At 62.8% G+C, this 55604-nt stretch carries 55 protein-coding genes (1 of these 55 running past the window's edge); 26 read left to right on the plus strand and 29 right to left on the minus strand.

Annotated features, from left to right (window positions below):
• Positions 1 to 473: 473 nt before the first annotated feature.
• Positions 474 to 1271, minus strand: coding sequence for a nucleotidyltransferase domain-containing protein (locus AB1462_RS06620; RefSeq protein ID WP_367246402.1), 798 nt, complete (start codon positions 1269 to 1271; stop codon positions 474 to 476).
• On the minus strand, positions 1268 to 1747 hold the full coding sequence (locus AB1462_RS06625; RefSeq protein ID WP_090403601.1) for an ATP-binding protein: 480 nt from the start codon (positions 1745 to 1747) through the stop codon (positions 1268 to 1270). Before AB1462_RS06625 ends, AB1462_RS06620 begins: the two co-directional genes overlap by 4 nt.
• A 157-nt stretch (positions 1748 to 1904) precedes the next feature.
• Here AB1462_RS06625 and AB1462_RS06630 point away from each other — a divergent pair, with 157 nt between their 5' ends.
• Complete coding sequence (locus AB1462_RS06630) at positions 1905 to 2318, plus strand: DUF2231 domain-containing protein (protein ID WP_367246404.1); 414 nt, start codon at positions 1905 to 1907, stop codon at positions 2316 to 2318.
• Positions 2315 to 3607 (plus strand): sorbosone dehydrogenase family protein, encoded by a 1293-nt coding sequence (locus AB1462_RS06635; RefSeq protein ID WP_367246405.1) that lies wholly within the window; start codon positions 2315 to 2317, stop codon positions 3605 to 3607. Before AB1462_RS06630 ends, AB1462_RS06635 begins: the two co-directional genes overlap by 4 nt.
• A gap of 30 nt (positions 3608 to 3637) precedes the next feature.
• Here AB1462_RS06635 and AB1462_RS06640 read toward each other — a convergent pair whose 3' ends face one another.
• Entirely contained in the window at positions 3638 to 4546 is a 909-nt protein-coding gene (locus AB1462_RS06640) for a LysR substrate-binding domain-containing protein (RefSeq protein ID WP_259193019.1), read from the minus strand.
• Between the two features lie 93 nt (positions 4547 to 4639).
• Here AB1462_RS06640 and AB1462_RS06645 point away from each other — a divergent pair, with 93 nt between their 5' ends.
• Together AB1462_RS06645 and AB1462_RS06650 are read left to right on the plus strand one after the other, a co-directional pair.
• Complete coding sequence (locus AB1462_RS06645; RefSeq protein WP_367246406.1) at positions 4640 to 5629, plus strand: DMT family transporter; 990 nt, start codon at positions 4640 to 4642, stop codon at positions 5627 to 5629.
• Between the two features lie 56 nt (positions 5630 to 5685).
• Positions 5686 to 6606, plus strand: a complete 921-nt coding sequence (locus AB1462_RS06650) for a GNAT family N-acetyltransferase (RefSeq protein ID WP_367246407.1) — start codon at positions 5686 to 5688, stop codon at positions 6604 to 6606.
• A gap of 258 nt (positions 6607 to 6864) precedes the next feature.
• Here AB1462_RS06650 and AB1462_RS06655 read toward each other — a convergent pair whose 3' ends face one another.
• Complete coding sequence (locus AB1462_RS06655) at positions 6865 to 8268, minus strand: MFS transporter (protein ID WP_090403589.1); 1404 nt, start codon at positions 8266 to 8268, stop codon at positions 6865 to 6867.
• A 407-nt stretch (positions 8269 to 8675) separates the two neighbouring features.
• On the opposite strand from AB1462_RS06655, the gene proP reads away from it, so the two are divergent.
• Positions 8676 to 10178 carry a glycine betaine/L-proline transporter ProP gene (gene proP / locus AB1462_RS06660; protein WP_090403587.1) on the plus strand — a complete coding sequence of 501 codons (1503 nt, stop codon included), beginning with the start codon at positions 8676 to 8678 and terminating at the stop codon, positions 10176 to 10178.
• A 51-nt stretch (positions 10179 to 10229) separates the two neighbouring features.
• Complete coding sequence (locus AB1462_RS06665; protein ID WP_259193022.1) at positions 10230 to 10736, plus strand: GAF domain-containing protein; 507 nt, start codon at positions 10230 to 10232, stop codon at positions 10734 to 10736.
• On the opposite strand, the gene AB1462_RS06670 is transcribed toward AB1462_RS06665, so the two are convergent.
• A complete protein-coding gene (locus AB1462_RS06670; RefSeq protein WP_315337897.1) occupies positions 10711 to 11634 on the minus strand; it encodes an AraC family transcriptional regulator in 924 nt (307 codons plus the stop codon). The genes AB1462_RS06665 and AB1462_RS06670 overlap by 26 nt on opposite strands.
• A 169-nt stretch (positions 11635 to 11803) precedes the next feature.
• Here AB1462_RS06670 and AB1462_RS06675 point away from each other — a divergent pair, with 169 nt between their 5' ends.
• A complete protein-coding gene (locus tag AB1462_RS06675; RefSeq protein ID WP_367246410.1) occupies positions 11804 to 12826 on the plus strand; it encodes an alpha/beta hydrolase in 1023 nt (340 codons plus the stop codon).
• Entirely contained in the window at positions 12823 to 14028 is a 1206-nt protein-coding gene (locus tag AB1462_RS06680; RefSeq protein ID WP_367246412.1) for an MFS transporter, read from the plus strand. The genes AB1462_RS06675 and AB1462_RS06680 overlap by 4 nt, the downstream gene beginning before the upstream one ends.
• Here AB1462_RS06680 and AB1462_RS06685 read toward each other — a convergent pair.
• Positions 13980 to 14723 (minus strand): SDR family NAD(P)-dependent oxidoreductase, encoded by a 744-nt coding sequence (locus AB1462_RS06685; protein WP_090403574.1) that lies wholly within the window; start codon positions 14721 to 14723, stop codon positions 13980 to 13982. The genes AB1462_RS06680 and AB1462_RS06685 overlap by 49 nt on opposite strands.
• Before the next feature lie 138 nt (positions 14724 to 14861).
• On the opposite strand from AB1462_RS06685, the gene AB1462_RS06690 reads away from it, so the two are divergent.
• Complete coding sequence (locus AB1462_RS06690; protein ID WP_208603998.1) at positions 14862 to 15194, plus strand: helix-turn-helix domain-containing protein; 333 nt, start codon at positions 14862 to 14864, stop codon at positions 15192 to 15194.
• A 66-nt stretch (positions 15195 to 15260) separates the two neighbouring features.
• Entirely contained in the window at positions 15261 to 17870 is a 2610-nt protein-coding gene (locus tag AB1462_RS06695) for an EAL domain-containing protein (protein WP_090403570.1), read from the plus strand.
• Here AB1462_RS06695 and AB1462_RS06700 read toward each other — a convergent pair.
• Positions 17827 to 18648, minus strand: coding sequence for a helix-turn-helix transcriptional regulator (locus AB1462_RS06700; protein WP_259193026.1), 822 nt, complete (start codon positions 18646 to 18648; stop codon positions 17827 to 17829). The genes AB1462_RS06695 and AB1462_RS06700 overlap by 44 nt on opposite strands.
• 111 nt (positions 18649 to 18759) lie before the next feature.
• Between AB1462_RS06700 and AB1462_RS06705 the strand changes: the two genes are divergently transcribed.
• Both AB1462_RS06705 and AB1462_RS06710 read left to right on the plus strand, forming a co-directional pair.
• Positions 18760 to 19971, plus strand: a complete 1212-nt coding sequence (locus AB1462_RS06705) for an MFS transporter (protein WP_090403567.1) — start codon at positions 18760 to 18762, stop codon at positions 19969 to 19971.
• A gap of 109 nt (positions 19972 to 20080) precedes the next feature.
• Complete coding sequence (locus AB1462_RS06710) at positions 20081 to 21256, plus strand: GGDEF domain-containing protein (RefSeq protein WP_259193027.1); 1176 nt, start codon at positions 20081 to 20083, stop codon at positions 21254 to 21256.
• On the opposite strand, the gene iolG is transcribed toward AB1462_RS06710, so the two are convergent.
• Both iolG and AB1462_RS06720 read right to left on the minus strand, forming a co-directional pair.
• A complete protein-coding gene (gene iolG, locus AB1462_RS06715; protein ID WP_315337894.1) occupies positions 21238 to 22248 on the minus strand; it encodes an inositol 2-dehydrogenase in 1011 nt (336 codons plus the stop codon). The two genes, AB1462_RS06710 and iolG, sit on opposite strands and share 19 nt — an antisense overlap.
• Before the next feature lie 36 nt (positions 22249 to 22284).
• Entirely contained in the window at positions 22285 to 23310 is a 1026-nt protein-coding gene (locus AB1462_RS06720) for a LacI family DNA-binding transcriptional regulator (RefSeq protein WP_367246413.1), read from the minus strand.
• A gap of 122 nt (positions 23311 to 23432) precedes the next feature.
• On the opposite strand from AB1462_RS06720, the gene AB1462_RS06725 reads away from it, so the two are divergent.
• From AB1462_RS06725 to AB1462_RS06735, 3 genes are read left to right on the plus strand one after another with little or no spacing between them, the layout of a single operon-like run.
• Positions 23433 to 24275 carry an SDR family oxidoreductase gene (locus tag AB1462_RS06725; RefSeq protein ID WP_259193030.1) on the plus strand — a complete coding sequence of 281 codons (843 nt, stop codon included), beginning with the start codon at positions 23433 to 23435 and terminating at the stop codon, positions 24273 to 24275.
• Complete coding sequence (locus tag AB1462_RS06730) at positions 24275 to 25408, plus strand: phytanoyl-CoA dioxygenase family protein (RefSeq protein WP_259193031.1); 1134 nt, start codon at positions 24275 to 24277, stop codon at positions 25406 to 25408. Before AB1462_RS06725 ends, AB1462_RS06730 begins: the two co-directional genes overlap by 1 nt.
• Before the next feature lie 35 nt (positions 25409 to 25443).
• Positions 25444 to 26367, plus strand: coding sequence for a sugar ABC transporter substrate-binding protein (locus tag AB1462_RS06735; protein WP_259193032.1), 924 nt, complete (start codon positions 25444 to 25446; stop codon positions 26365 to 26367).
• Positions 26368 to 26456: 89 nt separating this feature from the next.
• Here the strand turns inward: AB1462_RS06735 and AB1462_RS06740 are convergent, their stop codons facing one another.
• Complete coding sequence (locus tag AB1462_RS06740; RefSeq protein ID WP_259193033.1) at positions 26457 to 26879, minus strand: MAPEG family protein; 423 nt, start codon at positions 26877 to 26879, stop codon at positions 26457 to 26459.
• Complete coding sequence (locus AB1462_RS06745) at positions 26872 to 27177, minus strand: DUF2834 domain-containing protein (protein WP_090403559.1); 306 nt, start codon at positions 27175 to 27177, stop codon at positions 26872 to 26874. The genes AB1462_RS06740 and AB1462_RS06745 overlap by 8 nt, the downstream gene beginning before the upstream one ends.
• An 83-nt stretch (positions 27178 to 27260) precedes the next feature.
• Between AB1462_RS06745 and AB1462_RS06750 the strand changes: the two genes are divergently transcribed.
• Positions 27261 to 28046, plus strand: a complete 786-nt coding sequence (locus AB1462_RS06750) for a helix-turn-helix domain-containing protein (RefSeq protein ID WP_315337891.1) — start codon at positions 27261 to 27263, stop codon at positions 28044 to 28046.
• A gap of 56 nt (positions 28047 to 28102) precedes the next feature.
• Entirely contained in the window at positions 28103 to 29809 is a 1707-nt protein-coding gene (locus AB1462_RS06755) for an amidase (RefSeq protein WP_367246416.1), read from the plus strand.
• 314 nt (positions 29810 to 30123) lie between these two features.
• Here AB1462_RS06755 and AB1462_RS06760 read toward each other — a convergent pair whose 3' ends face one another.
• The 3 genes from AB1462_RS06760 to AB1462_RS06770 all read right to left on the minus strand — a co-directional run bounded on the left by AB1462_RS06760 (position 30124) and on the right by AB1462_RS06770 (position 31819).
• The gene (locus AB1462_RS06760) at positions 30124 to 30408 is read right to left on the minus strand and encodes a hypothetical protein (protein WP_367246418.1); all 285 of its coding nucleotides are present in this window, start codon (positions 30406 to 30408) and stop codon (positions 30124 to 30126) included.
• The gene (locus AB1462_RS06765) at positions 30405 to 30623 is read right to left on the minus strand and encodes a DUF6434 domain-containing protein (protein WP_259193037.1); all 219 of its coding nucleotides are present in this window, start codon (positions 30621 to 30623) and stop codon (positions 30405 to 30407) included. The genes AB1462_RS06760 and AB1462_RS06765 overlap by 4 nt, the downstream gene beginning before the upstream one ends.
• 101 nt (positions 30624 to 30724) lie before the next feature.
• Complete coding sequence (locus AB1462_RS06770) at positions 30725 to 31819, minus strand: SMP-30/gluconolactonase/LRE family protein (RefSeq protein WP_090403549.1); 1095 nt, start codon at positions 31817 to 31819, stop codon at positions 30725 to 30727.
• Positions 31820 to 32041: 222 nt separating this feature from the next.
• Here AB1462_RS06770 and AB1462_RS06775 point away from each other — a divergent pair, with 222 nt between their 5' ends.
• On the plus strand, positions 32042 to 32470 hold the full coding sequence (locus AB1462_RS06775; RefSeq protein WP_024075865.1) for a nuclear transport factor 2 family protein: 429 nt from the start codon (positions 32042 to 32044) through the stop codon (positions 32468 to 32470).
• 23 nt (positions 32471 to 32493) lie between these two features.
• Here the strand turns inward: AB1462_RS06775 and AB1462_RS06780 are convergent, their stop codons facing one another.
• The gene (locus AB1462_RS06780) at positions 32494 to 33819 is read right to left on the minus strand and encodes a PLP-dependent aminotransferase family protein (RefSeq protein WP_315337888.1); all 1326 of its coding nucleotides are present in this window, start codon (positions 33817 to 33819) and stop codon (positions 32494 to 32496) included.
• 89 nt (positions 33820 to 33908) lie between these two features.
• Between AB1462_RS06780 and AB1462_RS06785 the strand changes: the two genes are divergently transcribed.
• Positions 33909 to 34799, plus strand: coding sequence for a DMT family transporter (locus AB1462_RS06785; protein WP_315337887.1), 891 nt, complete (start codon positions 33909 to 33911; stop codon positions 34797 to 34799).
• Here the strand turns inward: AB1462_RS06785 and AB1462_RS06790 are convergent.
• On the minus strand, positions 34796 to 35353 hold the full coding sequence (locus tag AB1462_RS06790; RefSeq protein WP_367246420.1) for a YceI family protein: 558 nt from the start codon (positions 35351 to 35353) through the stop codon (positions 34796 to 34798). The genes AB1462_RS06785 and AB1462_RS06790 overlap by 4 nt on opposite strands.
• Before the next feature lie 87 nt (positions 35354 to 35440).
• Here AB1462_RS06790 and AB1462_RS06795 point away from each other — a divergent pair, with 87 nt between their 5' ends.
• Both AB1462_RS06795 and yghX read left to right on the plus strand, forming a co-directional pair.
• Entirely contained in the window at positions 35441 to 35935 is a 495-nt protein-coding gene (locus tag AB1462_RS06795; RefSeq protein ID WP_090403542.1) for a hotdog domain-containing protein, read from the plus strand.
• Positions 35936 to 35979: 44 nt separating this feature from the next.
• The gene (gene yghX / locus AB1462_RS06800; protein ID WP_090403540.1) at positions 35980 to 36867 is read left to right on the plus strand and encodes a YghX family hydrolase; all 888 of its coding nucleotides are present in this window, start codon (positions 35980 to 35982) and stop codon (positions 36865 to 36867) included.
• Between the two features lie 159 nt (positions 36868 to 37026).
• Here yghX and AB1462_RS06805 read toward each other — a convergent pair whose 3' ends face one another.
• On the minus strand, positions 37027 to 37905 hold the full coding sequence (locus tag AB1462_RS06805; protein WP_259193042.1) for a LysR family transcriptional regulator: 879 nt from the start codon (positions 37903 to 37905) through the stop codon (positions 37027 to 37029).
• A 127-nt stretch (positions 37906 to 38032) separates the two neighbouring features.
• On the opposite strand from AB1462_RS06805, the gene ampC reads away from it, so the two are divergent.
• Entirely contained in the window at positions 38033 to 39187 is a 1155-nt protein-coding gene (ampC, locus tag AB1462_RS06810) for a class C beta-lactamase (protein ID WP_315337885.1), read from the plus strand.
• A 55-nt stretch (positions 39188 to 39242) separates the two neighbouring features.
• On the opposite strand, the gene dctM is transcribed toward ampC, so the two are convergent.
• The 8 genes from dctM to AB1462_RS06850 all read right to left on the minus strand — a co-directional run bounded on the left by dctM (position 39243) and on the right by AB1462_RS06850 (position 47877).
• Positions 39243 to 40523: a C4-dicarboxylate TRAP transporter large permease protein DctM gene (dctM, locus tag AB1462_RS06815; RefSeq protein WP_367246422.1), complete on the minus strand. Its 1281-nt coding sequence runs from the start codon at positions 40521 to 40523 to the stop codon at positions 39243 to 39245.
• The gene (locus tag AB1462_RS06820) at positions 40523 to 41155 is read right to left on the minus strand and encodes a TRAP transporter small permease (RefSeq protein WP_090403532.1); all 633 of its coding nucleotides are present in this window, start codon (positions 41153 to 41155) and stop codon (positions 40523 to 40525) included. The genes dctM and AB1462_RS06820 overlap by 1 nt, the downstream gene beginning before the upstream one ends.
• Positions 41156 to 41335: 180 nt before the next feature.
• On the minus strand, positions 41336 to 42319 hold the full coding sequence (locus AB1462_RS06825) for a TRAP transporter substrate-binding protein (RefSeq protein ID WP_090403531.1): 984 nt from the start codon (positions 42317 to 42319) through the stop codon (positions 41336 to 41338).
• A 156-nt stretch (positions 42320 to 42475) separates the two neighbouring features.
• Entirely contained in the window at positions 42476 to 43288 is an 813-nt protein-coding gene (locus AB1462_RS06830) for a CoA ester lyase (protein WP_367246423.1), read from the minus strand.
• Between the two features lie 14 nt (positions 43289 to 43302).
• Entirely contained in the window at positions 43303 to 44496 is a 1194-nt protein-coding gene (locus tag AB1462_RS06835; RefSeq protein ID WP_090403527.1) for a CaiB/BaiF CoA-transferase family protein, read from the minus strand.
• A gap of 9 nt (positions 44497 to 44505) precedes the next feature.
• Positions 44506 to 45855: an MmgE/PrpD family protein gene (locus tag AB1462_RS06840; protein ID WP_315337881.1), complete on the minus strand. Its 1350-nt coding sequence runs from the start codon at positions 45853 to 45855 to the stop codon at positions 44506 to 44508.
• A 10-nt stretch (positions 45856 to 45865) separates the two neighbouring features.
• A complete protein-coding gene (locus AB1462_RS06845) occupies positions 45866 to 47029 on the minus strand; it encodes an acyl-CoA dehydrogenase family protein (protein ID WP_259193046.1) in 1164 nt (387 codons plus the stop codon).
• A gap of 29 nt (positions 47030 to 47058) precedes the next feature.
• A complete protein-coding gene (locus AB1462_RS06850; protein ID WP_367246424.1) occupies positions 47059 to 47877 on the minus strand; it encodes a MaoC family dehydratase N-terminal domain-containing protein in 819 nt (272 codons plus the stop codon).
• 816 nt (positions 47878 to 48693) lie between these two features.
• Between AB1462_RS06850 and AB1462_RS06855 the strand changes: the two genes are divergently transcribed.
• Together AB1462_RS06855 and AB1462_RS06860 are read left to right on the plus strand one after the other, a co-directional pair.
• A complete protein-coding gene (locus AB1462_RS06855; protein WP_090403519.1) occupies positions 48694 to 49584 on the plus strand; it encodes a LysR family transcriptional regulator in 891 nt (296 codons plus the stop codon).
• 33 nt (positions 49585 to 49617) lie between these two features.
• Positions 49618 to 50106, plus strand: coding sequence for a GFA family protein (locus AB1462_RS06860; RefSeq protein WP_090403517.1), 489 nt, complete (start codon positions 49618 to 49620; stop codon positions 50104 to 50106).
• Between the two features lie 79 nt (positions 50107 to 50185).
• Here the strand turns inward: AB1462_RS06860 and AB1462_RS06865 are convergent, their stop codons facing one another.
• Both AB1462_RS06865 and AB1462_RS06870 read right to left on the minus strand, forming a co-directional pair.
• On the minus strand, positions 50186 to 51463 hold the full coding sequence (locus AB1462_RS06865; protein WP_367246427.1) for an ATP-binding protein: 1278 nt from the start codon (positions 51461 to 51463) through the stop codon (positions 50186 to 50188).
• Positions 51464 to 52171, minus strand: a complete 708-nt coding sequence (locus AB1462_RS06870) for a response regulator (protein WP_065928008.1) — start codon at positions 52169 to 52171, stop codon at positions 51464 to 51466.
• 157 nt (positions 52172 to 52328) lie between these two features.
• On the opposite strand from AB1462_RS06870, the gene AB1462_RS06875 reads away from it, so the two are divergent.
• Positions 52329 to 53525 (plus strand): MFS transporter, encoded by a 1197-nt coding sequence (locus tag AB1462_RS06875; RefSeq protein ID WP_367246428.1) that lies wholly within the window; start codon positions 52329 to 52331, stop codon positions 53523 to 53525.
• Here the strand turns inward: AB1462_RS06875 and AB1462_RS06880 are convergent.
• A complete protein-coding gene (locus tag AB1462_RS06880; RefSeq protein WP_090403510.1) occupies positions 53481 to 54083 on the minus strand; it encodes a tRNA isopentenyl-2-thiomethyl-A-37 hydroxylase MiaE in 603 nt (200 codons plus the stop codon). The genes AB1462_RS06875 and AB1462_RS06880 overlap by 45 nt on opposite strands.
• Positions 54084 to 54231: 148 nt before the next feature.
• Between AB1462_RS06880 and AB1462_RS06885 the strand changes: the two genes are divergently transcribed.
• Positions 54232 to 55095: a universal stress protein gene (locus AB1462_RS06885; RefSeq protein ID WP_259193050.1), complete on the plus strand. Its 864-nt coding sequence runs from the start codon at positions 54232 to 54234 to the stop codon at positions 55093 to 55095.
• A 133-nt stretch (positions 55096 to 55228) separates the two neighbouring features.
• Here the strand turns inward: AB1462_RS06885 and AB1462_RS06890 are convergent, their stop codons facing one another.
• Positions 55229 to 55604, minus strand: the 3' portion of a protein-coding gene (locus tag AB1462_RS06890; RefSeq protein ID WP_315337878.1) for a DUF1289 domain-containing protein. It continues 95 nt past the right edge of the window; only the last 376 of its 471 coding nucleotides appear in the window; its start codon lies off the right edge, out of view; the stop codon is at positions 55229 to 55231.

Below are 55604 nucleotides of genomic sequence, written 5' to 3' on the forward strand. Positions count from 1 at the left end.
AGCTGTCGAGCCTTGGCGAGGCTGCGTTTGCGGCGCGTCTGACACAACGCCAACGCAGCCTCGCCAAGGCTCGACAGCTGCGAATGCCAATCCACATCAAGGCCTCCCCCCGTAGCAGCTGCTGAGCGCAAGCGAGGCTGCGTCAGGCGCGCTGCCGATTCAAGCTCGAGTCGCGGCCGACGCAGCCTCGCCGGGGCTCGGCAGCTGCTACGAATGCCAACCCCATCAAGGCCTCCCCCCGTAGCAGCTGCCGAGCGCAAGCGAGGCTGCGTCAGGCGCGCTGCCGATTCAAGCTCGAGTCGCGGCCGACGCAGCCTCGCCGGGGCTCGGCAGCTGCTACGAATGCCAATCCACATCAAGGCCTCCCCCCGTAGCAGCTGCCGAGCGCAAGCGAGGCTGCGTCAGGCGCGCTGCCGATTCAAGCTCGAGTCGCGGCCAACGCAGCCTCGCCGGGGCTCGACAGCTGCGGGGTTTTACGCGGTGCTGGATAAGACGGTATCTACGGTGGGTGAAGCCATCCAGTCCAGAAAAGCTCGAAGCCGCGTGGTGTAGTTTTCCAGCGTGGCGCCAGGGTTCCTGGCCTCAAAGAGAAAGAACGCAATGTGCGTGATCCGCTGCGGATACTCCCGGACGAACATCGCCACATGCTCTTCGAGGGTGTGCGGCCATGTCGACGCCTCTTGCGAACGCAATACCTGCGTAGACCTGATCAGCTTGCGTGAAGCCTCGCGCTGCAAGCGAAGTCGATCTGTCTCGGTATTGGCGCAGGCGATGCGCGTGAGGTAGGCGCTCAATACGGTGTGGAAATCACCATTGACCGCCAGCGCGATGTCACGGGATGGCCGAAACCGTTCGAACTGCAGCGATAGATCATTGCCCCATAGGCAGCGGCACTGGTGCTTGAGCCAGAAGCCCCAACTGTTGCGGTTTTCAGCCGCCACTACTTGCGCACGGTGGCCGATATCGAAATCCACCTTGGTGACATGCGAATGCCGCTGCTCCAGCGCACAGCGGACTACCTCCAGCCGCGCCGATAGATCCGCCGTCGCCGGCTCGCGCAGCACCAGGGTGAGGTCGAGGTCGGAAACACCGGGAGTGGCGCAGCCCCTTGCGACGCTGCCATAGAGGTAGATGCCGTCCAGGCCCAGGTCTTCCGTCGAGAGCGAGGCGCAGACATCCGCCAACAATGGCTGGTACTCACGCTGCACGGGGGTGTCGGCGACGGTGAGGATAAAGCCGTCCGCGTCGAGGCCCGTAGAAGGGTTATTCATGAGCGATGCACCTCGATCACCAGCCCCTCCTCCTCACTCGGCACGCAGAAATGCCTTGTGATTAGATCAAACTCGGCGTCCGTCGCCGCAAAATCGTGGTCGCCCCGCGCATTGCGCGCATGCAGCCGGGCGCGGCAGGTGGCGTCGTCCCGTTCGAGGTAATGCAGCCGATGCGGCACCTCGGCGGCTTGCGCCAACCCCAGCAGCCATTCGCGATTGGCCAGGGTGTTGGCCGGAAAATCCAGCACCACGTTGACCCCGGATTCAAGCAGGTTGATCACCAGCGGCCCCAACACCCCGCGAATCCGCTGGGCACAGCGCAGGTAGTCGGCAATCGAAAGGATTTCACCGGGGTACAGTTGGGCGAGCCAGGTGTCTTCGCTGAGCAGGACAGCGGCGTGTCCGGCCACCAGGGTTTTGGCAAGCGTTGACTTGCCCGAGGCGATCTTGCCGCACAGCAGGTGCAGGGTTGGCATGAAGACGGCTCCTTATGTCAGGCCCTGAGCATGCCAGCTTTCAGGCTGATTCTTAATATTTCGACACGAATTATGCTGAACTATCTGACACCTAAGGCGTTCATTTCCTATGCGCAGCCCCGACCAGGGGCGTTGTACAACAAGGAGCCGCCTTACCATGACAACCCTCCCCGCCTATCGATACACACCGGGCCCGCTGCACGCGACCCTGCTGGCCGGCAGCGTGCCGCTGTTTCTCGGAGCCTTGCTCAGCGACATTGCCTACGCCCAGACCTACCAGATTCAATGGGCCAACTTCGCGTCCTGGCTGATCGCCGGGGCGTTGGTATTCAGTGGGTTTGCGCTGTTGTTCGCACTGGTCAACCTGGTGCGTGCCCAACATAAGGCTGGGCAGCCGCTCGCGTATTTCCTGCTGTTACTGGCGACCTGGGTCGTCGGGCTGATCAACGCCTTCCAGCATGCCAAGGACGCCTACGCCATGATGCCCGCCGGCCTGGTGCTGTCGGTGATCGTGACGGTGCTGACGCTTGCAGCGACCTGGACCGGCCTGCGTTCGGGAGGCGCCCAATGAAAACGTCCAGCGCACTGACCCTGTTGAGCGCCGCGCTGTTGCTGAGCGCCTGCGGTGGCGAAGGTGACAAGACCCAGGCCCGTGGCCCCGACCCCAAGTTGCCGGAGCAACAAAGCAGCCTGTTGCCGAGCATGAAGATCGCCGAGCCCACTGCCTGGGGCGATCAGAAACCCAAGGTCCCCGACGGCTACAGCGTCACGGCCATCGCCACCGACCTGGCCATCCCGCGTCAGACCCTGGTGCTGCCCAACGGCGACATCCTGATCGCCGAAGGCCGTGGCGGCAGCGCGGCCAAGCTCAAGCCCAAGGATGTGATCGCCAGCCTGATCAAGGCCCAGGGTAATACCAAGGTCAAGGGCGGCAACCGCCTGACGCTGCTGCGCGACGCCGACGGTGACGGCACCTACGAGCTGAAAACCGTGTTCGCCGACAGCCTCAACGCGCCCTACGGCCTGGCGTTTGCCGATGGCAAGCTCTACGTGGCCAACCAGGATGCGCTGGTGCGCTTCGATTACACCGACGGCCAGACCAAGGCCAGCGGCGCGCCAGTCAAAGTCACCGACCTGCCGGCGCAGATCAACCATCACTGGACCAAATCCCTGGCGGTGAGTGCCGATGGACGCCAGCTCTACGTGGGTATCGGCTCCAACAGCAACGTGACCGAACGCGGCATGGAAGTGGAAATCGACCGCGCCATGGTCTGGCAGATCGACGCTGCGACCGGCGCGCACAAACCTTACGCCACAGGCCTGCGCAACCCCACGGCACTGACCATTCAACCCGACTCCGGCCAACTGTGGACAGTGGTCAACGAACGCGACGAGCTCGGCCCCGACCTGGTACCCGACTACCTGACTTCAGTGAAAGAAGGTGCGTTCTACGGCTGGCCCTACAGCTATTGGGGCCAGAACGTCGACCCGCGCGCGCAACCGCAGAACCCGGCCAAAGTCGCCGCCGCGATCAAGCCCGATTACAGCCTTGGTTCCCACGTGGCCGCGCTCGGCGTGGACTTCTCCATCCCGGCCATGGGCGAGCAATTTGCCGACGGCGTATTCGTCGGCGAGCACGGCAGCTGGAACCGTGACAACCCGGTGGGCTACAAGGTGATCTTCGTGCCGTTCAGCAACGGCAAGCCATCGGGTGAGCCGATTGATTTCGCCACCGGTTTTCGCGGTGACGACGGCAAGACCCGCGGGCGCCCAGTGGGTGTGACGGTGGACCCGAAAGGCGCGCTGATCATCGCCGATGACCTGGCCAACACCGTGTGGCGGGTGACGCGAAACCGATAGCGCTGCATGACAGGGGCGATGACGCCCCTGTCAGGCTTCACCCTGCAATTGCACCTTCAGCCAGTCGAGCAATGCCGTGATCTCGGCCCGACTGCCGCCGCCCTGCTGCCGGTAGACCGAAATCGCCTCGGGCAAATGCACACTCTCGGTACAGGGCCTGACCAGCGCCCCCGTTTCAATCAACCTGCTCGCGGTGCGCCGCCAGCCCATGGCGACACCATGTCCCTCCACCGCCGCCTGCAACATCAGCGGGTAACTGTCGAAGGTGGCTCCGCGCGTATCCGCGGCCACGGCCTGGTCGAACACCTGCAACCAACGGTCCCACTCCATCAAGTGCGGAGGATGGGAGCTGTGGTGCAACAAGGTGCATGCCTGCAGCCCGGCGAGCGACAGTGGTTTTGTCGTGCGCAGGTAGGCAGGGCTGCACACCGGGAACACTTCGTCAGCAGCGGTGAACATCAGCGGATGGGCGCCGCTGGCGCGGCCGGTACTTTGCAAGGCCACATCGAAGTGGTTGGTGAACTCCGTCAGGGGCCGGGTGGAGGTCACCACTTGGATTTCGATATGTGGGTATTGCTGGTGGAACGTCGACAGGCGCGGCATCAGCCAATAAAACGCTTCGCACAACTGACAGAGCAGCACCACCCGATGACTGTGCGGTGACACCCGCAGGCTGACGGCACTTTCGCTGATGCTGCGCAACGCTTCGCCGACCACCCTGCCCAGCTCCCGCCCCTCCTGGGTCAGGAACACCGCTCGGTTGCGCCGACTAAACAGCTTCACCCCCAGGTTGTCTTCCAGCCCGCGAATCTGGCGGCTGATGGCGGCCTGGGTGATGTGCAGTTCATCGGCAGCCTTGGAGAAACTGCCCAGGCGTGCCGCCGCTTCAAACGGCAACAGGCTGGCCAGGGGCGGTAGGGTCTTGCCGAGTGTATTCATAATCTGAGGTTATACATCCAGGGCCGAGAACTCGTTTGTAGCATACCCGCGTGACTGGGCACCATGGATCCATTACCTGATGGATGCCTCCAGATGAACGCTGCACAGACCTCCACTGCCGTCGGCGTGCTCCTCGCGATTGTCGCGACACTCGGCTGGGCGCTGAACTTTATCGCGCCCTACGTCACCGCTGGCTACAGCCTCTATGACCTGATGGCGGTGCGGTTTTTGATCGCAGGTGTGCTGGGCGTCATGGGGGTGCTGCTATGCCGGGCTCAGCTGCGCTTGCTTCGGCCCGGCCAGCGATACCTCGCCGCCGCCCTTGGGGCATTGGGTTGCCTGGGCTACGGCGTGTGCATCGCCGCCGGGGTGATATTCGGCGGGCCGGTAATGACCCCGGCGTTTATCGGCACAGTGCCGGTGTTGTTGGCGCTGATGGGCAACGCCAGTACCAGGACAGTCCCGTGGCGTCGACTGGCAGCGCCCTTGTCATGCCTGACGGTGGGCCTCTTGCTGTCGAACATCAGCAGCTTCCATCAGCCTTCATTGGATACACGCTCTTGGTTGGCGGGGCTGTTTTTTTCCCTGGGTGCGGTTGCTCTCTGGTTGTGGTTCAGCGTGATCAACCAAAGGCAGTTGACGCACCTTGCGGCGCAAGCCACCGGCCTGTGGACTGCTCTGATGATGGTTGGCACCGGCGTCGCTACGCTGTGCCTGCTGCCGTTCATACAGGTACTCGGCGTGTTCAAGCTGCCGACGCTCGGCTTCGGCCTTTCCCAGGCAGGCCCGCTCTATGCCTGGAGCCTGATCATCGCGGTGATGTCGACCCTCGTCGGCGCCTGGGCCTGGAACGCCGCGACCCGACGCCTGCCGATGGTACTCAGCGGCCAATTGATCGCCCTCGAATCCCTCTTCGCCACGCTGCTCGGCCTGGGTTTCCACGGGCGCTGGCCCACGCTCATGGAGGCTGCGGGCCTGGGCGCGGTGCTGATCGGCGTGGTCATGGCGATTCGGATCATGTTGACGAGCCCACGGGTGGCGGGCAGTGCTGGGATGAAGATGATGGGTGATCAAAGCCGTTGACATGCTTGCCTGAGGCAACAATATAATTGACTCAGGCAACCATCAGAGCATCCACCATGTCCACTCCCCTGCTTGTGGAACGCGCCGGCATCGTGCGCGGCTTCAATCGCTTCTATACCCATCAGATCGGCGTGCTGCAGGAACACCTGCTGCACAGCGATTATTCCCTGACTGAAATTCGCGTGATGTATGAGCTGTCGTCCCGTGGTGACCTCACCAGCGCCGACCTGTGCCAGATGCTCAGCCTCGACGCCGGTTACCTGAGCCGCCTGACCAGTGGCTTCGAGAAAAACGGCCTGATCCAGAAAGTCCGCTCCGCCACCGACGCGCGCGCGGTGCAATTGCACCTCACCGATCTCGGCCGCGCGGTCCTGGCGCCGCTGGAACAGCAGACCCAGGATGAAGTCATTGCCCTGCTCGACGGCCTGCCCGAACCTCAGCAACGGCAACTGACCGACGCCATGCAACGCATCCAGGCGCTGCTGCAAGGCAGTACGTCGAGCTACCTGCTGCGCGATCCACGGCCTGGGGATATGGGCCTGGTGGTGCAGCAGCAATCCGCGCTGTATGCCCGCGAATACCACTGGAACTGGGAGTTTGAAGCGCTGGTGGCGGAGATCGTCGCCAAGTACCTGCGCGAGTTCGACCCGACGCGGGAGCGCTGCTGGATCGCGGAGAAGGATGGCGAGGTGGTGGGTTCGGTGTTCGTCGTGCGCCATGACGAGACCACCGCCAAGCTGCGCATGCTCTACGTGGATGCCAGTGCGCGGGGCCTGGGCATCGGCCAGCGCCTGGTGGACGAATGCCTGCGCTTTGCCCGCGATGCAGGCTACACCCGCATGATGCTGTGGACCATGAGCGCCTTGACCGATGCGCGCAAGCTCTACCAGAAGGCCGGTTTCGAGTTGGTGGAAGAGGAGCCCACCTTGAGTTTCGGCAAGCAGCTGGTCAGCCAGACCTGGGCGCGCATGTTGTAGAAAAGGCGCTTGAAGGAATGGGTCTCTACACAACGTTATGGGTGATTCGACGGACCTGTGGCGAGCGGGCTTGTCCCGCGTTGGGCTGCGCAGCAGCCCCAAAACCAGGCGCAGATGAGTGCCTGAGACACCGCATCCAGCTTCATCAGGGGTGCTTCGCCCCCCAACGCGGGACAAGCCCGCTCGCCACAGAGGTCCCGGTTTGCTGCGCGACAGCGCTGCGGCGACGAGGTAGTGGGGGCTCCCCTCGCCACGGGTTTACAGGTCAGTGATTTCCTTGTGGCGCGGCACCAGCGTCTTCATCACGCTCCAGGCCACCAGGTACGCCAGCGCACAGATCGCGAACATGATCATGTAGCCGGTGTGGATGTCATTGATGGACTTGTAGTAGTCGAACACCCAGCCGCCGATCTTGGTCATCACCACGCCGCCCAGGCCGCCAGCCATACCGCCGATGCCGACCACCGAGGCCACGGTTTTCTGCGGGAACATGTCCGACACGGTGGTGAAGATGTTGCACGACCACGCCTGGTGCGCCGAGGCGCCCACACCGATCAGCAATACCGGCACCCAGAAGCTGATGTAGCCCAACGGCTGCGCCAGCAATACCACCAACGGGAACAGCGCGATCACCAGCATGGCTTTCATGCGGCCGTCATAAGGCGCATCGCCACGGGCCATGAAGTAGCTGGGGAACCAGCCGCCGCCGATGCTGCCGACCATGGTCATGCTGTACAGCACGGCCAGCGGCATCACGATATCGGCGCCTTTCATGCCGTATTGCGCCGACAGGTAGGTGGGCAGCCAGAACAGGAAGAACCACCACACGCCGTCGGTCATGAACTTGCCGAAGGCAAACGCCCAGGTCTGGCGGTAAGTGAGCAATTTGAACCACGAGACTTTTTTCTGCGCCGCGCCTGCAACCGGCGGGGTGAATGGCTGCTGCGTCTGGTCGCTGCGGATATAGGCCAGCTCTTCGGCCGACAAGCGTTTTTGCTGCTCCGGCTTTTCATACACTGCCGCCCACACCGCTACCCACACAAAGCCCAGCATGCCGATGACCATGAAGGCCGCTTCCCAGCCCCACACCCCGGCAATCAGCGGTACACAGATCGGCGCCAGGATCGCGCCGACGTTGGCGCCGGAGTTGAAGATCCCGGTGGCCAGCGAGCGTTCTTTCTTGGGGAAATATTCGGCGGTGGCCTTGATCGCAATCGGGAAGTTACCCGCCTCGCCAATCGCCAGCACCGCACGGGACAGCATGAAGCCGGCGATGGACACCGGGATCACCGCCAGGCCAATCGCCCCGCTGACCGCGGCGATGCCCTCGCCCATCGGCACCGAGAACGCATGCATGATGGCGCCGGTGGACCAGATCGCAATGGCGATCACATAGGCTGCCTTGGTGCCGATCTTGTCGACAAAGCGCCCGGCAAACAGCATGGAGATCGCATACACAAACTGGAACACCGCCGCGATGTTGGCGTAATCGGTGTTGCTCCAGCCAAATTGCGTCGACAACTGCGGCGCGAGCAGGCTGAGCACCTGACGGTCGAGGTAGTTGACGGTGGTCGCGAAAAACAACATCGCGCAGATGGTCCAGCGATAGTTGCCTACCGCTTGGCCAACGCGTTGGGCGTTGATGGGCTCGATCAAGTTCATGGCATCACTTTTTATTTTTGTTAGGTAGGACATATGTAACGTCATATGTCGTCGTACAACTGAGGCTTTTATATCGGGCCTCCTACCCGCTGTCAATCTGAAAGATTGCGGCTTTTGTGGGCTATCCGACGGATGTGAAAAGTGTCAGGTGCGGCTAGGTTGTAGGACGACAAACGCGCATGACCGTGGCGAACAGGCTTCTTGTGGCAAGCCCGCTCGCCACAGAATTCCGGATCGCCCCAGGGTAGGTGCTCACCCCGAAAACCCAGGCGATTGCAGGCAAATTGCACCCCAGGCAAAAAAACGCAAATAACGGTGAATTATTTCATGTCCGCTTGTATCTGAACTGACAGAGCGGTGCCATCGCGGCGATGGCACCTCCCCAGTTCAGCTTTAGAGTGGTCCGCATGAAATTACGTAAGAAAAGCGTCAAACCCATCGGGTTGAAAGACATCACCATCGTCGACGATGCCAAGATGCGCAAGGCGATCACCGCCGCCGCACTGGGTAACGCCATGGAATGGTTCGACTTTGGTGTCTACGGGTTTGTCGCCTATGTGTTGGGCAAGGTGTTCTTCCCCGACGCTTCCCCCAGCGTACAAATGATCGCCGCACTGGCGACCTTCTCCGTACCGTTCCTGATTCGCCCCCTGGGCGGCCTGTTCTTCGGTGCCCTGGGCGATAAATACGGACGACAGAAGGTCCTCGCCGCGACCATTGTGATCATGTCGCTGAGCACCTTCGCCATCGGCCTGATTCCCGGATATGCCTCCATTGGCATCTGGGCACCGATCCTGTTGCTGCTGTGCAAAATGGCCCAAGGCTTCTCGGTGGGCGGTGAATACACCGGCGCTTCGATTTTCGTCGCCGAATACGCACCGGACCGCAAGCGCGGCTTCCTCGGCAGTTGGCTGGACTTCGGTTCCATCGCCGGTTTCGTCCTCGGTGCCGGCGTCGTAGTGCTGATCTCCAGCGTGCTGGGCGAAGCCGACTTTGAGGCCTGGGGCTGGCGCCTGCCGTTCTTCCTCGCCCTGCCCCTGGGCATGATCGGCCTGTACCTGCGCCACGCGCTGGAAGAAACCCCGGCGTTCCAACAGCATGTCGACAAGCTCGAACAGGGCGACCGCGAAGGCCTGACCCACGGCCCCAAAGTGTCATTCAAGGAAATCGCCACCAAGCACTGGCGCAGCCTGCTGACCTGCATCGGGATCGTCGCGGCCACCAACGTGACCTACTACATGCTGCTCACCTACATGCCCAGCTACCTGTCGCATAACCTGCACTACAAAGAAAACAGCGGCGTACTGATCATCATCGCGATCATGGTCGGCATGCTGTTCGTGCAACCGTTCATTGGCTTTGTCAGCGACAAGATCGGCCGCAAGCCCTTCATCATCGCCGGCAGCATCGGCCTGCTGTTCCTGTCCATCCCGGCGTTCATGCTGATCACCAGCGGCAAGATCGGCCTGATCTTCGCCGGCTTACTGATCCTGGCCATCGTGCTTAACTTCTTCATCGGCGTCATGGCCTCGACACTGCCGGCGATGTTCCCCACGCACCTGCGCTACAGCGCGCTGGCCAGCGCGTTCAACGTCTCGGTATTGATCGCCGGTGTCACCCCTACCGCCGTGGCCTGGCTGGTGGAAAGCACCAACGACCTGTACATGCCCGCCTACTACCTGATGGTGTTTGCGGTGGTCGGCCTGATCACCGGCCTGACCATGAAGGAAACCGCCAACAAACCCCTGCGCGGCGCAGCACCGGCGGCGTCGGATATGGCCGAAGCGAAGGAATTGCTGCAGGAGCATCACGACAATATCGAGCAGAAAATCGAAGACATCGACGCCGAGATTGCCGCACTGGAAGCCAAGCGCCAGAACCTGGTGCAGCAGCATCCGCGTATCAATTAAAACCTGACCAAGCGTGGCGGCAAGGGCCGCCACGCCACTGGAGTGTTCACCATGCTTGCAAGCTTCACCGCCGCACACTCGTTACTCAGCGCCGACGAACGCGCTGCCATCGCCGAAATCGAAGCCACCACCAGCATCCTGCAATTGGTCACCCGCCTGACGGGCATGCGCTTCGCCGGCATCGCCAAGTTCACTGACCTGGAATGGATCGTATGCTCGGTGCACGACCCCCTCGACATGGGTATTCACGTCGATGACGTGCTCGACCTGGAAACCACCCTGTGCAGCGAGTTCTGCATCAACCCGCAGACCCTGTTCATCCCGCAGGTCAGCGCCAATGGGCGCTTTGCCGCACGCCCGGTGGTCAAGCAATACGCCATCGAGAGCTACGCCGGCGCGCCGATCTTCCTGCCTGATGGCCGTCTGTTCGGCGCGCTGTGTGCGCTGGATTCCCGGGCGATGCTGTTTGACGACCCCAACCTGCCGGAAACCCTCAGCCTGTTTGCGCGGCTGATCGGCTGCATCTTCTACGCTAACTTGACGCCAGGGGATCGCTGACCGGCGCTTTGCCGCGCAACACAGCCATATCGCGCTTGGGCGGCACACCAAACAGCCGACTGTACTCGCGGCTGAACTGCGACGGGCTTTCATAGCCGACCTTGAACGCCGCGCTGGACACGTCCTGATGTTCGTTCAACATCAAGCGCCGCGCCTCATTGAGGCGCAGCCACTTCTGATACTGCAACGGGCTCATCGCCGTCAGCTGGCGAAAGTGATGGTGAAAGGTCGCCGCGCTCATCTGCACGCGCGCAGCCAGCTCATCCACACGCAGAGACACGTCGTAATTGAGCTTGAGCCAATCGATTGCCCGCGCAATCCGATAACCCTGCCCATCCACGGAACAGATCTGGCGCAGTCGGCCGGCCTGGTCGCTCTGCAATAGCCGGTAGTGAATCTCGCGCTGGATCAAGGGCGCGAGCACCGGTATCGATTCAGGCTCATCAAGCAATTCAACCAGGCGCGCAAATGAGGCGAGCATGGCACCGGTCACCACACCAATCCCCACGCCTTTCATCACCGCCCGCTCCCGCGTTGGCGGCAACTCCCCCTGGGCGATCAGCTCGGCCAGGATGCGCAGGTCGAGCTTGAAGGTCAGGCCCAGGCACGGTCGGGTCGGGCTGGCCACCAGCACTTCGGAGTTGGCCGGTATATCCAGCGACGTGACCAGGAACCGTGCCGTGTCATACGGGTACCCCTCGCCGCCGACCCACAACTGCTTCTCGCCCTGGGCAACCAGCACGATGCTCGGCTCGACCATGCACACCACGGGCGTCGCGGGCTGCTCGCGCCGATAAAAGCCCAGGCCGGGGATGGGCATGGGGTAGTCGCCGGGTACGCAGACCCTTGAGCCGATGGCGTGGACCAGCACGTCCAGAGGCGTTTGATTGAGCTTCATACATAAAGGGCCCTTTGCTCTGATCGTTGGACTTTACCCCGACCGGCCCGCTTGCGTCGCCGGCAACGCGCCAGACTCAGAGGATCAGGCAAGTAATCCAGTGGAACGCACTACAGAACCCTCAGTCACACCAGGAAAATGTGCCGACCCCCTTCTCAAGGATCCATCCATGAAAAGCCTCTTGCTCACCCTGAGTCTGCTGGTGATTTCGTTCTCTACTCTGGGAGCCGACATGTCCAACGGTGCAAACAACTTCTACACAAGCGACAAGGTGACCGTCGAAAAAGTCACCTTCAACAATCAATACGGCATGCCGGTGGCGGGCAACCTGTTCGTGCCCAAACAACTCGCCCCGGCCTCGAAGAATGCCGCCCTGATCGTCGGCCACCCGATGGGCGCCGTCAAAGAACAGAGCGCCAACCTCTATGCCACCAAAATGGCCGAACAGGGCTTTGTCACCTTGTCGCTGGACCTGTCGTTCTGGGGCGAAAGCGCAGGCACACCACGCAATGCGGTGCTGCCCGACCTCTACACCGAAGACTTCAGCGCCGCCGTGGACTTCCTCGGCACCCGGCCAATGGTCGACCGTGAGCGCATCGGCGTGATCGGCATTTGCGGCAGCGGCAGCTTTGCCATCGCGGCGGCAAAGATCGACCCACGCCTCAAGGCCATCGCCACCGTCAGCATGTACGACATGGGCGCCGCCAACCGCAACGGCCTCAAGCACGGCATGACCGCGGAGCAACGCCAGCACGTGCTGGTGCAGGCGGCCAACCAGCGTTACGTGGAATTCCAGGGCGGCGAGACCCTCTACACCAGCGGCACGCCGCTCAAGCTGACCGGCAACCCGATTGGCGATGAGTTTTTCGATTTCTACCGCACACCACGCGGCGAAGTCACACCAGCCGGCGCGTCGCCGCAGACCACCACCATGCCGACGCTGACCAGCAACGTGAAGTTCATGAACTTCTATCCGTTCAACGACATCGAGACGCTCTCGCCCCGCCCACTGTTACTGATTACCGGTGCGGATGCGCACTCCCGCGAGTTCAGCGAAGACGCCTACAACCGTGCGGCCGAGCCCAAGGAGCTGGTGATCATCCCGAACGCCGGCCACGTGGACCTCTACGATCGGGTCAACCTGATCCCCTTCGCCAAGCTCACCAGCTTCTTCAAAAGTAACTTGAAGTGATCTCGATAACCCCTCACGCGCCCCGCTGGGGCGCAGTCTTCGCCCTGTCCCTGGCGGCCTTTGCCCTGGTCGCCTCGGAGTTCATGCCGGTCAGCCTGCTGACCCCGCTGGCCGCCGACCTGGGTATCAGCCAAGGCCAGGCCGGCCAGGGCATTTCGGTGTCGGGCCTGTTTGCCTTGCTCACCAGCCTGGTGATCGCCCGAGTGGCGGCGCGCGTGGATCGCAAGCGCCTGCTGGTCGCGCTGACCTTGCTGATGATCGTTTCCGGCAGCGTGGTGGCATTCGCGCCGAACTACCTGATCTTCATGCTGGGCCGCGCCCTGATCGGTGTTGCCATCGGCGGCTTCTGGTCGCTGTCGGCAGCCACTGCCATGCGCCTGGTGCCCGAGGGCCAGGTGCCGCGCGCCTTGGCAATCGTCAATGGCGGGAACGCACTGGCAACCGTGATCGCGGCACCGCTGGGCAGCTTCCTCGGTGGTTTGATCGGCTGGCGTGGTGCGTTTTTCTGCGTGGTGCCGGTGGCCGTGGTCGCGGTGCTGTGGCTGCTGTTGAGCCTGCCGTCGATCACGCCCCGCAGCCAGGCCGACAACGGCAACCTGTTGCGCTTGATCAAGCGTGCCCCGGTGGCCCTGGGCATGCTGGCCGTCAGCGTGTTTTTCATGGGCCAGTTCATGCTGTTCACCTACCTGCGTCCGTTTCTGGAAGGTGTTACCCAGGTGAGTGTGTCGCTGCTGTCGTTGATGTTGCTGGTACTCGGGCTGGCCGGCCTGGCGGGCACGCTGCTGATCGAGCGCTTGCTGAAGCACAGCCTGTACCCCACGCTGATTGCCATTCCCGTATTGATGGCGTTGATTGCCCTGGCGTTGGTGGCGTTCGGCAGCTCGACCGTTATCACCGCCGCGCTCCTCGGTGTGTGGGGCCTGGTGGCCACCGCCGCGCCGGTGGGCTGGTGGACCTGGCTGGCAAGAACCCTGCCTGACGATGCCGAGGCAGGGGGCGGCTTGATGGTCGCAATCATCCAATTGGCAATCGCTGGCGGTGCGACGCTGGGCGGCGTGGTGTTTGACCTGTCCGGCTACCAGGCAACGTTTGCCTTGAGCGCCGCGCTACTGTGCATCGCAGCGATGCTCGCCTGGGCCGCTGCACGCGTCAGTCAACGCGCGCTGTCGATGATCTGTCCGCCATCCGGTGTCAGGCTGTAGCCGGTGATGAACTGCGCGTCCTGGCTGGCCAGGAACAGCGCCACGGGGGCGATGTCGTCTTCCGGCGAACCATAACGCCCGAGCACATTGGTCGGCGCCGGGGCGTCATAGCTATCGCCCCAGGTATCGGCCACCGGCAGCAGGTTATTGACGGTGATGTTATCCACGCCCCACTCCCGCGCGGCCGAACGCGTCAGTGCACGTACCGCCTCCTTGGCCATGTTGTAGGGCGCGTAGCCTTGCATGCCGATGATGCCGGCCAGCGAGCCGAAGTTGATCACCCGCCCAGCGCCGCTGGCCTTGAGGTACGGGTAGCAGGCTTGCATGGTGCGCAGGTAGGCGATCGGGCCCATGTCCAGGTTGCGTTGCAGTTGTTCGACCGGCAGCTCGAGCACCGAGGAAAACACCACCGACGGGTCGAATGCATTGTTGACCAGGATGTCGATGCCGCCATAGGTGGCCACGACGTTCGCTACCGCCGCGCTGACCTGCGCCGCATCGGCCAGGTCGCACACCACGCCAAGCGCGGTGCCGCCGGCGGCCTGGATGTCGGCCACCACCCGCGCGACATTTTCCGGAGTGCGCGACACCACGGCGACCTTGGCGCCCTCGGCCGCGAACAGTTTGGCCGTGGCGCGGCCGATACCGCGCCCGGCACCGGTGACGATCGCGACTTTTGCGTTGAGTCGGGACATGTGTGTTCTCCAATCTATGGGGGCTGAATTTCAGCTAAGATCGGCGCCAAGATGAATTCGCACAAGTAGGATGAAAAAGTGGCAGTTAGTATGGAAAACCAGACTAAAAGCGTTGAAAAACTCAATATGCATGAAGAAATGCGGCGTGCCTTCGCGCTGCTTTCGGGCAAGTGGAAACTGGAGATCATGTGGCTGTTGAATCAGCGCGTTTACCGCTTTGGCGAGCTGCGCAAGGCGATCAGTGGCATCACCCAGCACATGCTCACCGCGCAACTGCGCGAACTGGAAAACGACGGTCTGGTAACCCGCACCGTATTTGCCGAAGTACCGCCTCGAGTCGAATATGAAATGACCGAAAAGGCCCGTGCACTGGGGCCGACGATGCAGGCGTTGATGCAGTGGTGGAGCGAGTACGGCGACAGCGTTCCAGTGAAGCCCAACCCTCGGGGGCGCACGGCGCTGAAGCGCTAATTATTTTGCCCAGGCCGCCGATACCCAGGCATATCCCTTACTTGCAGCGACGTCCTGCGGGAAACTATGCCGAACTCTCTCGCCCCTATTGTGCGCAAGCTCTCCAATCGCACCAGCCTGTCGCTGACACGGACGTCGCTGTTCAATTTCATGGTCTTGCTGGCCCTGGTATTTACAGCGGCCGCGTACTCGCTGGTTTACCTCGCCCATGAGCTGGACCACGCCGAGCAGGAAGAAAGCGCGTTCTACACCCGTAAAGCGGTGCAATCCCTGGAGAAGTCCCTGCGGGTAACCGTCAAGGATTACGCCTTCTGGAGCGATGCCTACAAGCACCTGCACATGCAGGTCGATACCGATTGGGCCTACACACGCGGCAACGTCGGGCCCACGATGTATGAGGACTTCGGTTTTCAGGGCCTGTTTGTGGTCAACGACGACAACCGCACGGTTTACTCGGTGATCAAGGGCGAACTGCAAACCATCGATCTCTCGCAGTGGCTCGACCAACCCCTGACCGAGATTATCGAGCAGGCGCGCGCCGGGGCTGAAAACGAAACACCGGTCACGGCCTTCATCAACGTTCGCGGCAGCCCCGCGCTGGTGGCCGCTGCCGCGATCACGCCCGGCACCGACCCCACGGTCGAGCCCGATGGCCGGCCGGCCTCGGTGTTGATCTTCGTCGACGTCCTCAACAGCGCCAAACTGACGGCGATCGGCGATGATTTCGGCGTGGGCAAGCTGCATGTCGCCACGCCCGATGACATCGGCAAGACCCTGGTTTTCCCCCTCGGCGATAACGGCGCCGCCGGTAGCCTGCACTGGGAGCCTGCGCGACCCGGCCTGCGGCTGATGGGCGTAGGCCTGCCGCTGCTGGGGCTGGCGGCGCTGCTGGTGTGCCTGATGACCTGGGTGATTCTGCGCCGCACCACCGCCGCCGCCCTCGCCCTGGACGCCAGCCACACCTCACTGCTGGACAGCCAGAATGCCCTGGCCACCAGCGAAGCACGCTTTCGCGATGTGGTGGAGGCGAGTTCCGACTGGGTCTGGGAGATCGACGCCGATTGGCGTTTTACCTACCTGTCGGAGCGCTTCGAAAGCGTCACCGGCCTGGCCCGCCAAGCCTGGCTCGGGGCTGCGATGAGCGACCTGCTGGACACCGAAGCCGGCCTGCTGTCGCAATGGTTGAGCACCCCGGGCCGGCGCGTGGACATCAGCGTGCAGTGTCGCTATATGGACGCCCAGGGACAGGAACGCACCACCCGACTGTCGGCGCGGGAAATGCCCTGCGGCGGTTTTCGTGGTACGGCCACCGATGTGACTGAAGAAGTCGAATCCCGCCGGCGCATCGAATACCTGTCCCAGCACGACACCCTCACCGGGCTGCCCAACCGCACGCGCCTGCAAGCGTTCCTGGACGGCAAACTCAAGGCCCTGCCCACTGCGGAGCAGCCGCTGGTGATGCTCAGTCTCGACCTGGACCGGTTCAAGCCGGTCAATGACCTGCTCGGCCACGCTGCGGGTGATCGGGTGCTCAATGAAGTGTCCGGCCGCCTGGCCGACTGCGTGCGCCATGGTGATCTGGTCGCCCGCGTCGGCGGCGATGAGTTTGTGCTGATCCTCAGCGAAGCCGGCACCCCGGACGAAGTCGAAAGCCTGTGCAGTCGCTTGATCGAGTCCATCGAGCAGACGATCAAAATCGACGAACAAGAGGTGTTCATCAGTGCCAGTATCGGCATTGCCATGGCCCCCAACGACGCCAGCGACGCCACCGAACTGCTGCGTTATGCCGATATTGCGCTGTATGAGGCCAAGGCTGCCGGGCGCAATACCTGGCGCTTTTACTCCGGGGAAATGAATACGCGGATCATCGAGCGGCGGCGCCTGGAGAGCGATCTGCGCTTCGCGATCAAGCACGCCGAACTGCGCCTGCATTTCCAGCCGCGCTACCGGATTGCCGATGGGCAGATGGTCGGCGCCGAAGCCCTGGTGCGCTGGCAGCATCCGGTGCGCGGCCTGATCGCGCCGGACACCTTTATTCCGATTGCCGAAGAGTCGGGGCTGATCCTGTCGCTGAGCGACTGGGTGCTCGAAACCGCGTGTGCATGCGCGGCACAGTGGCCGGACACGCTGTTCGTCTCGGTGAACCTGTCACCCACCGAGTTCAAGCGCGGCAACCTGGTGGAGCGCGTGCGCTACGCCCTGGACGCCTCCGGCATCGACCCTGCTCGCCTGGAGCTGGAAATGACCGAAAGCGTCATGCTCGAGGATGCCGTCGGCGCACTTGAGGTGATGCGCACGCTCAAGCAGCTGGGCATCCGTATTGCCATGGATGACTTCGGCACCGGCTATTCGTCCCTGAGCTACCTGCGTGCGTTCCCGTTCGATGGTTTGAAAATCGACCGCAGTTTCCTGACCCGACTGGAGGACAGTGCCGACGACAAGGCGATCATCCAGGCCATCGTGGGCCTGGGTCGCGCCCTCGCGCTGACGGTCACCGCCGAGGGCATTGAAACCGCCGAACACCTGGCCCTGCTCAAGGCGGTGGACTGTGAAGAGGGCCAAGGCTACTTCCTCAGCCGGCCGCTGGACCTCAATGCCTTCAATAGCCTGCTGGACGTGTATACCGACGGCGTCAGCGGAAAAAATGACTCGGCGTCTTGCCAAACTGTTTCTTGAACATGCTGGTAAAGGCGCTTGGGCTTTCGTAGCCCAGCTCCAGGGCCACGTCGATAATCTTCTGACCCACCGCAATGCGCTCCAATGCCAGCAGCAGCCGCGCCTGCTGGCGCCATTGGCCGAACGTCATGCCGGTTTCCTTGCGGAACAGGCGCTGGATGGTTTTCTGGTCGAGCGCCAGGCGCTCGCTCCAATCCGCCACGGTGGAGGCGTCGCCCGGATCATCCTGCCACGCCAGGCAGATCTGGTTGATTCGCGGGTCGGCCGGTTGCGGCAGCGACAGCGGCAAGGCCGGCAACAGCGCGAGTTCGTCGAGGATCAGGTGCATGATCCGTGCATCCCGTGAGTCTTCGGCATACGGCGGTTTCAAACTCACCGAGGCCTTGATCAGCTCGCTCAGCAGCGGCGAGATACTCACCGCCTTGGTCTCGGTCGGCAGGTTGGGGAAACTGTCGGGGCGTACAAACACGCTGCGCATCTTCAGCGCGCCCACACAGCGCAGGGAATGCACATGCCCGCAGGGCATCCAGAAGCCGCGATTGGGCGGCACCGTCCATTGGTTGTGCGCCGAATGCACCACCATCACGCCTTCGGTGGCGTAGAGTAATTGGTGCTTCTCGTGGCTGTGTTCGGGGATCACCCAGTTTTCCGGATAATCGGTGGCCGAACTGATGACGGCCCAGGCGCCCTCATCGATCTCCTGCAAAAATTTATCCAGTGATTTGATCATTTCGCCCTTTTTACGATGGTTGCCGCCCGAATTACGCGAGACAGGCATTTTTGCCGAATCTAGCATAAGCTCCGAAACATTAGCTCCGAAACAAATTGAAATAGGCCGCGAGCTTAAGTACTCGCTGCCCCAGTTCGCTGCCTTGTATGGAATGCCTGCATGTCGACCTTGACCGCATCACCTGCCGCTACATCGAGTCCGCCTCAAGTAAGCCCGTTAGTCATGCGTATCCTCGGCGCCTGCGCCCTGGCGCATCTGATCAACGACCTGATCCAGGCCGTTCTGCCGTCGATCTATCCGATGCTCAAGGCCAATTACGGGCTGAGCTTTACCCAGGTCGGCCTGATCACCCTGACCTTCCAACTGACCGCCTCGCTGCTGCAACCCTGGATCGGTTACCACACCGACCGGTATCCCAAGCCGTGGCTGCTGCCGGCGGGCATGGTCTGCACGCTGGTCGGCATCCTGATGCTGGCGTTTGTCGGCAGCTTCCCGGCGATCCTGCTGGCGGCAGCCCTGGTGGGCGTCGGCTCATCGACCTTCCACCCGGAAACCTCGCGCGTCGCGCGCCTGGCCTCCGGCGGGCGCTATGGCCTGGCGCAATCGACCTTCCAGGTCGGCGGCAACACCGGCAGCGCGTTGGGGCCGCTGCTCGCGGCGGCGATCATCATTCCCTATGGCCAAGGCAACATCGCCTGGTTCGGACTGTTTGCCGTGTTCGCGATCCTGGTGCTGTACGGCTTGAGCCGCTGGTACCGCAACCACCTCAACCTGTTCAAGCTCAAGCAAGGCGGCAAAGCCACCCACGGCTTGTCCAAAGGCCGCGTGACGTTTGCCCTGGTGGTGCTGGCGGTGCTGGTGTTCTCCAAGTACTTCTACATGACCAGCCTGACCAGCTACTTTACGTTCTACCTGATTGAAAAATTCCACCTGTCGGTATCGAGTTCCCAGATGTACCTGTTCCTGTTCCTCGGTGCGGTGGCCGTAGGCACCTTCGCGGGTGGACCGATCGGCGACAAGATCGGGCGCAAGAAAGTCATCTGGTTCTCGATCCTCGGCGCCGCGCCGTTCACCCTGGCCCTGCCCTACGTCGACCTGTTCTGGACCGCCGTGCTCAGCGTGGTGATCGGCTTTATCCTCGCCTCGGCGTTCTCGGCCATCGTGGTGTTCGCCCAGGAACTGGTGCCCGGAAACGTCGGCATGATCGCCGGGATCTTTTTCGGCCTGATGTTCGGCTTCAGCGGGATTGGTGCGGCCTTGCTCGGCCTGCTCGCCGACAGCCACGGCATCGAGTACGTCTACACGCTGTGTTCGTTCCTGCCGCTGGTGGGGATCCTGACGATACTGCTGCCGTCGACCAAAGGCGTCTAGACCGCCGATTATCGGATGGCTGTATGCCATTATCCTTTGTGCTCTGAAAAACCTGCGTGTGCGCTTACAATCCCGGTCTAAACGCACACCCAGGCAGACCCGGCACGAAATGACGCTCGACCCTCCCACGATTTTGGCACTCACGGTTGCCCTGGCCGCCGCTGCCGCCCTGTACCTGGCTATCGAATGGCGCAGCGTGCGCGAACCTTCGCTGTTGTTCTGGAGCGCCGGTTTCGCCACCATCACCGTCGGCTCCACCCTGGCCCTGCTGCGCATCAATGGCTACTTGCTCATCGGCATCTGGTTTGCCAACGGCTTGCTGGTGGCCGCGCACTGCCTGTTTTTGCTCGGTGTCGCACGTTTTACCCATGTGCGCCTGTCACCGCTGTGGCTGCTGATGCTGGTCGTCTGGCTGGGCATGCTGATGCTCCCGACCGACCTGCCGTGGTCCAAAGCCATGCTGGGCGTGCAGTCGCTGCTGGTCGCGCTGCCGACCCTGCGCGCCAGTTTCCTGCTGCGCCCCCATGGCCGATCATTGAGCATCGGCGCGGTGCAACTGCGCTATGTGCTGCTGATCCACGGAGTGTTCTACGTGGCCAAGGCGCTGTCGGTGGTGATCCCCGGCACCTTGATCGACCTCGCCGCGTTCAAGGGCGAGATCATCCAGGTGTCCCTGGTGGAAGGCGCCATGGCGATCATGCTGATTGCGCTGTCGATGACCGGCTCCGAACGCTACCGCCGCGAGCAGCAGATCGCCCGCCTCGCCGCCCGCGACCCGCTCACCGCCCTCTACAACCGCCGCGCCCTGGACCTGCGCGCGCCGCGCCTGCTGGCCCAGGTGTCGGCGCAACACCCGGGTGCCCTGCTGCTGATCGACATCGACAACTTCAAGTCGGTCAACGACCTCCACGGCCATACCGCCGGCGACCGCCTGCTGATCGCATTGAGCGAAATGATCCGCGGCGTGGTCCCCCAAGGCGCATTGGCCGCACGCCTGGGTGGGGACGAATTCGTGATCCTGCTGCACTCGGCCTCGACCGAGCAGATCGTTGAACTGGGCAGCAGCCTGCGCGAACAGTTTCAGCAACTGGCCGCGCATACCTTCACCACGCCTGCGCCGGTGACCCTGAGCATTGGCGCCAACCTGTTCGACCAACCGCAGGCCAGCCTGGCAGCACTGATCGAACAGGGGGACACCACGCTGTATGAGTCCAAGCGTGGCGGACGGGATTGCATCCGGTTGGTGGATCGGACGGGGTCTGGTTCCTACAGCGAAAGGTCGTAATTGACCGCCACACTGCACCCCGTCCTCACCGACTCCAACGCACAATCCGCCAGATGCAGCGCATACAACCCATCGCGCACGCTGGTGGGCAGTGCCTGACCGTTGTTCAGCGCATCGATAAACTGGGTCAGCTCATTGCGATAGGCATCCGCGTAACGCTCCAGAAAGAAGTGCTGCAACGGTTCCAGCGCTTCGGTGTGGTCGGCGCTCCAGTGGCGCAGGGTGCTGGGGCGATGGTTGTCGGTGAGCAGCACACCCAGCGCGCCGGACACCTCCACCCGCTGGTCGTAGCCGTACACCGCCTGGCGGCAGCAGTTGATATGGCATTGCTTGCCGGAGGCGGTGCGCAGCAGGACCATCACGCTGTCGTAGTCGTCAATCTGTTCCAGGCTCGGGTCCACCAGGCGGCTGGCGATGGCGCTGACCTCCACCGGTTCCTCGCCGAGCAGGTGGCGGGCGGTGTCGAAGTCATGGATGGTCATGTCGCGCAGGATGCCGCCGGAGTGTTCCAGGTAGTCACGCGGGGCCAGGCCTGGGTCGCGGCTGGTGATGATCACTTGGCGCACTGCGCCGATCTGGCCGGCATCCAGGGCCTGGCGCAGGCGTAGCATGTCGGGGTCGAAGCGGCGATTGAAGCCGAGCATCACCTTGCCGCCCTGGCGCTCCACGGCCTGGGCGGCGCTGCGGGCCTTGGCAATATCGAGGTCGATGGGCTTCTCGCACAGTACCGCCTTGCCCTCGGCGACCGCCGCCAACAGCAGGTCGATATGGGTGTCGGTGGGGGTGCCGATGACCACGGCGTCGATATCTTTGCGCGTGAGGACGGCGGCGCAATCGTAGGCCGCCTCGCAGCCCAGTTGGCTGCTGAGCGCATCGACGCCTTCGCGCCAGGGATCGGCCACCAGCACCAGCGTGGCATTCGGGTGGGCGGCGACATTGGCGGCGTGGATCTTGGCGATGCGCCCGGCACCTAGGACGGCGATACGTAGCATGGTTGAACTCCTGATTTTGTTGTTTGGGGGGAGTGCTCAGTCCGGCAGGTTGAACGGGGTGACGATCTGCACCTGTGACGGTGCAATCGGCCCGGCCTTCCACAACCGGTGGTATTGCAGGATGTGCAGGAACACGTGGCGGGCATCGATCTGCAGGTTGTGATCGATGATCGCGGCGATTTTTTCGTCCAGCAGCAGTTGGCGGTTTTCTTCGTCGAGGTCGTGGCCGATAAACACCTCCAGCGGGCGATCAAGGGCGGCGAAGGCATCGACAATCGCACGGTTGCCGCCGCCGACGCTGTACACCGCCTTGAGGTCGGGATGCTGTTGCAGCGCCTGGGTGACCCGTTCGAAGGTGCGCGGGTACACGCCATAGCCGCCGCTGACGTCCAGCACCCGCAGGTGCGGGGCACGCCCGCGCAGCCAGGCACGGAAACCCATCTCGCGCTCTTCTTCACCACGGAACAACTCGCTGCCGATCACCACCGCCACGTCCTGGGGCAACGCTGGCAGCCAGCGTGACATCAGATAGGCGGCGGTCTGGCCGGCGGTGCGGTTGTCCATGCCGACGTAGCCGATGCGCTCGCTATGCGGCAGGTCCGTCACCAGGGTCACCACCGGGATGCCCGCCGCGATCAGGTGCTTAACGGCCTGGTTCACCGCCGGCTCGTCGGCGGCCTTGAGCACCACGCCCTGGCTGCCGGTGTCGAGGCAGCGCAGCAACTGATCGTGCATGGCCTGGGGCTCGATTTCTTCGAACAAGTGAAAACGCGGGGCGATGCGAAACGGCGCCAGGCTGGCCAGTTGCGCGGTGATCGCCGCCTGCACCGCGGCGCTGAAACGCTGAGGGGTGTGCATGATCACGTCGACATGGAAGGTGCGCCCTACCGCCAGGCCGTTTTTCTCCTGGGATTCCAGTTCATCCAGCGCCTGCTCGATACGTCGGCGAGTCTGGCCGTGCACGCTGCCGCGCTGATGCAGCACGCGGTCGACCGTGGCCTTGCTCACGCCCGCCTGGGTCGCGAGTTGCTTGATGGAGAAGTGTTTGGCGCGTTCGAGCATGGGTTTCGCCTGAGGTTTTTATGAGGTCTTTTTTAGGTATTACTGAGGTTTTGCAATGCTAGTCTCAGTTTTGTCCGGCGTCGAGCCGGGCAATCAAAACAACAACAATCCAGGAGAACCCCATGCCTCAAGCCGACCTCGCCAGTACGTTCAACGGCCAATATTTTGTCGTCACCGGCAGCACCCAGGGCCTGGGCGCCGCCGTGGCCCACACCCTGGCGCGACGCGGCGCCGCCGGGCTGATCATTTGCGGGCGGCGCCGCGCCCAGGGCGAAGAACAGGTGCGGCAGTTGGCGCAGCTGGATTGCCAGGCGTTTTTTGTCGAGGCCGACCTTGAACAGGTCGAGGATTGCCGCGCGATCATCGAGGCCGCGCGCACCCACTTCGGCACCCTCCATGGCCTGGTGAACTGCGCTGGGATGTCGGACCGCGGCACCATTGTCGACACCTCGCCGGAGCTGTTCGATCGGCTGATGGCGGTGAATGTGCGGGCGCCGTTTTTCCTGATGCAGGACGCGTTGAAATTGATGATCAGCCAGGGCGTGGAAGGCGCCGTGGTAAACATCCAGAGCATCACCGGGCATGGTGGTCAATCGTTCCTTTGCGCGTATGCGGCGTCCAAAGGTGCGCTGGCGATCCTGACCAGGAACGTGGCGTTCAGTGCGCTGCGCAACCGGATCCGCGTCAACGGCCTGAACATCGGCTGGATGGACACGCCCCATGAGGATCAGATCCAGCGCCAGTACCACGGCGCCCAGGACGGTTGGTTGGCTGAGGCGGAACGCGCGCAGCCGTTCGGCCGCCTGCTCAAGCCCGAAGAGGTGGCGCAAAGCGTGGCGTTCCTGCTGTCGCGCGAGTCGGGGATGATGACCGGCGCGGTGATCGACCTGGAGCAAGGCGTGGTCGGCTGCACCGACAGCGGCAGCCCGCAGCCCTTCAATGCCCTGAGCCTGGGAGGTGAGTAATGTCGGCATTCGTGACACTGCAGGATGTACGCATTGAGGATTTCAAGCGGATTTGCGCGCAACAGGCGCGTGCCGAGGACTATCCCCTGGCTGCGGAAGTGCTCGGCAACGTGCCGGTCTATCAGGCCTGCACCTTGCGCAACAGCGACCGCCACACGGTGATGAATGAGCTGCACCGTTTGTTTCGCGATGGACCGGGCGTGATGGTGGTGCGCCGCGCCTATGAGGACCTGGAAGTGGTGGATCGCCACAGCCAGGTGTTCGAGGCGATCTTTGCCCAGGAGGCCGCCCAAGGCGTGGCCGCCGACCATTTTGCCAAGGCCGGCAGTAACGGGCGTATCTGGAATTCATTGCAGAAGGCCGCGCTACAGTCGCCGCAATCCTTTGTGGAGTATTACGCCAACCCGCTGCTGGGATTGATCGCCGAGGCGTGGCTGGGCCCGAGCTATCAGGTGACGGCGCAAGTGAACGTTGTGCACCCCGGCGGCCAGGCGCAACAGCCGCACCGCGACTATCACCTGGGCTTCCAGACCACCGAGGTGGTGGAGCGCTTTCCCCTGCCCTTGCATGTGCTGTCCCAGTACCTGACGTTGCAGGGCGCGGTGGCCCACTCGGCGATGCCGCTGGAAAGCGGCCCCACCCAGTTGCTGCCGTTTTCCCAGCAATACGCCCTGGGTTACCTGGCCTGGCGGCGCCCCGAATTTATCGAGCACTTCCAGCAGCACGCCGTGCAACTGGCGCTGGACAAGGGCGACCTGCTGTTTTTCAACCCGGCGCTGTTCCACGCCGCCGGCACCAACCGCACGGCCGGCCACCAGCGCATGGCCAACCTGCTGCAAATCTCCTCGGCCTTCGGCAAGCCCATGGAAGCCCTCGACCGCGACCGCATGATGCTGGCGGTGTACCCGGCCCTGCTGGCCAGCACGGCCCTGGATGCCCAGGCAATTGCAGCGGTGGTGGCCTGCACCGCCGACGGCTATGCCTTCCCCACCAACCTCGACACCGACCCACCCTTGCAGGGCCTGGCCCCGCAAACCGGGCAACAACTCATGCTGCAAGCCCTCGACGAACGCTGGGCGTATGAGGACTTCGCCGCGGCCGTGGCGCAACTGCGGGCCAAGCGCCAGGCGTGATGCTTTAACAACAACAAAAACAACGGAGCACAACCATGAAGAAGCAACTCCTTGCGGCACTCTTGACCCTCGCCATCACCCCCTGGGCGCTGGCCGATATACGGATCGGCGTGAGCATCGCCCAGGTCGACGACGTATTTCTCGCGCAAATGCGTGACTACATGGCCGCCCACGCCCGGGAACTGCCCGGCGTGACCCTGCAATTTGAAGACGCCCAGGGCGACGTGGTACGCCAACTTAACCAGGTGCAGAACTTCACCGCCCAGGGCATGGACGCGATCATCGTCAACGCCGTAGATACCGCCGCCACACAGAAAATGACCGTCAATGCCCAGCAGGCCAAGATCCCATTGGTGTACGTCAACCGCCGTCCCGAATTCAAGGAAGTGCCGCCGGGGGTGGCGTATGTCGGCTCGGATGAGATCAAGGCCGGCGAGATCCAGATGCGCTACCTGGCCGAGAAAATGGGTGGCAAGGGCAACCTGGCGATCATGCTCGGGCTGCTGTCCAACAACGCCACCCACAACCGTACGCTGGGGGTCAAGAACGTCCTCAAGGACTATCCCGACATCAAGATCGTCGAGGAACAGAGCGCCGAATGGCAACGCAGCAAGGCGATTGACCTGATGAACAATTGGATCGTGTCCGGGCGCAAAATCGACGCCGTGGCAGCGAATGCCGATGAAATGGCAATTGGCGCGGCCATGGCGATCAGCCAGGCCGGCATGCAACCGGGCAAGGATATTCTGGTGGCCGGCAGCGATGGCGGCGCGGCCGGTTTGGACGCAGTGAAGAAAGGCCAATTGCTGGTAACGGCGTACCAGGACAACAAAGGGCAGGCAGTGGGCTCGATTGACCTGGCGGTGAAGATGGTCAAGAAACAGCCGTATGACGCCGAGCTGACCATTCCTTATCAGCAGATCACCAAGGACAACTACCAGGCATTCCTCAACCCATAAACGGTTGTCCTAATGCCAGTCAGTGAATAACCTTCGTTTAACTGAACGACGTTAGGGCTTGCCACAAAAACCGGGGGTGTCGCTGCGGTTCATCGCAATGCGTAAAGCACCATTACGCCCAGCCCGAACAGGCACGCCACCCCCAGCCCATACGCCAGCGTGCGCCACGGCTGCCATCCCGCCAGATACATGAGCGTATGGGCCATCCGCGCCAGGGTGAAACCGCCGCACAACCAGGCAGTGGTCGCACCGGCAGTGCCCAACGCCACACACAACCCGCCGAGCACAAAGAACAGCGGGATATTCTCCAGGTCATTGGCCCAGGCCCTGGCCGCGCGACTCACCTGGGGTAACTCCACGGGATGTGCAGCACGCTTGAAGACCGCCGCATCCTCACGGTTGGTGAACGCCAGCCCGCGAAGCCGGAAAAATCCCTGATAACAGGAAATGCCAAACATCTTCAGGCACAGCACCAGCACGCACAGGGCGTAGATGTGCAACAGCTCATTCATCCCGAAGTCCCTTCAGCACGATGTAGAGCAACGGCCCGACCGAGACGAACACCGCCGTCAGCAAGAAGTAAGGCAGCACCGACGCCAGCGACCGCCCCCGCGACCGTGCATCCCGGTACATCCACACACACGCCAGCGCAGCCATCAGGTACAGGTCGATCACCACCTGCGCGGTGTCCGGGCGCGACATCAACTCCCGTCCGAAGGCCAGCAGTGATTGTTCGGCCGTGAGCAGCGTGAACAGGGTGTACAGCGAAAAGCCCAGCAGGGCGGCGAGTGGCAGATAAGGTGTGCGCATGGTCTGTTCCTTGACGTGATCGAGGCCCACCCTAGTGATAAGGTTGCTCCCCTCGCAATGACCTCGGAGGTCATAGTCACGCCATGGATAACCCTGCTACTGCCGGCGAACATCTGCGCCAGCTACGCCGACAGGCTGGTCTGAGCCAGCTCGACCTGGCCCTGATCACCGGCGTTTCCCAGCGCCACCTCAGTTGCCTCGAAACCGGCCGCGCCAAGCCGAGCCCAGGCACCTTGCATCACCTGCTCAGCGCGCTGGAAACACCGCTGGAGCAATGCAACCGCGTATTCCTCGCCGCCGGTTTCGCGCCCCGCTACACCGCCACCCCGCTGGCCTCCCCGGCCATGACCGCGATTCGCGAGGCGGTCAGCCATGTCCTGCACGCCAACAATCCGGCCCCGGCGATCCTGCTGGGCAGCCACTGGGAAGTGCTGGCGGCGAATGCCAGTACCGGCGTGCTGTTGGAACTGGTGGGGGTCACGCCGCCGATGGAAGGCCTGAACCTGCTGACCACCCTGCTGCAACCCGGTGGCCTGGGCGACCACCTGATCAACGCCGAAGAAATCCGCACCCTGGCCTGGCAACGGGCAAGCCGCGAAGCGTTGGGCAACTCCGTATTGGCCGCGTTACTGGCGAGCTTGCCCGCCCCCGCCTACACAACGCCGCCGGCTGAAATGCCGCCGCTGGTGTTGACCCGCCTGGACTCCAGTCGGGGCGAGCTGAACTTCCTGTCCACCTTCACCACCTTCGGCATGCCCCAGGACATCACCCTCAACGCCCTGCGCATCGAACATCTGATTCCCGCTGACGACGCCACCTGGCAGGTGATGCGCGCCGCCTATGGGGAAAATGCCGCACTGGTTTTGTGAAATATCTGTACGTAGACTGCCGCCATACCTCAACTTAAGGCGGCGAAGAAAACGTCATGCAAGTTACCGAAGTCTCCATTGCCCAATTGCGCGCGGCCCTCGAATCCGGCCAGACCACGGCCGTTGAACTGGTCCAGGCTTACCTCGCGCGGATCGATGCCTACGACGGTCCACAGACCGCTACCGCACTCAACGCCGTCGTCGTGCGTAACCCCGAAGCCCTGAAGGAAGCCGAGGCCTCCGATGCACGCCGGGCCAAGGGCGAAACCTTGGGGCCACTGGATGGCATTCCCTACACCGCCAAGGACAGCTACCTGGTCAAAGGGCTGACGGCCGCCTCGGGCAGCCCGGCCTTTGCCAGCCTTGTCGCCCAGCGCGATGCGTTCACCATCGAGCGCCTGCGGGCTGGTGGGGCCATCTGCCTGGGCAAGACCAACATGCCGCCGATGGCCAATGGTGGCATGCAGCGTGGTGTGTATGGCCGCGCGCAAAGCCCGTATAACGCCGACTACCTCACCGCGCCATTCGCCTCCGGCTCCTCCAACGGTGCCGGCACGGCCACCGCCGCCAGCTTTGCCGCCTTCGGCCTGGCGGAAGAAACCTGGTCCAGCGGCCGTGGCCCGGCGTCCAACAATGGCCTGTGCGCCTACACCCCGTCCCGTGGGGTGATTTCGGTGCGCGGCAACTGGCCGTTGACCCCGACCATGGACGTGGTGGTGCCCTACGCCCGCACCATGGCCGACCTGCTGGAAGTGCTCGACGTGGTGGTGGCCGACGACCCGGACACCCGTGGCGACCTCTGGCGCCTGCAGCCGTGGGTACCGATCCCCAGCGTCGCCTCGGTGCGCCCGGCGTCTTACGCTGAACTGGCGGTCAACACTGAAGCCCTGGCCGGCAAGCGCTTCGGCGTGCCGCGCATGTACATCAATGCCGACCCCGAGGCCGGCACCAGCGAAAAGCCCGGCATCGGCGGCCCGACCGGGCAGAAGATCAACACCCGCGCCAGCGTGATCGACTTGTGGCATGCCGCGCGCCAGGCCCTTGAAGCCGCTGGCGCCGAAGTCATCGAGGTGGATTTCCCGCTGGTGTCCAACTGCGAAGGCGACCGCCCTGGCGCGCCAACCGTGTTTACCCGTGGCCTGGTGTCCAAGGAATTCCTGCACGATGAACTGTGGGAACTGTCGGCCTGGGCCTTCGATGATTTCCTGCGCGCCAACAACGATCCGGCCCTGAACCGCCTGGCCGATGTGGACGGGCCGAAGATCTTCCCCCACGACCCCGGCACCTTGCCCAACCGTGAAGACGACCTGGCTGCCGGCATGGACGAATACGTGCGCATGGCCGAGCGCGGCATCACCCCGTGGAACGAGATCAGCACCGTCCCCGATGGTCTGCGCGGCCTCGAGCAAACCCGGAGGATCGACCTGGAAGACTGGATGGATAAGCTCGGTCTCGACGCGGTGCTGTTCCCGACCGTGGCCGATGTGGGCCCTGCGGATGCCGATGTGAACGAAGCCAGTGCGGATATTGCCTGGAGCAACGGCGTGTGGGTGGCCAACGGCAACCTCGCCATCCGCCACCTGGGCGTACCCACTGTTACCGTGCCCATGGGCGTGATGGCGGACATCGGCATGCCGGTCGGGCTGACCTTTGCCGGGCGGGCCTACGAGGATTCGGCATTGCTGCGGTTTGCTGCGGCGTATGAAGACACCGGCAGCAAACGCCTGATCCCGCCGCGCACGCCGCCACTGGCCACACACTAACTGGCGCAATGCAATCCAACTGTGGGAGGGGGCTTGCTCCCGATGAGCATGGGTATCTACACAACTTGCAGATACTGACAAATCTCCCTGTGGCGAGCGGGCTTGTCCCGATGAGGGAGTGTCAGTTGATGCATCCGTGGCTGACCCACTGCAATCGGGAGCAAGCCCCCTCCCACAGTTCTAACCGCATTTCAAGTCAGGCCATATAGGGCACGGCAATCAGCAGGATTGCCGTGCCATGGCAGCCCGTCGCCGCCAACACGCCATGACGCATATTGAGCAACACCACCACGCCTTGACTGATCATCGGTGGTTCAACCGTGGGCCACCGCGATCATGTCGATCTCCACCGCCGCCGACTTCGGCAACTGCATCACCCCCACTGTGATGCCGGCGGCGATTTGTGCCTGGGCCAGGGTCAAGGTGTCACCGACGTTACCCGGCAGCATGATCGTGTCGCCGACGCGCGGGATCTGCCCGCTGATGTACAGGTGGTTGCCGTCGCGCACCAGCGGCGTGTAGTTGCCGCCGACTTTGAATTCATCCAATTGATAGCCGAGGCGTTGTTGCACGGCCTGGTATTTTTCATCCGGTGTCATGGGCGTGAGTCCTCGTTGCGACGCTGCCACTCATCCACCACGTCACCCATCGTCTTGGGCGTGGCGCTGCGAATCCAAGCCATGAAGGGCCGGTCGAACTTGAACTCCGTGCCGCAGTGCTCACGCATGAAACGGCGTACGTTCTGGGTGTTTTTGTAGTGTGAAGTGACAGGCGTGCTGCGGGTGATGGGGGCGCTGTGCCAATCGAAGTCCATTTGCGTAACGCTCTGATGTTTCAGGAGCACGCAGCATAGCGCTAAATAGCCACTGTGAACGCCGGCCAAGCGGCGCTGACAGTGGCTTTTTTCAGCGCCTATCAGGCGAAATCCGCACCTCGCGTATTGACGAACAACGCGTAGATCGAATGGCTGCCGGCCATGAACAGGCGGTTGCCTTCGCGCCCCCCAAAGCACAGGTTGGGGCAGCGTTCCGGCAGCGAGATATGCCCGATGGCCTTGCCCTGAGGGTTGAACACGCGCACGCCGTCGAGCTTTTCCAGGTCGGCCTTGGGGTCGCCATTGCCGCCCCAGCCACACCAGAGATTGCCACTCTCGTCGCACTTGATGCCGTCCAGCGCGGCGTATTCCAGGCCTTCGATATGCTTGCGCCGCTCGCCGAGGGTGCCGTCGTCCTTGACGTCAATGGCCCAGATCAGCCGGTTGGGCTTGGCGCGTCCTTCCACCACGTAGAGGGTCTTTTCATCCGGCGAAAAGCACAGGCCGTTGGGACCGTTGAGGTCGTCGATCACCCGCGTGACCTTGCCGCTGTCAGCGTCGATGCGATACACGCCATGGGGCTGGGTGGGGGTGATCTTGTGGCCTTCGTAGTTGTTGCCGGTCTGGAATGGCGGGTCGCTGAACCACACCGATCCATCGCGCTTGCACACGATGTCGTTGGGCGAGTTGAAGGGCTTGCCGTCAAAGCTGTCCGCCAGCACGGTAAGGCTGCCGTTGTGTTCGGTGCGCGTGATACGCCGCCCCTGGCCAGAGGTGGTCGACCCTTCGCACACCAACAGACGGCCCTGGCGATCGCGGCACATGCCGTTGGAGAAATTGGCGTTTTCGCGGTACACCGACAGGCTGTCGGTCACTTCGTCCCAGCGCACGATGCGGTTGTTGGGAATATCACTGAGCAGCAGGTAGCGGCCATCGCCGATCCACACCGGTCCTTCGGCCCAGCGCAAGCCGGTCGCCAGGCGCTCAACGCTGGCATTGAACAGACGCAGTTCGAGGAAACTGTCGTCGAGCACCTTGATCAGCGGGTCTGGATAACGCTGGCTCAACGGCTCGGCCGCGTCTGCCAGGCGAGGCAGGTTGCCCAGCACCGCCACCGACGCGGAAACCGCCAGGGAGCGCTTGAGAAAGACTCGGCGGCTGTGTTCGGAGCGGGCAGGCGAAGGGGGAAAATCCATGGGTATCTCCGTTATTTTATTGTTAGACGGGAGACTAGTTTTAACCTGTGATGAGACATCGTACAAGATTGAAAGCGTCGCGAACCCCATACAAAGCAAGGCAATGCGCAAATAGTCTAAATTTTACTTTCCAAAAGCCTTCTGACTATTGCAATGTTGTACGACGACATGCCCAGTAACATGTTGCCCGCACACCTCCCCAACAACAATAAGGAAACACCCATGCAAAACGTCAAAGTGCTGATCGGTTTTCTCTGCCTGTTCAGCGGGTATGTGGCCGCTGCCCCTGCCGCCGACAAAGATGTCGCCCAAGCGGTCGACCACCTCACCCAGGCCATGCTGCATAAAGACCTCAAGCAGCTCCAGAGCCTGACCGCCGAGAACCTCACCTACGGCCACTCCAGCGGCAAGATCCAGAACAAGCAGGAATTCATCGCCGATATCGAGACCGGGCGCAGTGGTTTCAAGACCCTCGAAATGCAGAAGCAGACCATCACCTTGAGCGGCGACACCGCCCTGGTGCGCAACCACTTCTCCGCCCTGGCGGTGAACAGTGGCAAAGAAGTGCCGACCGAAATCGAGAACTTCCAGATCTGGCAGAAGCAAAAAGGCCACTGGCTGCTGATCGGCCGCCAGGCGTTTAAATTCTGATGGCTAGCGGTGAGCCATCGGGCTCACCACTGCACCACCTTGCGCACCTTCACTAACGCCTCGCGCAGCGCCGGCATGTCCACCGACCCCAAGGCCAGTCGCAACGCGTGGGGTACGTGGGCCGAAACGGCGAAGGGCTCGGCGGTGGAGACGGAAATGCCGTCGCGCTGCAGGGTCATGGCGACTTGATCGGCGCGGGCCTCTTCCGCCAGGGGCAACCACAAGAAATACGATGACGGGTGGCTGGTGTAGGCCACCCCCTTCAACACCTGCGCCGCCAAGGCTTGCCGCGCCCGCGCATCCTGGCGCTTTTGGGCTTCAAGTTGCGCCACCGTGCCATCCTCGATCCAGGCAACCGCAATCGCGCTCATCACCCCCGGTACGTTCCAGGTAGTGGCCATGATGGTGCGCTCCAGTGCTTTGACCCAAGCCAAAGGGGCGGCGATAAACCCCACACGCAGGCCGGTCGCGACACTTTTAGACAGCCCGCCCACGTAGACCGTGCGCTCCGGTGCCAATCTTGCCACGGGCAGCGGCACGTCCTCGGCCAGGAACGCGTAGGCCGCGTCCTCGATGATCATCAGGTTGTGCTGACGGGCAATCGCCACCAACTGCTCACGCTGCGCCAGGCTCATCACCCAGCCCAACGGGTTATGCAAGGTCGGCATGCTGTACACAGCACGCACCGGGCGCTTGCGACACAGGTTTTGCAGGTAGTCCAGGTCCGGGCCGTCGGCGGTGACCGGGACGGCGACGATCTCCAGGTGCAGCGTCTCGGCCAGCACCTTGAACCCCGAATACGTCAAGGCGTCGACGGCGATCACATCACCGGGCTTGAGCAAGGCCATCATCGTCACGGCCAACCCGTGCTGGGCGCCGCTGACCACCAACACCTGTTCGGCCTCGACCGTCAGCCCTCGACTCAACAGATGCCGCGCGACGGCGGCGCGCTCATGCAGGCGACCGGCGTGGGGCTGGTAACGCAGCAGTGCTTCGAGGTCGCCGGACAGCGCCAACTGGCGCAATGCGGTGCGCAGCAAGTCGGCCTGGCCCGGCAAGGACGGGTAGTTGAAATTCAGATCGAGCATCCCCGCCGCCACACTCATCTGCCCGCTGCCCTGCCCCGGCGGCAGCGAGATTTCGCGCACAAAGGTGCCTCGACCGGTCTCGCCACTGACCAGGCCCATGGCCTCCAGCTCGGCGTATACCCGGCTGGCGGTGACCAGCGCCAGGCCATGCTCGGCGGCCAATTGGCGATGGGTCGGCAGCCGCGTGCCGGGTGGCAGGCTGCCTGAGCGAATGGCCTCGGCGAAGCGATCGACCAACGACTTGTAACGCGCGCGCGGCATAAGCGATGTATCCATGACAATTTTTTGATTGTCTTTATCTTCGACCCTAGGATGCCTGCCACGCAACTCATCCTTATTGGGCACCGCTCATGGACCGTACCTCCCCCCTCAGTACCCTGGACACCCGTACCCAAGGCTGGATCAACGGCTTTATCGGCGTGGTGATTTTCAGCGGCTCGTTGCCGGCCACGCGCCTGGCGGTGATGGAATTCGACCCGGTGTTCCTCACCCTGATCCGCGCCGCCATTGCCGGCCTACTGGGGCTGGCCTTGCTGTGGCTGTTCAAGGAAAAACGCCCCGCGCGCCCTCAATGGATGCCCCTGGCCATCGTCGCCCTTGGCGTGGTGATCGGTTTCCCCCTGCTCACTGCGCTAGCGCTGCAATACGTAACCTCCGCGCACTCCATCGTGTTCATCGGCCTGCTGCCGCTGGCGACCGCTGTGTTTGGCGTACTGCGCGGCGGCGAGCGCCCGCGCCCGGTGTTCTGGCTGTTTTCGATCCTCGGCAGTCTGCTGGTGATGGGTTACGCCTTTGCCCAAGGCTTGAGCGCTGCGCCTGCGGGTGACGTGCTGATGCTGTTGGCGGTGCTGGTGTGCGGACTGGGGTATGCCGAAGGCGCCAAACTGTCGCGCAGCCTGGGCGGCTGGCAGGTGATCTGCTGGGCGCTGGTGGTGTCGTTGCCGGTGGTGGTGCCGCTGAGCCTGCTCCTGGCGCCGCCTGGCTTCAGCGGCATCAGCCTGCCGGCCTGGTTGAGCCTGGGCTATGTATCGCTGTTCAGCATGCTGATCGGTTTTGTGTTCTGGTATCGCGGCCTGGCCCAGGGTGGCATTGCCGCCGTCGGCCAGTTGCAACTGCTGCAACCGTTCTTCGGCCTGGCGCTGGCAGCGGGCTTGCTGCATGAACAGGTGAGCCTGGGCATGCTGCTGGTGACGGTCGCGGTGATCGGCTGCGTGGCCGGGGCCAAGCGGTTCGCACGCTAACGCTGCGGCGCGACCATCTTGAACTTGATGTTGATGTCGTCGGAGACCACGCTGTTGCCGGCCCACTCGCCTTCGCCGATCTTGAAGTCGCCGCGCTTGAGGATGAACTCACCGTCGAACACGCCGATGCCATCCAGCTCCTTGAGCACCACGCTGAGCGCCACCGGGCGCGTGGTGCCCTTGATCGTCAGGTTGCCGCTGATGTTGAAGCGGTTATCCCCCAAGGCCGTGACACCGGTGGACTCATACACGCCCACCGGATAGGTCGCGGTATCGAACCACGAGGCCCGTTGCAGCTCGTTGTTCGCATCGGGGCTGCCGGCATCGATACTCGCCAGCTGGATCTTGAGCAAGGCGTGTCCGGTCTCGGGCTTTTGCGTGTCAAAGCTCAGCGTGCCTTCGAAGTCGCCGAAGGTGCCATACACCCGCTGCCCCAACTGCTTATAGGTAAAACTGATCTGGCTGGCGGTGCGGTTGACGTCCATGTATTCGGCCGCCTGGGCGCAGCCGATCAATCCAAGGACAAGGGCCAACGGCAGAATTCGACGCTTCATGCCACGCTCCGCAAAAGAATGGATGTATTCCCATCAGGTGCCTGTCCTGCTAAACAGAATAGTCGCTCACAACAATAAGGATGCTGCATGCCCACCCCTTCTCTACAGGACCTCACCGCGCCGGAAGGCATCTGCTACGGTTGCGGCGGCAGTAACCCCCATGGCTTGCACATCAAGAGCCGCTGGGATGCCGATGGTGTCCATGTCGTCGCCGAACATCACCCCGAGGCAAAATACAGCGGCTGGCCCGATCTGGTCTACGGCGGCTTGATCGCGATGCTGGTGGACTGCCACTCCAACTGGACCGCCATGGCCTACCATTACCGTGCCGAACAGCGCGAACCCGGCAGCCTGCCGCGCATCGACTGCGTCACCGGCAACCTGGGCATCAAATTTATCAAGCCCACGCCGATGGGCGTGCCCCTCACTTTGCGCGCTCGGGTCGAAGGCGAAGTGGGCCGCAAAAGCCGCGTGGTCTGCGAGGTGTACGCCGGCGAGGTGCTCACGGCCATCGGCGATTCGCTGTTCGTGCGCGTCGACACCCGCGAACTGGCTGCGGCCGCCCATGGCCGTGAAGGCTGATCCTGGTCTACATTGACTGGCACCGCTAATCGAGGACCGAACCGATGACTCGTCTCACCGCGAAAGACTTTGCCCCCGAACTGCTGGAACTCTATGACGGCTATGCGCACGGCAAGCTCAACCGCCGCGAATTTCTCGACCGCGCGGCGCTGTTCACCTTTGGCGGCCTCACCGCCTCCGCCCTGCTGGCGGCCCTGAGCCCCAACTATGCCCTGGCCGAACAGGTGAAATTCACCGACCCGGACATCGTCGCTGACTACATCACCTACCCGTCGCCCAAGGGCAACGGCACGGTGCGTGGCTACCTGGTGCGCCCGGCCAAGGCCGCCGGCAAGCTGCCTGCGGTGGTGGTGGTCCACGAAAACCGTGGCCTCAACCCCTATATCGAGGACGTCGCGCGGCGCCTGGCCAAAGCCGGGTTTATCGCCCTCGCGCCGGACGGCCTGACCTCGGTGGGCGGCTATCCCGGCAACGATGAAAAAGGCGTGGCGCTGCAACAGACAGTCGACCCGACCAAGCTGATGAACGACTTCTTCGCCGCCATCGAATGGCTGATGCACCACGACAGCAGCACCGGCAAGGTCGGCATCACCGGCTTCTGCTATGGCGGCGGCGTGACCAATGCGGCGGCGGTGGCTTACCCGGAACTGGGCGCGGCGGTATCGTTCTACGGGCGCCAGCCGGAAGCCAAGGACGTACCGCGCATCAAGGCGCCGATCATGCTGCATTTCGGCGAGCTGGATACACGGATCAACGAGGGTTGGCCGGCGTATGAAAAGGCCCTGAAGGCCGCCGGCACGACCTATGAAGCGTATATCTACAAGGGCGCCAACCATGGTTTTCACAATGATTCGACACCGCGTTATGACGAGGCGGCGGCGAATCTGGCGTGGGAAAGGACACTCGGTTGGTTCCGTAAATACCTGGCCTGAGTGCAGTCCAAATGTGGGAGGGGGCTTGCCCCCGATTGCGGTGTATCAGCAACAATTGAGGTAACTGACCCGCCGCTATCGGGGGCAAGTCGAATCGTCGCACCGCCCCTCCCACATTGACCATCACCACCTTAATGTTTCTTTATGCTCCAAGAAAACTCAGACACTCCCACCCTCCCCCAGCAACCAGTCCTTGAACACCAGCATCGCCGAGGTCTCGGCCCGCGACTGCAAGCGCGTCAGCCAGTAGCTGCCAGTGGTGATGCCGACGTCGAATGGCTGGCGAATCACATCACTTTCCAGTTGCCGCGAAAACATCAGCGCTGGCGCCAGCGCGACACCGCTGCCTTGCAGCGCCGCTTCCATCATCGCCAACGACGAGTCGAACACGATGCTGCGCGGCACCAGGGTGTCGGCGGGCAGCCCGGCAGCCTGGAACCACAGGTTCCACTCATCGGCGCGGTAGGAGCGCAGCAGCGTGTGTTTCAACAGGTCGGCCGGCGCGTGCAACTGTTCGGCGAGTGATGGCACGCACAGTACCGTGAGCGGCGCCTCCAGTAATTCAACGGCCTCCGTGCCGTGCCAGGCGCCGGCACCAAAACGGATCGCGTAATCCAGGCCTTCGGCAGCCACGTCGACGCGGTTGTTGTGGGTGGACAGGCGCAGGTCGATGAACGGATAGCGGCTTTGGAAGTCCGGCAGACGTGGCAGCAGCCAGCCGACGGCAAAGGTGCCGACCGCCCCCACAGTCAGCACCTCGCGGTAATGCCCGCCCTCAAACTGGCCTAAGGTATGCGCAATGCGGTCGAACGATTCGCGGACTACCGGCAGCAGGGTTTCGCCTTCGCGGGTGAGCATCAGCCCGCGCGGCAGGCGCTTGAACAAGGTGACAGTAAGTTGCGCCTCCAGGCTTTTGACCTGATGGCTGACCGCCGCCTGGGTCACGCACAACTCGATGGCGGCGCGGGTAAAGCTCAAATGCCGGGCAGATGCCTCGAAGGCGCGCAAGGCATTGAGAGGTAAATGGGAGCGGAGCATGCTGACCCCAGATTTTCTAATGGCTGGTGCGAGATATCATCGTTTGCCCAGGGCCGGCGAACTGCCTACATTTGCCTCGCCCGCGCAGGCTCTTCATTCAATCGATCATTCTCATGGAAGCGTTATCATGCCCCAACATTTAGTGTCTGGCGTGCGTAATTTCACCGCCCTCGCGGTGTTTATCGCCGCAGGCAACTGCCTGGCCGCCACCGACCTGCAGGCGGTGGTGGATGCCAACGTCAAACCGCTGATGCAGCAGCAGTCGATTAACGGCCTGGTGGTCGGCGTGGTACGGGACGGCAAGGCGCAATACTTTAACTACGGCGTCGCGGCCACCGACACCCGCCAGCCGGTCAGCGAAAATACCCTGTTCGAAGTCGGTTCGGTGAGCAAAACCTTCACCGCGACCCTCGCCGGTTACGCGGTAGCCAGCGGCAAACTGACGCTCTCGGACCCGGCCAGCCGCTATCTGCCGGCACTGGGCGGCGGCAAGTTCGACCACATCAGCGTGCTCAACCTCGGCACCTACACCGCCGGCGGCTTGCCCCTGCAGTTCCCCGCCCAGGCGGATAACAGCCAGCGCATGATCAGCTACTTCCAGCACTGGAAACCCGACTTCGCCCCTGGCACCCGGCGCCTGTATTCCAACCCGAGCCTGGGGTTGTTCGGCTACCTGGCGGCGCAGAGCCTGAAGCAGCCGTTCGATCAGGTGATGGAGAAAACCCTGTTGCCCGCACTCGGGCTCAAGCACACCTTCGTCAAGGTGCCGCAGAGCCAGATGAGCCTGTACGCCCAAGGCTATGGCAAAGATGGCAAACCGGTGCGCGTCGGCCCCGGCGCCATGGACAGCGAAGCCTACGGCATCAAGACCAGCGCTGCGGACTTGCTGAAGTACGTTGACGTGAACATGCACCCGGCGAATCTGGATAAAACCTTGCAGCAGGCGATTACCGTCACTCACACGGGTTACTACAGCGTGGACGGCATGACCCAAGGCCTGGGTTGGGAAATGTACCCCTACCCCATCCAGCTCGATGCGTTGATTGCCGGCAACTCCACACCCATGGCAATGGAGCCGCACAAGGTCGACTGGCTGACGCCACCGCAAGCACCTCACGCCGACACCCTGGTGAACAAGACCGGTTCCACCAACGGGTTTGGCGCCTACGTGGCGTATGTGCCGAGCAAGGGTTTGGGCGTGGTGATATTGGCGAACAAGAACTACCCGAATGCCGAACGGGTAAAAGTCGCCCATGGGATCTTGAGTGCGATGGACCACTAACTGTGGGAGGGGCGGTGCGACGATTCGACTTGCCCCTCCCACCTGTTGACCCGCGCTACATCCCCAACCAGTGCGGCAAGGCCAGCGAGATAAACGGCAAGTACGTGACCATGATCAGGAACACCAACAGGATCATCAGCCACGGCAACGCCGCTCGGATGGTCTGCCCCAGCGTCAACCCGGTCACCGCCGAGGTCACGAACAGGTTCAGCCCCACCGGTGGGTGCACCAGGCCGATTTCCATGTTGACCACCATCACGATGCCCAGGTGAATCGGGTCGATGCCGAGTTTCATGGCGATCGGGAAGAAGATCGGCGCCAGGATCAGCACGATGGCCGAAGGCTCCATGAAGCTGCCGGCGATCAGCAGCACCACGTTGACCATGATCAAAAAGCCAATCGGCGTGAGCCCCTCGGACAGCACCCACGCAGTGATTTCCTGGGGGATCTGCTCGGTGGTCAGCACATGGGCGAAGAGCATGGCATTGGCGATGATAAACATCAGCATGATCGCCAGGCGCCCGGACTCCAGCAGCACCTTGGGGCAGTCGCGCAGCTTCATGTCCTTGTAGACGAATAACGCCACGAACGCCGAGTACACCGCCGCCACCGCCGCCGCTTCGGTGGGGGTGAACATGCCGCTGTAGATGCCGCCGAGGATGATCACCAGCAGCAACAGGCCCCAGAACGCGCGGCGCGCGCAGGTCAGCCATTCACCAAACGTCGCCCGTGGCTGGGCCGGCAGCTTCTTGATGCGCGCGACAATGTAGATCGCGACCATCAGCATCAGGCCTAGCAGCAAGCCCGGAATCACCCCGGCCATGAACAGCTTGCCCACCGAGGTTTCCGTCGCCGCCGAGTACACCACCATCACGATCGACGGTGGAATCAGGATGCCCAGGGTGCCGGCGTTGCAGATGATCCCCGCGCCGAATTCCTTCGGGTAACCGGAACGCACCATGCCCGCCACGGCAATCGAACCCACCGCCGCCACCGTTGCCGGGGATGAGCCGGACAGCGCCGCAAACAACATGCACGCCAGCACCGCCGCAATCGCCAGGCCGCCACGGATATGCCCGACACAGGCGTTGGCAAAGTCGATCAGCCGCTGCGCCACGCCGCCGGTGGTCATGAACGCACCGGAGAGCAGGAAGAACGGGATCGCCAGGAAGGTGTAGGCGTCGGAGGTTTCGAACAGCTTGATCGCCAGGGAGCTGACCGAGTCCGGGCTGAACATCAGGATCGACACCGCCCCCGACAAACCCAGCGCAATGGCGATCGGCACGCCCAGGAACATGAACACGAACAACAGCAGGAACAGACAGAGCACGGCCATCAGTGACGCTCCTCATGACTGCCGGCCAACTTGCTGGCCTCACCGGCCTCGTCGGCCAGCCCCAACCCAACCTGACGGCGGGTAAAGAGGCGGTAGAAAATTTCCAGGTAGCGGATAAACACCAGGGCAAAACCGATGGGCACGATGACCACGATGTCACCCACGTCGATACCGAACTGGTCGAGGTCTTCGGCGCCGATATGGGCGGTCATCACCGCACTGACCCACTTGTAGCTGGCGACCATGAACAACCCGGCATAGGCCAGGCAGCACAGGCAGGCGAGCATACCCAGCACGCGCTGCACCGGGCGCGGGGTCAGCTTGACCAGCGCGTCCACCCCCAGGTGGCCGGCGGTGCGCACGCCATAGGAAATGCCGAAGAAAATCAGCCAGCCGAACATGGCCTTGGTCAGCGCCACGCTCCAGGTCATGTCCTGGGCCCAGGTCATGGTGTGGTCGCCCAGGGCGCCGAAGAACGTGCTGCTCCACGCCCACTTGTCAGACAGGGCAAAGAACAGCGTGTAGATGTTGTTGAGCATGACGTAGACGAATGTCACCAGGGTCATGGCGGCTAGCAGGAAGGCAATAAAGCCTTCCTCCAGGTGCTCCCAGACGCGCCTTAGCGTTTGCATGGCAAAACCTCGCGAAAGCAAATGAGATGTCAGGGTGGAAACCGGCTCGAAATGTGGGAGGGGCGGTGCGACGATTCGACTTGCCCCCGATAGCGGAGTATCAGTCACCAGCTATATCAACTGATCCACCGCCATCGGGAGCAAGCCCCCTCCCACATTGGATCTCGGTATGCCCCGGCATTACTGGTTGGAGGCATCCGCCGCCTTGATCAGGTCGGCCCCGATCTCGCCTTCGAACTTCTGCCACACGGGGCGCATCGCTTCACGCCACAACTGGCGTTGCTCGGGGGTCAGCTCGATGATTTCGCTGGTCTTGGCGTCGATGATCTTCTGCCTGGCCGACTGGTTCAGCGCTTCGGCCTGTTTGTTTACCTCGACGGTGACCTCGGCCATGACCTGCTCCAGGGTGCTGCGGATGTCCGGCGGCAGGCCGTTCCAGAACGTAGCATTGGTGATCACCATGTAGTCGATCAAGCCATGGTTGGACTCGGTGAAGTACTTCTGAACCTCGTTGACCTTCTGGCTTTCGTAGTTCGACCAGGTGTTCTCGGTGCCATTCACGGTGCCGGTCTGCAAGCCCTGGTACACCTCGGCAAAGCTCATCTTGCGCGGGTTGGCGCGGATCGCCTTGAACTGCTCTTCCAGCACGCTGGAGGCCTGCACGCGGAACTTAAGGCCTCGGGCGTCCTTGGGTTCATGCAGCGCCTTATTGGCGGAGAGTTGCTTGAGGCCGTTGTGCCAATAGGCCAGGCCGAGGATGTTCTTGTTCTGCATCGAGGTCAGCAGTTGCTTGCCCTCGGCGGCCTGGAAGCGGTCGACGGCGGCCAGGTCGTTGAACAGGAACGGCAGGTCATAGATCTGCACTTGCTTGGTGTATTGCTCGAACTTGGCCAGGGACGGTGCGAGCATCTGCACGTCGCCCAGCAGCAGGGCTTCCATTTCCTTACCGTCGCCGAACAGTGACGAGTTGGGGTACACCTCGACCTTGACCTTGCCTGGCAAGCGCTCTTCGGCAAGCTTCTTGAACAGCAACGCGCCCTGGCCCTTGGGGGTGTTTTCAGCGACCACGTGGGCGAACTTGATCACGATCGGGTCCGCCGCCTGGGCCAGGCCTGCGGCAAACAAGGTGGCGGCGCAGAACAGCGCCCGAGAAAGCTTGAGCATGGAAAATCACCTTCTTATTGTTGTGTTGTAGGGCAAGGTGCCTGATATGACGCGTGTAGTGAATTTCGAATTTTTGATACCTGCGTTCGGCCAGGCCGAACACCAACCTCAAGAAAAATGGAGATCCCCCTCCCACATTTGATTCGGTTTCGTCAGCTATAACTGTGCGAGCAGCCGCTGCGCCCGCAACAGCACCGGCGCATCCACCATATGCCCATCAATCTGGTAAGCCCCTGCCCCATGCGCCCCGGCGTCCACCACCCGCCGGGCCCAGGCCAGGTCCGCGGCGCTGGGTGCCAACGCTTCATGGATCACCGCCACCTGCTTGGGATGGATACACAACGCGCCGGCAAAGCCCATTTCATAGGCATGCCGGATCGAGCGGCGCAGGCCTTCGGGGTCGTCGATGGCCGGATGCACGCCGTCCAGGGGCGCCACCAGGCCGGCGGCGCGGGAGTGCACGATCAGCGCCAGGCGTGCCTGGTCGAGGGCGAACTGCGCGGCCGGGGAGTTGCTGCTCAGGTTAAGGTCCAGCGCCAGGTCCAGGCCGCCGAATGACAAACGTTCGACCTGCGGCGAATGGGCGATTTCAGCCACCGCCAGCAAGCCGCGTGCGCTTTCGATAATCGGCCAGATCACTTTACCGGCGGCGGCGACCACGGCGACCTGGGCCGCGCTTTCCACCTTCGGCAGCAGCACACCCGCCACGTTGGCGTGGGCTTTGCAAAACGCCACATCTTCGAAATGCTCGGCATGTTCCGGCGCGTTGATGCGCACCCACACCTCGGCCTGCGGGTGACTTTGCAGGAATGCCCCAAGGTTAGCCCGTGCCTGGCGCTTGAGCGGCTCTTCCACCGCGTCTTCAAAATCCACGATCACGGCGTCGGCGCCACTGGCGAGCGCCTTGGAAAATCGCTCCGGTCGGCTGCCGGGAACAAACAGCGCAGAGCGCACAAGAGAGTTTGGCATAACGGATTTCCTTATTAGATAACGCCGCGCGCGCGCAGGCTGTCGATGGCGTCGACGGAGTAACCGAGCTGATCGAGGATGCCCTGGCTGTGCTGCCCCAGCGCCGGCACGGCATCCATGCGCGGGGTAAACGCCGCATTGCGCGCCGGTGGCAACAGCGACGGCAACGGCCCGGCAGGGCTCGCCACTTCACGCCAACTGTCGCGGGCCTTGAGTTGCGGGTGGTCCCACACGCCTTGCATATCGTTGACGCGCGCGCTGGCGATCTGCGCGTCTTCCAGGCGCTGGATCACAGCCTCGGCGTCGAGCTGCGCAAAACTGTCGACGATGATCTGGCGCAGCGCCTCGCGGTTGGCCGAGCGTTTGAAGTTGGCGCTGAAGCGCTCATCCGTCGCCAGCCCAGGCGTGAGCAGCACCTTGTCGCAGAACGCCGCCCATTCGCGCTCGTTCTGCAAACCGAGCATCACCGTGCCGCCGTCGCCGGTGGGAAACGGCCCGTAAGGGTAGATCGTCGAATGCGCCGCGCCGGCACGTGGGGGCGGAGGCGCACCGTCGAACGCGTAGTACATCGGGTAGCCCATCCACTCCACCAGGCTTTCGAGCATGCTCACGTCGATGCGGCTGCCCTGCCCCGTCTTGCCACGCAGCAGCAGCGCCGAAAGGATGCCGCTGTAGGCGTACATGCCGGCGGAGATGTCAGCGATGGAGCAGCCGGCCTTGGCCATCTGGTCGTCACCCGGGCCACCGGTCACCGACAGAAAGCCGCCTTCGCTCTGGATCAGCAGGTCGTAGGCTTTCTTTTTCTCGTAGGGCCCGCCTTCGCCGTAGCCGGAAATATCGCAGACGATCAGCCGTGGAAACCGTGCATGCAGCGCCTCGAACGACAGGCCCATGCGGGCCGCCGCGCCCGGTGCAAGGTTCTGCACCAGCACATCGGCATCCGCCAGCAGGCTGTCGAGGATAGCGCCGGCTTCGTCCTGCTTGAGGTCCAGGGTGAGGCTTTCCTTGGAGCGGTTGGTCCACACGAAATGCGAGGCCAGGCCACGCACGCGCTCGTCGTAGCCACGGGCGAAGTCACCGGCACCGGGGCGCTCGATCTTGATCACACGGGCGCCGAGGTCGGCCAGTTGACGGGTGCAAAATGGCGCGGCAATCGCGTGTTCCAGGCTGACAACAGTGATGCCGTCCAGCGGTCGTTGGTGAGTCATGATGGTTCCTCAGAGCCAGTGGGCCATGGACGCGGCGTTGCGCAAATCCCAGACTTTGGCGATCAATGCGGCGGCCTGGGCCGGTGTGCGAGCACGACTGAACTGGGTGAGGCGCTGGAATTTATCCGCCAGTTCTTCACGGCTCAGGGTGTTGCCTGGGTCGCCCTTGGGTTCATCGATGGCGCCGTGCAGCGTGCGGCCGTCAACCGTGGTGACAGTGACGCGGCCGAGCCAGCGCTGCGGGTAGGCGCCATCGACCTCGGGGTCGAGGGTCATGCTGACCTTGTCGCGAAAGGCGGCGACGGCGGGATCGGTCAACGCCTGTGCGTGGAACTCGGTGAGCCCGGCCTTGCCATGGACGGCGATCAACCCCAGTACGGTGCCCATGGAGAACTTGGCCTGATGCACGCTGGCAGGCACGCCCACGCGGCCCAGCACGTCGATGGCGCCTTGGTGCACGCGGGTTTCCACGCGCGCGACATCGTCGGCATGCAGGCCTTCGCGTTGCATCAACTGCAACAACGCATCGGCTGCCGGGTGGGTATGGCGGCAGGAGGCGTGGAACTTGAACGAGGTTTCCAGCAGCGCCCACCGGCTGCCCAGGTCGGCCGACAACTTGCTCGGCTCGGCATCCGTGGACATACCCGCCGCCAACCCTTGGTCGCCTTCGAGGATATTGCGCGCACCGGTCAGGCCATCCGCCGTCAGGTAGGCAGCGAGCAAACCGTCTGCGGCCGCCTTGGCCGTGTGCAGTTGCTTGGAGTCGGCGGCATCGCGCAGGAACTCCCACAACCCGGCGGCCTGGGTGCCGGCGCTGCCGAGCAGATTGATGAACTGTTCCTCATTGAAATCCAGCAATTTACCCACCGCCACTGCTGCCGCCAGGGTGCCCACCGTGGCCGTGGTGTGGAAGATGCGGTAGTGGGAACGGCCCATGAATTCGCCGATGCGGATCCCGGCTTCATAACCGGCCACCGAGGCCAGCAACACGTCGCGGCCGGATTTACCGAGGTCTTGCGCGGCGGCCAAGGCGGCGGGAAACACCACGGTGGCCGGGTGCAGCACGGAGCTGTTGTGCAGGTCATCCTGCTCCACCAGATGGGACGCGGCGCCGTTGACCAGCGCGGCGAAATACGCGCTGCTGCCGCTGCCATTGACGATCACCTGCGCCGGGCCGCTGCTCGGCCCCATCTTTTGCGCATAGCGTTCAAACAACGGGATCGGGTGCGCGCCCTGGCTGGCCAACGCGGACGCCAGCCAATCCAGGAACAGGTCTTCGGTGCGCGCCAGCACGGGCTCGGGCAATTGCTCGTAGGTCAGCTCGGCCAGGAACCGACACAGGGCTTGGGTATGGCTCATGCGCAGGTCCTCAGAAGCTGCGTGGCAGTTCGAGCAGGTGCTCGGCCACGTAGGACAGGATCAGGTTGGTCGAGATCGGCGCCACCTGGTACAGGCGCGTCTCGCGGAATTTGCGCTCCACGTCGTACTCGCAGGCAAAGCCAAAGCCGCCGTGGGTTTGCAGGCAGGCATTGGCCGCTTCCCAGGACGCCTTGGCCGCCAGGTACTTGGCCATGTTCGCGCTGGCGCCGGCATTCACACCGCTGTCGTATTCCTCGCAGGCGCGCCAGCGCATCAGGTCGGCCGCTTCAATCTCTATATGGGCTTCGGCAATCGGAAACTGCACGCCCTGGTTCTGCCCGATGGGCCGGCCGAACACCACGCGGTCGCGGGCGTAGGCGCTGGCCTTTTCGATAAACCAGCGGCCGTCGCCGATGCATTCGGCGGCGATCAGGGTGCGTTCGGCGTTAAGGCCGTCGAGGATGTATCTGAAGCCCTTGCCCTCCTCGCCGATCAGGCTGTGTGCGGGTAGCTCAAGGTTGTCGAAGAACAACTCGTTAGTCTCGTGGTTGACCATGTTCGCGATGGGTTGCACAGTCAGGCCGTTGCCGATGGCCTCGCGCAGGTCGACCAAAAAGATCGACATGCCTTCGGACTTTTTCTTCACCTCGGCCAATGGCGTGGTGCGCGCCAACAGGATCATCAGGTCGGAATGCTGCACCCGCGAGATCCAGACTTTCTGGCCGTTGATCACGTAGTTGTCGCCACGCTTGATCGCGGTGGTCTTGATCTTGGTGGTGTCGGTACCGGTGGTGGGCTCGGTGACGGCCATGGATTGCAGGCGCAATTCGCCGCTGGCGAGCTTGGGCAGGTAGAAGCGTTTTTGCGCCTCGCTGCCGTGTCGCAACAGGGTAAACATGTTGTACATCTGGCCGTGCACGGTGCCGGAGTTGCCCCCGCAACGGTTGACCTCCTCAAGGATCACCGAGGCTTCGGCCAGGCCCAGGCCGGAGCCGCCGTACTCTTCGGGGATCATCGCCGACAGCCAGCCGGCCTCGGTCAACGCCTTGACGAAGGCTTCGGGGAAGCCTTTTTCCTCGTCGACCCTGCGCCAGTAGGCCGCATCAAATTCGGCGCACAAGGCGCGCACGCCGTCGCGGATGGCATTGAGTTCTTCGTTGTCATTCGGGTTCATCTAACGGCTCTCCGCCTGTTGTTCTTGGATTATTCGAAATGCACTTCAGCGGTTTGCGCCAGGCCATCGGCATTCCCGGCCCACAACGCCGCCACCCCGGTTTCGCGGATGCGCCCGCCCACTGCAAACGGCTGCGGCGCAATCAACGGGCGCACGCCGCGATAAGCAAAACGACGCACGCTGGCTTCGGGATGGGCGCGGCAAAACGCGCGCAGGCTCAAGGTCGCGATCAGCGGGCCATGCACCACCAGCCCGGCGTAGCCTTCGGTGCCGGTGACATAGGGGTAGTCGTAGTGAATGCGGTGACCGTTGAAGGTCACGGCGCTGTAGCGAAACAGCAGGGTCGGCGTGGGGTCGATCGCCTCGGACCACTCGCCCTGGGCGAGGGCCTCGCCGCTGCCCTGCTTGGGCGGCGTGGGCTCGCGGTAGACGATGTCCTGTTCTTCACGGATCGCCAGGCGACCGTCCTGGGCATAGTCGTGGCGCACGGTGACAAACAGCAGTGAGCCGCTGCGGCCGGTCTTTTCTTCGACCTGGGTAATGGTCGACACGCGGGTCGCCGCTTCGCCGGCACGCAGCGGGTGCAGAAACTCGATACGCCCACCGGCCCACATGCGGTTGCGGTTATCCGCCGGCGGCAGGAACCCACCACGGGCCGGGTGGCCGTCGCCGCCCAGGGCGCTTTCCGGCAGCGGGTCCTGGAAGAAGCACCACTGCCACAGCGGCGGCAGGTTCGCACCCTGCTCGGGAACGGCTTCGCCAAAGGTGGCGGCAATGCGTTTGAGCAGGTTATGGCTCAGGTGGTCGTGGGCGGTCTCGCTTCGGCCGATCCAGTCAGTCGCGCTCATCAGGTACAGGTCCTCGGGCAGTGAGTGTCTGCCCCGGATCATGCAAGCGCCGGCCCGTTCTGAGAATTTGCATTTCAATAAACCAGCGTTCGGTTATGCTGAACGCTCTTTTCCCGACATAACACGCGCGCGGCCCAGATCCGTAGCTGTCGAGCCCTGGCGAGGCTGCGTGAGGTCCTCACAAATACCCAGTATCACGGTGAACCGCCGCGAGAACGTGGATGGTCAGTGATGTCGGCGATGTGCCCAACGCAGCCTCGCTTGCGCTCGGCAGCTGCTACGGGAGCGTGAGATGGCGCGTAGCAGCTGTCGAGCCCTGGCGAGGCTACGTGAGGCTCTCACAAACACCCAGCATCACGGTGAATCGCCGCGAGAACATGGATGGTCAGTGATGTCGGCGATGTGCCCAACGCAGCCTCGCTTGCGCTCGGCAGCTGCTACGGGAGCGTGAGATGGCGCGTAGCAGCTGTCGAGCCTTGGCGAGGCTGCGTGAGGCTCTCACAAACACCCAGCATCACGATGAATCGCCGCGAGAATGTGGATGGTCAGTGACATCGGCGGTGTGCCCAACGCAGCCTCGCTTGCGCTCGGCAGCTGCTACGGGAGCGTGAGATGGCGCGTAGCAGCTGTCGAGCCCCGGCGAGGCTGCGTCGGGCGCGCTGTCGATTCAGGACCGAGTCGCAGCCTACGCAGCCTCGCTTGCGCTCGGCAGCTGCTACGGGGATTGCGCGGTGTTGGATAAGACAGTATCTACGGGGATTTGGGCGGTGTTGGATAGGACGGTATCTACCGGGTTCATTCATACGGGAGTTTTGCATGCACTTCGACTTGGCCGACCTGCGCCTGTTTATCCATATCGCCGAATCCCCCAGCCTGACCCAGGGCGCCAAACGCGCGTTCCTCTCGCCGGCCGCTGCGAGTGCGCGGATCAAGGCGCTGGAAGGCCAGCTCGACACACGCCTGCTGTACCGCGACAGCCGTGGCGTAGAGGTCACCCCGGCGGGCGAACGGTTGCTGCACCATGCACGGTTGATCATGCGCCAGGTGGATTACCTCAAGAGTGAGTTCACCCAATACGGCGCAGATTCCGCCGGGCATATCCGCATCTTCGCCAACACCACGGCGGTCACCGAGTTCCTCCCGGAGGTGCTGGCGGGCTTCCTGTCCCAGCGCCCTGGCGTGACCGTCGACCTGCAGGAGCGCTTATCCCGCGATATCGTGCGCGGCGTGCTGGATGGCACCAGCGACATGGGCATCATCGCCGGCCCCGTGGAGGCGGCCGGTTTGCAGGTATTGCACTTCAGCACCGACAAACTGGTGCTGATGGTGCCCGTCGGCCACGCCTTGGCCGATCAAGCCTCGGTCACGCTGGAACAGACCCTGGCCTATCAGCATATCGGCCTGCATGAAGGCAGCACCTTGCTCAGTTTCCTGCGTGAACACGTCGAGCGGCTGGGCAAGCATTTGTCGCTGCGTATCCAGGTATCGAGCTTCGAGGCGATTTGCCGGATGGTCGAAGCGGGCGTGGGCATCGGCATCATCCCCGAGTCCGCTGCCGTACGGCACAGCCGCACCATGCAACTGGTGGCGGTGACGCTGGACGAGCCGTGGGCTATTCGCGAGCGCAGTATTCTGGTTCGCGAGTTGGAAGCGTTGCCCGGCACGATCCGGGCATTGATTGCCACGCTGATGCCGGAAAGCACCTAAGCTCAGAAGTCACCTAGCCAGAGCAAACCTCCCATGCAGCTTGAAGGATCCTGCCACTGCGGCGCCGTGACGTTCAGCCTCACCAGTGCCCACCCCTACCCTTACCAGCGTTGCTATTGCTCGATCTGCCGCAAGACCCAGGGCGGCGGCGGTTATGCGATCAACCTGGCCGGGGATGCCAATAGCTTGCGGGTGCGCGGGCGCAAACAGATTTCGATCTACCACGCCCGGCTCAAGCCGGAGGGCGCCAGCCGTGCGCATGTGAGTAGCGCGCAGCGGCATTTCTGTTCGCAGTGCGGCAGTGCGCTATGGCTGTTCAGCCCGGAGTGGCCGGAGCTGATCCACCCGTTTGCCTCGGCCATCGACACGCCGTTGCCGGTGCCGCCCGAGCATACGCACCTGATGCTGGGCTCGAAGGCGCCGTGGGTCGAAGTCAGCGTGCGCAAAGGCGACCTGCAGTTTGATGAATACCCCGAAGAATCCATCGCACAGTGGCATGAACGCCTGGGGTTGAGCCGTTAACAGTCTTTGGCCGTTTCGCCACAAAGCTGTCGAATACCTCGGCCCCTCCCAGCGTTAACCGCCACCTTATGCAAACCAATTACTCGGCATACGCCCACGTCATGCGAAACGACGCCCCGCCCCACTCCGAATCCATCACTTGCACCTGCCCGCCATGCCACTGCGACACCCGCTGCACCAGCGCCAGGCCGAGGCCGAAACCGCCGGTGCGGCGATCGCGGCTGGCATCCAGGCGCGTGAAGGGCTGGAAAATCCTGGCCCGGCCTTCCTCGGGCACGCCGGGGCCGTCGTCACACACACGCACTTCGTAGCCCTCGCCGAACTTGACCAGCGACACCTCGACCCGACGCTCGGCATAACGAATGGCATTGCGCAGCAGGTTGATCAAGGCGCGGGCCATGAAGCGCGGCTCGATCTGGATAAAGTCGACCTCGCAGGTGCGCAACGACAGCTGGATACCGGCGGCCTCCGCCTCCAGCGCAACGCTGCCGATCACGCTGTCGAGCCAGCTGTGGGCCTCGATGCGTTCGCGGGTGACCTGGGTGGCGCCGCGCTCGAGGCTGGCGTAGGTGAGCAGTTCGGAAACCATCTCTTCCAGCTCGCCCAGGTCGGCGTACATGTCGGCGATCAATTCGCCCCGCTGGCGCGGGTCGGCCTGTTGCTTGAGTTGGTCGAGTTCGAACGATAACCGCGCAATCGGCGTGCGCAGTTCGTGGGACACAGCGTTGGTGAGTTCGCGCTGGTTGGCGATCAGGATTTCGATGCGCTCGGCCATGTGATTGAAGTGCCCGGCCAGTGCACGCACGGTGGAGCTGCGCGGCAGCAGGATGCGCGAGCCGAGGTCGTTGTCGCCGAAGCGTTGCGCGGCCAGGCGGATGTGCTCCAGGTCGCGCCAGTGCGGGCGCACCCAGAAATACAGCACGATGGCCAGGCACACCCCGAGAAAACCATAGGCCCACAGGTATAACCACTTGGGCTCTTCCGGCAGCTTGATTTCCAGCAGTTGCGGGCCACCGTCGATGGCCGCCAGAAACTCCATGAAGTCGCCGCGCACCACCAGCAGCCCCTGGTCCAACAGCGTTTGTTCGCGCTCGGTCAGGGCCTGGGAGTCCTTCTGCACCAGCTTCAGGCGCAGCCCGTAATGGGGCTGCAGCTCGGCCAACCGGGCCTGGCGCTCATCCCCGCGCAGCGCACGCAATTGCTCCACCAACCCATACGCCGGGCCACGCAGGGCTTCGCGGTTATAGGTTTCGTTGGCTTCGGGGAGCAGCTCGTCGAAGGTGTAGTTGACCAGCCAGATCGCCCCTGCCAGGCCGATCGCCAGAATCACATACAGGCGCAGAAACAGGCGCAGCATCTAGACCTCCCACGCAAACGGATTGAACAGATAGCCCTTGCCCCAGATGGTCTTGATGCACACCGGCTCACGGGGGTTGTCGTTGAGCTTGCCGCGCAACTTGCTGATGTACACGTCGACGCTGCGGTTAAGGCCGTCGAAGGCGATGCCGCGCATGCGATTGAGGATGTCGTCGCGGGAAAGGATCTTGCCCGCGCTGCTGGCCAGCAACCACAGCAGTTCGAACTCCATGGTGGTGAGGTCGATCTGCTCGTCGCCCAGGCTGACCACCCGGCAACTGCGGTCAATCGCCAACCGGCCGAACGCGAGGGCGCCGCGTACCGTCGGCTCCGGCGCCTGGCGACGTTGCAGGGCGCGCAGGCGTGCCAGCAGTACCGGCGGTTTGATCGGTTTGATCACATAGTCGTCGGCACCCGACTCCAGGCCGAGGATGTGGTCGAGGTCGTCTTCCTTGGCGGTGAGGATCACAATGGGTGTGTCGGACACCGTGCGGATCTCGCGGCACACATGCAGGCCGCTCTGGCCCGGCAGCATCAGGTCGAGCACGACGATCTTGGGTTTGAAGTCGAGGAATGCCGCCAGGGCTTCGTCGCCGCGGTGCACCACGCGCACCTCAAAACCATGCTGTGACAGAAAATGCGCGATCAGCCCTGCCAGTTTCTCGTCGTCCTCAACGAGCAGGACCTTGCCCAGACCCAGGTTTTCCATAAGTTCTCAGTGTGCAGACGCGGATTGAAGAGCGGGCATTATAGGTGGCAAGCTGGGCAACTAAAGCAACTGGCCAGCTGGCGCCACCGAAGCTTCATGCTTTTAAGAGTTTTTAACAAATAGCCCGCAATCTTTAACGCCATTCACAGGGAGTTGTATGCGCAAGGATTACCTGGCGTTCTTCGTTTCACTGTTCCTGTCTCGCCTGGCGGACCAGATTCTGCTGTTTATCGTGCCGCTGATCGTGTTTCAGACCACCCACAGTGTGTCCTGGGCGGGGCTGGCGTTTTTCGTCGAGTCACTGCCGCGCTATCTCGCGTTTCCGGTGTGCGGGGCGTTGTGCGACAAGTTCTCTCCCGTGCGTATCCTGCATATCAGCCAGGTTTACCGGGCATTGGCCTGTGTAGTGGCGGTGGCATTGTATGGGATGTTCGACGGTATCTACTGGCTGGTGCTGCTGTCGGCGTTGTGCGGGGTGCTGACGACCCAGGGCATCATGGCTCGCGAAGTGTTGATGCCGCATGTCTTCCAGCAGTACAGCTATGCCAAGACCCTCTCCTACTCGCAGATCGCCGACCAGAGCGGCCTGGTGCTGGGGCCGCTGGTGGCCGCGCTGATGCTGGAGGTGTGGGCCTGGCATTGGGTGGTGCTGGGGATTGCCGGGCTGTTTGTGCTCGCGGACCTGGCCATGCTGGCCTGGCAGCGTAAAACCACGGCAAGCCTGGAAACCCATCAGCAGCATCGGGATATCTGGCTGCAACCGCTGCGTATCGCATTCGGGCATATCCATAACCTGGCGGACTTGAAGCGGATCATTACCCTGGCGGTCGGTGTGAACCTGATCATCGGTGTGACGCTGGCCACCTCCGCCGCCATGGTCACCGGCCTTTACGCCGCCAACAAGGACACCTATGCCTTGCTGCAGGCGGCCGGCGCGGCGGTGACCATCGCGATTCTGTTTTACCTGGCGCGCGCCACCTTGCCTTTGAAAGTGCTGGGCGGGCTGTCTTATTCGATGATCGGCGCCGGCGCGTTGATCATGGCGGTCAGTCCCAACCTGTGGGCGTACACCCTGGGCTTCCTGCTGGTCACCGGCTTCGACAAGATGTTCAACGTTTACCTGCGCAGCACCCGTCAGCGGGTCATTCCCGTGCAGGACTTCGGCAAGACCGTGGGCGTGATCACCTTGCTCAACAACCTGGCCCAGCCCTTGGCGGGCTTGTTGATTGCGCTGCTGGCAGCGCTGGGGATGCAAACGGTGATCCTGCTACTGACCGGGATCACCGCATTGATCGGCGTGGCCGTGGCCTCAGGCTGGCACGCCACTGTGAAAGCGGAACTCGATGTCGGGTGATTCGATCAGTTCCTGCTCGGCCGCCCTCACCCGCTCGATCACCTGGGCGATGTCCTTGGCGTCGCCGTACTGGTAGGCCAGCTTCAGGTAACCCTGGAAGTGCCGCGCCTCGCTTTTCAGCAGGCCGAAGTAGAACTTGCCGAGTTCTTCGTCCAAATGCGGCACCAGTGCTTCGAAACGCTCGCAACTGCGTGCTTCGATAAAGGCGCCGACCACCAGGGTATCGACCAGCTTGACCGGCTCATGGCTGCGCACCACCTTGCGCAAACCGGAGGCATAGCGCCCGGCATGGAGCTGGCGCAATTCGACCTTGCGCTTTTTCATCAGGCGCATGACCTGCTCGTGGTGCACCAGTTCTTCCCGGGCCAGGCGCGACATCATATTGATCAGGTCAACGTGGCCGTGGTACTTGGCGATCAGGCTCAGGGCGGTGCTGGCCGCTTTGAATTCGCAGTTCTTGTGGTCGATCAACAGGGTGTCCTGATCGGCCAATGCGGCCTGCACCCAGGCATCGGGGGTGGGGCAACCGAGGAATTCGTGGATTTCGGGCAGGTTCATCGGGCTCACGGGCAAAGGGTCACAAAAGGCCGCCGATTATACCGACCGCGCCGCAGACCACCAGCCACCGGCCTTGATGTGCATCAACATGACGTCTGGCGAGCAGCAACTATAGTTATTCCACGTCCACCTTTTTGGAGATCCGATCATGCAAGCCATTCGCAGCATCCTGGTGGTCATTGAGCCCGAACATTCGGAAAGCCTGGCCCTCAAGCGCGCCAAACTGATCGCCGGGGTTACCGGCGCGCATCTGCACTTGCTGGTCTGCGACAAGAAACATGAGCATTCGGCGCTGTTGAGCCTGCTCAAGTCAGGCTTGCAGGAGGACGGTTACAGCGTGACCACCGAGCAAGCGTGGAACGACAGCCTGCATGACACCATTATCGACGTGCAGCAGGCCGAAGGCTGCGGGCTGGTGATCAAGCAGCATTTTCCCGACAGCCCGCTGAAAAAAGCGCTGCTGACGCCGGCGGACTGGAAGCTGTTGCGCTTCTGCCCGACGCCGGTGTTGCTGGTCAAGACGTCCACGCCTTGGGCGGAGAGAGTGATTCTGGCGGCGATTGATGTGGGCAATACCGATGGCGAGCACCGCTCGCTGCACAACTCAATCATTGACCACGGCTTTGATATTGCCAGCCTGGCCAAGGCGCAGTTGCACGTGATCAGCGCCCACCCATCGCCGATGTTGTCGGCGGCGGACCCGACGTTCCAGCTCAAGGAAACCATCGCAGAGCGTTATCGGGAGCAGTGCAAGGCGTTCCAGGCTGAATTCGACGTGGATGACGCGCACCTGCATATTGAGGAAGGCCCGGCGGATGTGCTGATTCCCTTCGCGGCGCATAAATGGCAGGCGGCCGTTACCATCATCGGCACCGTTGCGCGCACCGGGATTTCCGGGGCGCTGATCGGCAATACGGCGGAGGTGATACTGGATGCGGTGGAAAGCGATGTACTGGTGCTCAAGCCGCAGACATTGATGGACCACCTGCAAGAACTGGCGACCAAGGCCTGACGCCGATCCCCCAGACAACCGAGATCCAATGTGGGAGGGGGCTTACCCCCGATAGCGGTGTATCAGTCAGCTAATCTGTAGCTGACGCACCGCCATCGGGGGCTTGCCCCCTCCCACATTTGGATTCATGTTGTCAGTCAGCCAGTGCATCTTTCAGGAACCCCGGCGCGATATAGCGCTGGTAGTGGGCCTCGGACAGGATAAAGAACTCGCGGTCGATGGCATCGCGCAGTTCCGGCAAGGCCCAGTCACGGAACTCCGGCAACAGCACCATGCCGTACGCCTCGAGGCTATTGATCACCCGCGCCCCCCGGGCAATCAACTGGTACGCCCAGCAGTACTCGGACTGGTGCGGCACGAAACGGATCTTGCGCTGCTCCAGCTGACCGCGCAGGGTCTTGGGGTCGAAAATCTCGAGCTTGCCGGCCATCACCTGCACCAGCAGTTGCTCCAGCCGCAGCCATACCGCGCGCTTTTCCTCTTCGTTATAGCCATTCCACTGGATCACT

It is taken from the genome of Pseudomonas sp. SB113 (assembly GCF_040754745.1).
Classification (GTDB): domain Bacteria; phylum Pseudomonadota; class Gammaproteobacteria; order Pseudomonadales; family Pseudomonadaceae; genus Aquipseudomonas; species Aquipseudomonas grimontii.

Coding starts and splice junctions, on each gene's coding strand:
- AB1462_RS06620 (WP_367246402.1), bottom strand. CDS start 1,271: ATGAATAACCCTTCTACGGGCCTCGACGCGGACGGCTTTATCCTCACC.
- AB1462_RS06625 (WP_090403601.1), bottom strand. CDS start 1,747: ATGCCAACCCTGCACCTGCTGTGCGGCAAGATCGCCTCGGGCAAGTCA.
- AB1462_RS06630 (WP_367246404.1), top strand. CDS start 1,905: ATGACAACCCTCCCCGCCTATCGATACACACCGGGCCCGCTGCACGCG.
- AB1462_RS06635 (WP_367246405.1), top strand. CDS start 2,315: ATGAAAACGTCCAGCGCACTGACCCTGTTGAGCGCCGCGCTGTTGCTG.
- AB1462_RS06640 (WP_259193019.1), bottom strand. CDS start 4,546: ATGAATACACTCGGCAAGACCCTACCGCCCCTGGCCAGCCTGTTGCCG.
- AB1462_RS06645 (WP_367246406.1), top strand. CDS start 4,640: ATGAACGCTGCACAGACCTCCACTGCCGTCGGCGTGCTCCTCGCGATT.
- AB1462_RS06650 (WP_367246407.1), top strand. CDS start 5,686: ATGTCCACTCCCCTGCTTGTGGAACGCGCCGGCATCGTGCGCGGCTTC.
- AB1462_RS06655 (WP_090403589.1), bottom strand. CDS start 8,268: ATGAACTTGATCGAGCCCATCAACGCCCAACGCGTTGGCCAAGCGGTA.
- proP (WP_090403587.1), top strand. CDS start 8,676: ATGAAATTACGTAAGAAAAGCGTCAAACCCATCGGGTTGAAAGACATC.
- AB1462_RS06665 (WP_259193022.1), top strand. CDS start 10,230: ATGCTTGCAAGCTTCACCGCCGCACACTCGTTACTCAGCGCCGACGAA.
- AB1462_RS06670 (WP_315337897.1), bottom strand. CDS start 11,634: ATGAAGCTCAATCAAACGCCTCTGGACGTGCTGGTCCACGCCATCGGC.
- AB1462_RS06675 (WP_367246410.1), top strand. CDS start 11,804: ATGAAAAGCCTCTTGCTCACCCTGAGTCTGCTGGTGATTTCGTTCTCT.
- AB1462_RS06685 (WP_090403574.1), bottom strand. CDS start 14,723: ATGTCCCGACTCAACGCAAAAGTCGCGATCGTCACCGGTGCCGGGCGC.
- AB1462_RS06690 (WP_208603998.1), top strand. CDS start 14,862: ATGCGGCGTGCCTTCGCGCTGCTTTCGGGCAAGTGGAAACTGGAGATC.
- AB1462_RS06695 (WP_090403570.1), top strand. CDS start 15,261: ATGCCGAACTCTCTCGCCCCTATTGTGCGCAAGCTCTCCAATCGCACC.
- AB1462_RS06700 (WP_259193026.1), bottom strand. CDS start 18,648: ATGCCTGTCTCGCGTAATTCGGGCGGCAACCATCGTAAAAAGGGCGAA.
- AB1462_RS06705 (WP_090403567.1), top strand. CDS start 18,760: ATGTCGACCTTGACCGCATCACCTGCCGCTACATCGAGTCCGCCTCAA.
- AB1462_RS06710 (WP_259193027.1), top strand. CDS start 20,081: ATGACGCTCGACCCTCCCACGATTTTGGCACTCACGGTTGCCCTGGCC.
- iolG (WP_315337894.1), bottom strand. CDS start 22,248: ATGCTACGTATCGCCGTCCTAGGTGCCGGGCGCATCGCCAAGATCCAC.
- AB1462_RS06720 (WP_367246413.1), bottom strand. CDS start 23,310: ATGCTCGAACGCGCCAAACACTTCTCCATCAAGCAACTCGCGACCCAG.
- AB1462_RS06725 (WP_259193030.1), top strand. CDS start 23,433: ATGCCTCAAGCCGACCTCGCCAGTACGTTCAACGGCCAATATTTTGTC.
- AB1462_RS06730 (WP_259193031.1), top strand. CDS start 24,275: ATGTCGGCATTCGTGACACTGCAGGATGTACGCATTGAGGATTTCAAG.
- AB1462_RS06735 (WP_259193032.1), top strand. CDS start 25,444: ATGAAGAAGCAACTCCTTGCGGCACTCTTGACCCTCGCCATCACCCCC.
- AB1462_RS06740 (WP_259193033.1), bottom strand. CDS start 26,879: ATGAATGAGCTGTTGCACATCTACGCCCTGTGCGTGCTGGTGCTGTGC.
- AB1462_RS06745 (WP_090403559.1), bottom strand. CDS start 27,177: ATGCGCACACCTTATCTGCCACTCGCCGCCCTGCTGGGCTTTTCGCTG.
- AB1462_RS06750 (WP_315337891.1), top strand. CDS start 27,261: ATGGATAACCCTGCTACTGCCGGCGAACATCTGCGCCAGCTACGCCGA.
- AB1462_RS06755 (WP_367246416.1), top strand. CDS start 28,103: ATGCAAGTTACCGAAGTCTCCATTGCCCAATTGCGCGCGGCCCTCGAA.
- AB1462_RS06760 (WP_367246418.1), bottom strand. CDS start 30,408: ATGACACCGGATGAAAAATACCAGGCCGTGCAACAACGCCTCGGCTAT.
- AB1462_RS06765 (WP_259193037.1), bottom strand. CDS start 30,623: ATGGACTTCGATTGGCACAGCGCCCCCATCACCCGCAGCACGCCTGTC.
- AB1462_RS06770 (WP_090403549.1), bottom strand. CDS start 31,819: ATGGATTTTCCCCCTTCGCCTGCCCGCTCCGAACACAGCCGCCGAGTC.
- AB1462_RS06775 (WP_024075865.1), top strand. CDS start 32,042: ATGCAAAACGTCAAAGTGCTGATCGGTTTTCTCTGCCTGTTCAGCGGG.
- AB1462_RS06780 (WP_315337888.1), bottom strand. CDS start 33,819: ATGCCGCGCGCGCGTTACAAGTCGTTGGTCGATCGCTTCGCCGAGGCC.
- AB1462_RS06785 (WP_315337887.1), top strand. CDS start 33,909: ATGGACCGTACCTCCCCCCTCAGTACCCTGGACACCCGTACCCAAGGC.
- AB1462_RS06790 (WP_367246420.1), bottom strand. CDS start 35,353: ATGAAGCGTCGAATTCTGCCGTTGGCCCTTGTCCTTGGATTGATCGGC.
- AB1462_RS06795 (WP_090403542.1), top strand. CDS start 35,441: ATGCCCACCCCTTCTCTACAGGACCTCACCGCGCCGGAAGGCATCTGC.
- yghX (WP_090403540.1), top strand. CDS start 35,980: ATGACTCGTCTCACCGCGAAAGACTTTGCCCCCGAACTGCTGGAACTC.
- AB1462_RS06805 (WP_259193042.1), bottom strand. CDS start 37,905: ATGCTCCGCTCCCATTTACCTCTCAATGCCTTGCGCGCCTTCGAGGCA.
- ampC (WP_315337885.1), top strand. CDS start 38,033: ATGCCCCAACATTTAGTGTCTGGCGTGCGTAATTTCACCGCCCTCGCG.
- dctM (WP_367246422.1), bottom strand. CDS start 40,523: ATGGCCGTGCTCTGTCTGTTCCTGCTGTTGTTCGTGTTCATGTTCCTG.
- AB1462_RS06820 (WP_090403532.1), bottom strand. CDS start 41,155: ATGCAAACGCTAAGGCGCGTCTGGGAGCACCTGGAGGAAGGCTTTATT.
- AB1462_RS06825 (WP_090403531.1), bottom strand. CDS start 42,319: ATGCTCAAGCTTTCTCGGGCGCTGTTCTGCGCCGCCACCTTGTTTGCC.
- AB1462_RS06830 (WP_367246423.1), bottom strand. CDS start 43,288: ATGCCAAACTCTCTTGTGCGCTCTGCGCTGTTTGTTCCCGGCAGCCGA.
- AB1462_RS06835 (WP_090403527.1), bottom strand. CDS start 44,496: ATGACTCACCAACGACCGCTGGACGGCATCACTGTTGTCAGCCTGGAA.
- AB1462_RS06840 (WP_315337881.1), bottom strand. CDS start 45,855: ATGAGCCATACCCAAGCCCTGTGTCGGTTCCTGGCCGAGCTGACCTAC.
- AB1462_RS06845 (WP_259193046.1), bottom strand. CDS start 47,029: ATGAACCCGAATGACAACGAAGAACTCAATGCCATCCGCGACGGCGTG.
- AB1462_RS06850 (WP_367246424.1), bottom strand. CDS start 47,877: ATGAGCGCGACTGACTGGATCGGCCGAAGCGAGACCGCCCACGACCAC.
- AB1462_RS06855 (WP_090403519.1), top strand. CDS start 48,694: ATGCACTTCGACTTGGCCGACCTGCGCCTGTTTATCCATATCGCCGAA.
- AB1462_RS06860 (WP_090403517.1), top strand. CDS start 49,618: ATGCAGCTTGAAGGATCCTGCCACTGCGGCGCCGTGACGTTCAGCCTC.
- AB1462_RS06865 (WP_367246427.1), bottom strand. CDS start 51,463: ATGCTGCGCCTGTTTCTGCGCCTGTATGTGATTCTGGCGATCGGCCTG.
- AB1462_RS06870 (WP_065928008.1), bottom strand. CDS start 52,171: ATGGAAAACCTGGGTCTGGGCAAGGTCCTGCTCGTTGAGGACGACGAG.
- AB1462_RS06875 (WP_367246428.1), top strand. CDS start 52,329: ATGCGCAAGGATTACCTGGCGTTCTTCGTTTCACTGTTCCTGTCTCGC.
- AB1462_RS06880 (WP_090403510.1), bottom strand. CDS start 54,083: ATGAACCTGCCCGAAATCCACGAATTCCTCGGTTGCCCCACCCCCGAT.
- AB1462_RS06885 (WP_259193050.1), top strand. CDS start 54,232: ATGCAAGCCATTCGCAGCATCCTGGTGGTCATTGAGCCCGAACATTCG.